The sequence below is a fragment of the Parasutterella sp. genome (genome assembly GCF_057870745.1).
The window spans coordinates 1-54796 of the sequence record NZ_DBMALT010000007.1; the positions used below are offsets into that span (position 1 = coordinate 1).

Annotated in this window: 62 protein-coding genes and 1 pseudogene (1 of these 63 cut by a window edge); 35 read left to right on the plus strand and 28 right to left on the minus strand. The window is 51.6% G+C overall.

The window, feature by feature from the left end:
• Positions 1 to 356 precede the first annotated feature (356 nt).
• Positions 357 to 896 (plus strand): rubrerythrin, encoded by a 540-nt coding sequence (gene rbr / locus ACZND6_RS02985; RefSeq protein ID WP_008810906.1) that lies wholly within the window; start codon positions 357 to 359, stop codon positions 894 to 896.
• On the opposite strand, the gene ACZND6_RS02990 is transcribed toward rbr, so the two are convergent.
• Positions 893 to 1846, minus strand: a complete 954-nt coding sequence (locus ACZND6_RS02990; RefSeq protein ID WP_300877134.1) for a DMT family transporter — start codon at positions 1844 to 1846, stop codon at positions 893 to 895. The two genes, rbr and ACZND6_RS02990, sit on opposite strands and share 4 nt — an antisense overlap.
• A 101-nt stretch (positions 1847 to 1947) precedes the next feature.
• Here ACZND6_RS02990 and ACZND6_RS02995 point away from each other — a divergent pair, with 101 nt between their 5' ends.
• The 6 genes from ACZND6_RS02995 (at position 1948) to ACZND6_RS03020 (ending at position 7064) form a co-directional block, all read left to right on the plus strand.
• Positions 1948 to 2718 carry a basic amino acid ABC transporter substrate-binding protein gene (locus ACZND6_RS02995; RefSeq protein ID WP_008810904.1) on the plus strand — a complete coding sequence of 257 codons (771 nt, stop codon included), beginning with the start codon at positions 1948 to 1950 and terminating at the stop codon, positions 2716 to 2718.
• 84 nt (positions 2719 to 2802) lie between these two features.
• On the plus strand, positions 2803 to 3474 hold the full coding sequence (locus ACZND6_RS03000; RefSeq protein ID WP_008810903.1) for an amino acid ABC transporter permease: 672 nt from the start codon (positions 2803 to 2805) through the stop codon (positions 3472 to 3474).
• A gap of 2 nt (positions 3475 to 3476) precedes the next feature.
• Positions 3477 to 4220: an amino acid ABC transporter ATP-binding protein gene (locus ACZND6_RS03005; RefSeq protein ID WP_472925431.1), complete on the plus strand. Its 744-nt coding sequence runs from the start codon at positions 3477 to 3479 to the stop codon at positions 4218 to 4220.
• A gap of 140 nt (positions 4221 to 4360) precedes the next feature.
• Entirely contained in the window at positions 4361 to 5359 is a 999-nt protein-coding gene (locus ACZND6_RS03010; protein WP_008810901.1) for an ABC transporter substrate-binding protein, read from the plus strand.
• Between the two features lie 15 nt (positions 5360 to 5374).
• Positions 5375 to 6271, plus strand: coding sequence for an ABC transporter permease (locus tag ACZND6_RS03015; protein ID WP_008810900.1), 897 nt, complete (start codon positions 5375 to 5377; stop codon positions 6269 to 6271).
• Entirely contained in the window at positions 6264 to 7064 is an 801-nt protein-coding gene (locus ACZND6_RS03020) for an ABC transporter ATP-binding protein (RefSeq protein ID WP_008810899.1), read from the plus strand. The genes ACZND6_RS03015 and ACZND6_RS03020 overlap by 8 nt, the downstream gene beginning before the upstream one ends.
• 34 nt (positions 7065 to 7098) lie before the next feature.
• Here the strand turns inward: ACZND6_RS03020 and tilS are convergent, their stop codons facing one another.
• The 4 genes from tilS to cysS are packed head-to-tail and all read right to left on the minus strand — an operon-like array spanning position 7099 to position 11550.
• Positions 7099 to 8535, minus strand: a complete 1437-nt coding sequence (gene tilS / locus ACZND6_RS03025; RefSeq protein WP_293737257.1) for a tRNA lysidine(34) synthetase TilS — start codon at positions 8533 to 8535, stop codon at positions 7099 to 7101.
• Complete coding sequence (locus ACZND6_RS03030) at positions 8516 to 9487, minus strand: acetyl-CoA carboxylase carboxyltransferase subunit alpha (RefSeq protein WP_489524382.1); 972 nt, start codon at positions 9485 to 9487, stop codon at positions 8516 to 8518. Before ACZND6_RS03030 ends, tilS begins: the two co-directional genes overlap by 20 nt.
• Positions 9488 to 9496: 9 nt before the next feature.
• Positions 9497 to 10150 carry a DNA-3-methyladenine glycosylase family protein gene (locus tag ACZND6_RS03035; RefSeq protein WP_039895881.1) on the minus strand — a complete coding sequence of 218 codons (654 nt, stop codon included), beginning with the start codon at positions 10148 to 10150 and terminating at the stop codon, positions 9497 to 9499.
• A gap of 5 nt (positions 10151 to 10155) precedes the next feature.
• Positions 10156 to 11550 (minus strand): cysteine--tRNA ligase, encoded by a 1395-nt coding sequence (cysS, locus tag ACZND6_RS03040; RefSeq protein WP_489524383.1) that lies wholly within the window; start codon positions 11548 to 11550, stop codon positions 10156 to 10158.
• A gap of 231 nt (positions 11551 to 11781) precedes the next feature.
• Here cysS and ACZND6_RS03045 point away from each other — a divergent pair, with 231 nt between their 5' ends.
• Positions 11782 to 11988, plus strand: coding sequence for a hypothetical protein (locus ACZND6_RS03045; RefSeq protein WP_022100471.1), 207 nt, complete (start codon positions 11782 to 11784; stop codon positions 11986 to 11988).
• Positions 11989 to 12130: 142 nt separating this feature from the next.
• Here the strand turns inward: ACZND6_RS03045 and ACZND6_RS03050 are convergent, their stop codons facing one another.
• The 4 genes from ACZND6_RS03050 to ACZND6_RS03065 form a co-directional block, all read right to left on the minus strand.
• Entirely contained in the window at positions 12131 to 13600 is a 1470-nt protein-coding gene (locus ACZND6_RS03050; RefSeq protein ID WP_489524384.1) for an FAD-dependent oxidoreductase, read from the minus strand.
• Positions 13582 to 13707, minus strand: coding sequence for a twin-arginine translocation signal domain-containing protein (locus ACZND6_RS03055; RefSeq protein ID WP_489524385.1), 126 nt, complete (start codon positions 13705 to 13707; stop codon positions 13582 to 13584). The genes ACZND6_RS03050 and ACZND6_RS03055 overlap by 19 nt, the downstream gene beginning before the upstream one ends.
• Positions 13708 to 13737: 30 nt before the next feature.
• A complete protein-coding gene (locus ACZND6_RS03060) occupies positions 13738 to 14085 on the minus strand; it encodes a cytochrome c3 family protein (RefSeq protein ID WP_293737255.1) in 348 nt (115 codons plus the stop codon).
• Between the two features lie 107 nt (positions 14086 to 14192).
• A complete protein-coding gene (locus ACZND6_RS03065) occupies positions 14193 to 14936 on the minus strand; it encodes a Crp/Fnr family transcriptional regulator (RefSeq protein WP_293737254.1) in 744 nt (247 codons plus the stop codon).
• Between the two features lie 196 nt (positions 14937 to 15132).
• On the opposite strand from ACZND6_RS03065, the gene ACZND6_RS03070 reads away from it, so the two are divergent.
• The 7 genes from ACZND6_RS03070 to ACZND6_RS03100 all read left to right on the plus strand — a co-directional run bounded on the left by ACZND6_RS03070 (position 15133) and on the right by ACZND6_RS03100 (position 20957).
• A complete protein-coding gene (locus ACZND6_RS03070; protein ID WP_008863347.1) occupies positions 15133 to 15693 on the plus strand; it encodes a tetratricopeptide repeat protein in 561 nt (186 codons plus the stop codon).
• Positions 15694 to 15747: 54 nt separating this feature from the next.
• The gene (locus tag ACZND6_RS03075) at positions 15748 to 16305 is read left to right on the plus strand and encodes a peptidylprolyl isomerase (protein WP_008810889.1); all 558 of its coding nucleotides are present in this window, start codon (positions 15748 to 15750) and stop codon (positions 16303 to 16305) included.
• 17 nt (positions 16306 to 16322) lie between these two features.
• A complete protein-coding gene (locus tag ACZND6_RS03080) occupies positions 16323 to 16814 on the plus strand; it encodes a peptidylprolyl isomerase (protein WP_008810888.1) in 492 nt (163 codons plus the stop codon).
• Positions 16815 to 17603 carry a UDP-2,3-diacylglucosamine diphosphatase gene (locus ACZND6_RS03085; RefSeq protein WP_293737253.1) on the plus strand — a complete coding sequence of 263 codons (789 nt, stop codon included), beginning with the start codon at positions 16815 to 16817 and terminating at the stop codon, positions 17601 to 17603.
• Position 17604: 1 nt separating this feature from the next.
• Positions 17605 to 18381: a TatD family hydrolase gene (locus tag ACZND6_RS03090; protein WP_021868019.1), complete on the plus strand. Its 777-nt coding sequence runs from the start codon at positions 17605 to 17607 to the stop codon at positions 18379 to 18381.
• Positions 18378 to 19025: an ankyrin repeat domain-containing protein gene (locus tag ACZND6_RS03095; protein ID WP_008863351.1), complete on the plus strand. Its 648-nt coding sequence runs from the start codon at positions 18378 to 18380 to the stop codon at positions 19023 to 19025. Before ACZND6_RS03090 ends, ACZND6_RS03095 begins: the two co-directional genes overlap by 4 nt.
• Positions 19026 to 19088: 63 nt before the next feature.
• Complete coding sequence (locus tag ACZND6_RS03100) at positions 19089 to 20957, plus strand: peptidase U32 family protein (protein WP_489524386.1); 1869 nt, start codon at positions 19089 to 19091, stop codon at positions 20955 to 20957.
• Here the strand turns inward: ACZND6_RS03100 and ccmI (ACZND6_RS03105) are convergent.
• Positions 20954 to 21811 (minus strand): c-type cytochrome biogenesis protein CcmI, encoded by an 858-nt coding sequence (gene ccmI / locus ACZND6_RS03105; protein ID WP_489524387.1) that lies wholly within the window; start codon positions 21809 to 21811, stop codon positions 20954 to 20956. The genes ACZND6_RS03100 and ccmI (ACZND6_RS03105) overlap by 4 nt on opposite strands.
• A 70-nt stretch (positions 21812 to 21881) precedes the next feature.
• Entirely contained in the window at positions 21882 to 23531 is a 1650-nt protein-coding gene (locus tag ACZND6_RS03110; protein WP_293737250.1) for an ammonia-forming cytochrome c nitrite reductase subunit c552, read from the minus strand.
• Between the two features lie 270 nt (positions 23532 to 23801).
• Here ACZND6_RS03110 and ACZND6_RS03115 point away from each other — a divergent pair, with 270 nt between their 5' ends.
• Entirely contained in the window at positions 23802 to 24587 is a 786-nt protein-coding gene (locus tag ACZND6_RS03115; RefSeq protein ID WP_418805448.1) for a peptidylprolyl isomerase, read from the plus strand.
• A gap of 83 nt (positions 24588 to 24670) precedes the next feature.
• Here ACZND6_RS03115 and ccmI (ACZND6_RS03120) read toward each other — a convergent pair whose 3' ends face one another.
• Genes ccmI (ACZND6_RS03120) through ccmA form a run of 9 tightly spaced genes read right to left on the minus strand, consistent with a single transcriptional unit; the run spans position 24671 to position 31818 of the window.
• Positions 24671 to 26047 carry a c-type cytochrome biogenesis protein CcmI gene (ccmI, locus tag ACZND6_RS03120; protein WP_293737248.1) on the minus strand — a complete coding sequence of 459 codons (1377 nt, stop codon included), beginning with the start codon at positions 26045 to 26047 and terminating at the stop codon, positions 24671 to 24673.
• Complete coding sequence (locus ACZND6_RS03125; protein WP_293737247.1) at positions 26044 to 26553, minus strand: cytochrome c-type biogenesis protein; 510 nt, start codon at positions 26551 to 26553, stop codon at positions 26044 to 26046. The genes ccmI (ACZND6_RS03120) and ACZND6_RS03125 overlap by 4 nt, the downstream gene beginning before the upstream one ends.
• Entirely contained in the window at positions 26550 to 27086 is a 537-nt protein-coding gene (locus tag ACZND6_RS03130) for a DsbE family thiol:disulfide interchange protein (RefSeq protein ID WP_293737246.1), read from the minus strand. Before ACZND6_RS03130 ends, ACZND6_RS03125 begins: the two co-directional genes overlap by 4 nt.
• 12 nt (positions 27087 to 27098) lie before the next feature.
• Positions 27099 to 29054 carry a heme lyase CcmF/NrfE family subunit gene (locus tag ACZND6_RS03135; RefSeq protein ID WP_293737245.1) on the minus strand — a complete coding sequence of 652 codons (1956 nt, stop codon included), beginning with the start codon at positions 29052 to 29054 and terminating at the stop codon, positions 27099 to 27101.
• A gap of 8 nt (positions 29055 to 29062) precedes the next feature.
• Positions 29063 to 29509 (minus strand): cytochrome c maturation protein CcmE, encoded by a 447-nt coding sequence (gene ccmE / locus ACZND6_RS03140; RefSeq protein ID WP_008810876.1) that lies wholly within the window; start codon positions 29507 to 29509, stop codon positions 29063 to 29065.
• Positions 29506 to 29694, minus strand: a complete 189-nt coding sequence (gene ccmD, locus ACZND6_RS03145) for a heme exporter protein CcmD (protein WP_008810875.1) — start codon at positions 29692 to 29694, stop codon at positions 29506 to 29508. The genes ccmE and ccmD overlap by 4 nt, the downstream gene beginning before the upstream one ends.
• Positions 29694 to 30431, minus strand: a complete 738-nt coding sequence (gene ccmC, locus ACZND6_RS03150) for a heme ABC transporter permease CcmC (RefSeq protein ID WP_293737244.1) — start codon at positions 30429 to 30431, stop codon at positions 29694 to 29696. Before ccmC ends, ccmD begins: the two co-directional genes overlap by 1 nt.
• 20 nt (positions 30432 to 30451) lie before the next feature.
• A complete protein-coding gene (gene ccmB, locus ACZND6_RS03155) occupies positions 30452 to 31120 on the minus strand; it encodes a heme exporter protein CcmB (RefSeq protein WP_008810873.1) in 669 nt (222 codons plus the stop codon).
• A gap of 2 nt (positions 31121 to 31122) precedes the next feature.
• Positions 31123 to 31818, minus strand: a complete 696-nt coding sequence (gene ccmA / locus ACZND6_RS03160) for a cytochrome c biogenesis heme-transporting ATPase CcmA (protein ID WP_293737243.1) — start codon at positions 31816 to 31818, stop codon at positions 31123 to 31125.
• A gap of 395 nt (positions 31819 to 32213) precedes the next feature.
• Here ccmA and ACZND6_RS03165 point away from each other — a divergent pair, with 395 nt between their 5' ends.
• The 19 genes and pseudogenes from ACZND6_RS03165 to ACZND6_RS03255 all read left to right on the plus strand — a co-directional run bounded on the left by ACZND6_RS03165 (position 32214) and on the right by ACZND6_RS03255 (position 47374).
• Positions 32214 to 33314: a hydrogenase small subunit gene (locus ACZND6_RS03165; RefSeq protein ID WP_008810871.1), complete on the plus strand. Its 1101-nt coding sequence runs from the start codon at positions 32214 to 32216 to the stop codon at positions 33312 to 33314.
• Positions 33314 to 35083, plus strand: a complete 1770-nt coding sequence (locus ACZND6_RS03170) for a nickel-dependent hydrogenase large subunit (RefSeq protein ID WP_293737242.1) — start codon at positions 33314 to 33316, stop codon at positions 35081 to 35083. Before ACZND6_RS03165 ends, ACZND6_RS03170 begins: the two co-directional genes overlap by 1 nt.
• 12 nt (positions 35084 to 35095) lie before the next feature.
• Complete coding sequence (gene cybH, locus ACZND6_RS03175) at positions 35096 to 35866, plus strand: Ni/Fe-hydrogenase, b-type cytochrome subunit (RefSeq protein ID WP_300874972.1); 771 nt, start codon at positions 35096 to 35098, stop codon at positions 35864 to 35866.
• Positions 35867 to 35874: 8 nt separating this feature from the next.
• On the plus strand, positions 35875 to 36222 hold the full coding sequence (locus ACZND6_RS03180; RefSeq protein ID WP_008810868.1) for a HigA family addiction module antitoxin: 348 nt from the start codon (positions 35875 to 35877) through the stop codon (positions 36220 to 36222).
• A gap of 147 nt (positions 36223 to 36369) precedes the next feature.
• Positions 36370 to 37011 carry a HyaD/HybD family hydrogenase maturation endopeptidase gene (locus ACZND6_RS03185; protein ID WP_279174977.1) on the plus strand — a complete coding sequence of 214 codons (642 nt, stop codon included), beginning with the start codon at positions 36370 to 36372 and terminating at the stop codon, positions 37009 to 37011.
• The gene (locus tag ACZND6_RS03190) at positions 37011 to 37337 is read left to right on the plus strand and encodes a HypC/HybG/HupF family hydrogenase formation chaperone (protein ID WP_039895879.1); all 327 of its coding nucleotides are present in this window, start codon (positions 37011 to 37013) and stop codon (positions 37335 to 37337) included. Before ACZND6_RS03185 ends, ACZND6_RS03190 begins: the two co-directional genes overlap by 1 nt.
• Entirely contained in the window at positions 37337 to 37783 is a 447-nt protein-coding gene (locus ACZND6_RS03195; RefSeq protein ID WP_008810865.1) for a thioredoxin domain-containing protein, read from the plus strand. Before ACZND6_RS03190 ends, ACZND6_RS03195 begins: the two co-directional genes overlap by 1 nt.
• 23 nt (positions 37784 to 37806) lie before the next feature.
• The gene (locus ACZND6_RS03200) at positions 37807 to 38712 is read left to right on the plus strand and encodes a hydrogenase expression/formation protein (RefSeq protein ID WP_008810864.1); all 906 of its coding nucleotides are present in this window, start codon (positions 37807 to 37809) and stop codon (positions 38710 to 38712) included.
• Positions 38712 to 38972, plus strand: a complete 261-nt coding sequence (locus tag ACZND6_RS03205) for a rubredoxin (RefSeq protein ID WP_008810863.1) — start codon at positions 38712 to 38714, stop codon at positions 38970 to 38972. Before ACZND6_RS03200 ends, ACZND6_RS03205 begins: the two co-directional genes overlap by 1 nt.
• A complete protein-coding gene (gene hybE, locus ACZND6_RS03210; protein WP_008810862.1) occupies positions 38929 to 39528 on the plus strand; it encodes a [NiFe]-hydrogenase assembly chaperone HybE in 600 nt (199 codons plus the stop codon). Before ACZND6_RS03205 ends, hybE begins: the two co-directional genes overlap by 44 nt.
• Positions 39525 to 40619 carry a hypothetical protein gene (locus ACZND6_RS03215; RefSeq protein WP_489524388.1) on the plus strand — a complete coding sequence of 365 codons (1095 nt, stop codon included), beginning with the start codon at positions 39525 to 39527 and terminating at the stop codon, positions 40617 to 40619. Before hybE ends, ACZND6_RS03215 begins: the two co-directional genes overlap by 4 nt.
• Entirely contained in the window at positions 40612 to 40959 is a 348-nt protein-coding gene (hypA, locus tag ACZND6_RS03220) for a hydrogenase maturation nickel metallochaperone HypA (protein ID WP_008810860.1), read from the plus strand. Before ACZND6_RS03215 ends, hypA begins: the two co-directional genes overlap by 8 nt.
• 21 nt (positions 40960 to 40980) lie before the next feature.
• On the plus strand, positions 40981 to 41163 hold the full coding sequence (locus ACZND6_RS03225; RefSeq protein ID WP_021867606.1) for a hypothetical protein: 183 nt from the start codon (positions 40981 to 40983) through the stop codon (positions 41161 to 41163).
• An 88-nt stretch (positions 41164 to 41251) separates the two neighbouring features.
• Positions 41252 to 41908, plus strand: a pseudogene (gene hypB, locus ACZND6_RS03230) (hydrogenase nickel incorporation protein HypB); the annotation flags it as partial.
• A 3-nt stretch (positions 41909 to 41911) separates the two neighbouring features.
• On the plus strand, positions 41912 to 44218 hold the full coding sequence (gene hypF / locus ACZND6_RS03235; RefSeq protein WP_293737237.1) for a carbamoyltransferase HypF: 2307 nt from the start codon (positions 41912 to 41914) through the stop codon (positions 44216 to 44218).
• Positions 44219 to 44223: 5 nt separating this feature from the next.
• Positions 44224 to 44457: a HypC/HybG/HupF family hydrogenase formation chaperone gene (locus tag ACZND6_RS03240; protein ID WP_008810857.1), complete on the plus strand. Its 234-nt coding sequence runs from the start codon at positions 44224 to 44226 to the stop codon at positions 44455 to 44457.
• Complete coding sequence (gene hypD, locus ACZND6_RS03245; RefSeq protein WP_489524389.1) at positions 44454 to 45560, plus strand: hydrogenase formation protein HypD; 1107 nt, start codon at positions 44454 to 44456, stop codon at positions 45558 to 45560. The genes ACZND6_RS03240 and hypD overlap by 4 nt, the downstream gene beginning before the upstream one ends.
• 19 nt (positions 45561 to 45579) lie before the next feature.
• Entirely contained in the window at positions 45580 to 46629 is a 1050-nt protein-coding gene (hypE, locus tag ACZND6_RS03250; RefSeq protein ID WP_021867604.1) for a hydrogenase expression/formation protein HypE, read from the plus strand.
• An 82-nt stretch (positions 46630 to 46711) separates the two neighbouring features.
• A complete protein-coding gene (locus ACZND6_RS03255) occupies positions 46712 to 47374 on the plus strand; it encodes a response regulator (protein WP_008810854.1) in 663 nt (220 codons plus the stop codon).
• A 78-nt stretch (positions 47375 to 47452) separates the two neighbouring features.
• Here ACZND6_RS03255 and ACZND6_RS03260 read toward each other — a convergent pair whose 3' ends face one another.
• The 8 genes from ACZND6_RS03260 to greB all read right to left on the minus strand — a co-directional run.
• Positions 47453 to 47800: a hypothetical protein gene (locus tag ACZND6_RS03260; RefSeq protein WP_489524390.1), complete on the minus strand. Its 348-nt coding sequence runs from the start codon at positions 47798 to 47800 to the stop codon at positions 47453 to 47455.
• Positions 47763 to 48320 (minus strand): DUF805 domain-containing protein, encoded by a 558-nt coding sequence (locus ACZND6_RS03265; RefSeq protein ID WP_293737234.1) that lies wholly within the window; start codon positions 48318 to 48320, stop codon positions 47763 to 47765. The genes ACZND6_RS03260 and ACZND6_RS03265 overlap by 38 nt, the downstream gene beginning before the upstream one ends.
• 132 nt (positions 48321 to 48452) lie before the next feature.
• Positions 48453 to 49388 carry a protein translocase subunit SecF gene (gene secF / locus ACZND6_RS03270; protein ID WP_155165255.1) on the minus strand — a complete coding sequence of 312 codons (936 nt, stop codon included), beginning with the start codon at positions 49386 to 49388 and terminating at the stop codon, positions 48453 to 48455.
• A gap of 2 nt (positions 49389 to 49390) precedes the next feature.
• Entirely contained in the window at positions 49391 to 51289 is a 1899-nt protein-coding gene (gene secD, locus ACZND6_RS03275; RefSeq protein WP_008810850.1) for a protein translocase subunit SecD, read from the minus strand.
• Positions 51290 to 51393: 104 nt separating this feature from the next.
• On the minus strand, positions 51394 to 51744 hold the full coding sequence (gene yajC, locus ACZND6_RS03280; protein ID WP_008810849.1) for a preprotein translocase subunit YajC: 351 nt from the start codon (positions 51742 to 51744) through the stop codon (positions 51394 to 51396).
• Positions 51745 to 52018: 274 nt separating this feature from the next.
• The gene (gene tgt, locus ACZND6_RS03285; RefSeq protein WP_293737233.1) at positions 52019 to 53152 is read right to left on the minus strand and encodes a tRNA guanosine(34) transglycosylase Tgt; all 1134 of its coding nucleotides are present in this window, start codon (positions 53150 to 53152) and stop codon (positions 52019 to 52021) included.
• Complete coding sequence (gene queA, locus ACZND6_RS03290; protein ID WP_293737232.1) at positions 53149 to 54213, minus strand: tRNA preQ1(34) S-adenosylmethionine ribosyltransferase-isomerase QueA; 1065 nt, start codon at positions 54211 to 54213, stop codon at positions 53149 to 53151. The genes tgt and queA overlap by 4 nt, the downstream gene beginning before the upstream one ends.
• Positions 54214 to 54245: 32 nt before the next feature.
• A protein-coding gene (greB, locus tag ACZND6_RS03295) for a transcription elongation factor GreB (protein ID WP_008810846.1) crosses the window boundary here: on the minus strand, positions 54246 to 54796 show its 3' portion. Its footprint extends 25 nt past the window's final position; 551 of the gene's 576 nt are visible here — the last part of the coding sequence; its start codon lies beyond the right edge, outside the window; its stop codon occupies positions 54246 to 54248.

Consider the following 54796-nt stretch of genomic DNA (forward strand, 5'->3'; position numbering starts at 1 on the left):
AGCCTAGCTTCACAGCTTCGGCTCCAAGACTAAGTACCGGCTGTCTGCTCGACTTTACCGGGACAGGACTTTCACCTGCCTGTATATGTAGCGCCGAACTGGCGCACTGTCTATGGATTCCCGACCAACGTAGTCCGCCAAATGACGGCCTGAGGCTAGTCAACTAGAGGCTTTTTCAAGCCTCGGCCTTTAGGCCGAGGTAGTTGACTTTTGCTACTGTCTAAAGTCTTTTGTTGCACTGTAACTGATTCGATTTTCCATTTCATTCACTCCAGTTCGAATTGGTTAACAAGACCTAAAGTTGTCGTTATAATCAGCCGAAACCCTATTTTTTAGCTTCTTAATGGAGAAAAAACATGTCTAAACCTTTAGCCGGTACTAAGACCGAAAAGAATTTATGGACGGCCTTTGCCGGTGAATCCCAGGCTCGCAATAAATATGACTACTTTGCCGGTGTCGCCCGCAAAGAAGGTTTCCAGCAGATCGCCGCTATCTTCGAAGAAACGGCTTCTAACGAAAAAGCTCACGCCAAGATTTGGTTCAAAGAACTCCAGGGCATCGGCAATACTGCAGAAAACCTGAAGGCTGCCGCCAGCGGTGAACACTACGAATGGACCGATATGTACGACCAGTTCGCTAAGGACGCCGAGGAAGAAGGCTTCCCCGAACTCGCCGCTAAGTTCCGCGGTGTCGGCGCTATCGAAAAGCACCACGAAGAACGTTATCTGAAGCTCTTAAACAACGTCGAAATGCAGAAAGTTTTCGAAAAGAGCGAAATCGTTATGTGGCAGTGCCGTGAATGCGGTAACCTCGTTATCGGCCCGCGCGCTCCTGAAATCTGCCCCGTCTGCTCTCATCCGCAGGCTTATTTCCAGCTTCAGGAAACCAATTTCTAATTTGGTTGACTGACTTTCCGGCATGAGTCCCGAAAGACTTTCAAAGACAGAAGGACTCCGCCGAGAAGTAAAAAGACCCCAACAACAAGCGTCCATTTGGGCGCTTGTTGTTTATAAATTAGAGAATATATGACCGAGAAGATCGTCTCAAACACGATCATCTGACCGCTCAAGGCCACGGGCAAACGAGCGCTCATCATGTTCCAAAGCGCCATCCCAGCCCATCCGCAGATTAAACCTGCCGCGACCATCAGCAGCACGAACTTAACCGGTGTCTGTCCCAAAACCGCTCCTCCGTGGAGAAAGGTCTCAAAGTTCACCGCAACATAACAAAGCAGTGTCGCAGGCAGCATGGAAGCACCTTGTGCTGTTGTCCAAGCCAGCGGCGAAACGTTGAGGTGCTTCAGCAACCATTGACTGTTTCGGATCGGAAACCACGTCCATAACGCCATCGCTCCGAAGCTGCACAAAAAGCCCAGCCAATACTCGACAGAAGAAGTGGCCACAGAAATTTCTGAAAATTCGTCAATATTGCCGATCCACAAACCGATTAGAATCATCGCGAGCGGCAAAGAAAGACGCCGCCAGGGCACAACAACAGTGGTCTCTGCTCCGGGCCGATTCGTCAGCAGCGCAACGTTCAACGGGATTAATGCCATCAGCATCCCGGAAGTCGGAACGCCGGCCAAGCGAACTCCTTTCGTCAAAAGAACGTAATAGACGGCGTTCCCGAAAAAACCTAAGCAAAAGGCCTTGATCCAGTCCGATGTGGTCAAAAGCGCCAGCGTCTTTCGACAGTAGTAACAAATCACTAAACTTCCGATCGAATAGACGGTAAAACGCCCCATCGCTACGGTAGCGGGAGAATATTCAGGTAAAAGCAGCGGAATAATGTAAATAAAACCCCAAAGGGAGCATCCGAGTATTCCGTACAGCACGCCCAGAAACATTTATCTATCACCTGTTTTTCTTTTAACGCCTTAATCAATTAGACTTGAGGCTATCGGATTACCACCTAAAATTTAACCTCATTTAAGAAATAGGAGTCTAAATGTTAAAACGCTCGTTTTTGGCTATTCCGCTTGTGGCTGTACTCTCCATGAGTCTCTTGACAGCTTGTGGTGATAAAAAAGAGGCCGCTGCTCCGGCAAAGGCTGAAAAAGTTTTGCGCGTTGGCACCAATCCTACATTTGCACCGTTTGAATTTCAGGCTAAAGGTTCTAACGATCTGACCGGTTTCGATATTGACCTAGCTAAAGCACTTGGCAAACAGATGGGTTACAAAGTTGAACTCGTCAACCTCGGCTTCGATGGTCTGATTCCCGCGCTCTCCACAGGCAACATTGACCTCGCTGTCTCCGGAATGTCCATTACGGAAGAACGTAAGAACGCCGTTGATTTCTGCGATCCTTACTACACTTCAGGCCTGATTGTTTTAGTTCGTCCCGACGAAACCAACATCAAAGGCATCAATGATTTAGTCGGCAAAAGAATCGGTGCACAGATCGGCACAACAGGCGCTACAAAGGCCAGCTCTGTTAAAGGCGCTGACGTCAAACAGTACAACAACGCCAACGAACCGTTCATCGAACTCGACAACAAGGGCGTTGACGCCGTCATCAATGACCAGCCGGTCGTCGCTTACTACCTCGTGAACGGCGGCAAAGGCAAGATGGTCGGTGACATCATGGAAGCCGAGTACTACGGCATCGCTGCCAAAAAAGGAAACAAAGCGCTTGTAAAACAAGTAAATGAAGCCTTGGCAGCGCTTAAAAAGAACGGAGAATACGATAAAATCTACAAGAAGTGGTTCGGAGCTTGATCTGATCCCGCTGTAGAAAGAGAGGGCAGGAATCAACAGTTCCTGCCTGTTGTCATATCTAAACACTGAGAAAATCACATCACAATGGCTTTGGAACTTAACCTGAGCATCATCACGGAGAACCTGCCGCTCTTATTAAAAGGCGCCGGTATCACACTCGAAATTACTGCTCTTTCCGTGGGATTAGGCTTACTAATCGGTATGTTTGTCGGCGTCGCCAAACTTTCTGACAACCGACTCATACGAGGACTCGCTTCTGTCTACGTAGACTGTATCCGAGGCACGCCTCTGCTGGTTCAGATTTTCTTGGTTTACTTTGCTCTTCCTCAAATTATCGGACACCGAATCGATCCGTTCGTGGCAGCCGTCGGCGCCTGCTCGATTAACAGTGGCGCCTACGTTGCAGAAATCTTCCGCGCCGGTATTCAAAGCATCGACAAAGGACAGATGGAAGCTTCCAGAGCGCTCGGCCTCAACTGGTTCCAGGCCATGCGTTTTGTGATCATGCCGCAGGCGTTTAAGCGCATCATTCCGCCGCTCGGCAACGAATTCATCGCCATGCTAAAAGACTCCTCCTTGGTGTCCGTGATCGGTTTTGAAGAACTGACTCGTACCGGCCAGCTGATCATCTCCAGAACTTACGCCGCGTTTGAAATCTGGATTGTGGTCGCCCTCTTGTACCTCATCATGACTTTGGCCATTTCACGCTTTGTCGCTTTACTTGAAAAACGCTTCTCTAAAGGCACGAGAAAATAATCATGGAAGAAAAAGATTCAAAAACGATGATCTCTGTCAAACACCTCTCCAAAAAATTCGGTGAGGTGACAGTCCTCAAAGATATCAATCTGGATATCAAAGAAAAAGAAGTGGTCGTGATTATCGGACCGTCCGGAAGCGGCAAAAGTACGATTCTTCGCTGCCTGAACCACTTGGAAACACCGAGTGGCGGTGAGATCGTCATCGACGGCATCAAACTCGAAGAAGGTGCAAACCTGAACGCCATCCGCCGCGAAGTCGGTATGGTCTTCCAGAGATTTAACCTGTTCCCCAACATGACTGTTCTGCAGAACATCATGCTCGCGCCGATGCAGGTCCGCGGTAAATCTAAAGAAGAAGCTAAAGAAAAAGCCATGCGTCTACTCAAACGCGTCGGTTTGGAACATAAAGCCGATGCCATGCCGGATGAACTCTCCGGCGGCCAACAGCAGCGTGTTGCTATCGCCCGTGCCTTAGCCATGAACCCGAAAGCTTTGCTCTTTGATGAACCGACCAGCGCTCTTGACCCGGAAATGGTAAAGGAAGTTTTGGACGTTATGAAGTCGCTTGCAAAAGAAGGCATGACCATGGTGGTGGTCACACACGAAATGGGCTTCGCCAAGGAAGTCGGCGACCGCGTGATGTTCGTAGACGGCGGCTTAATTGTCGAAGAAGCCACACCTGAAGAATTCTTCTCTCATCCGAAGAACAAACGGACTCAGGATTTCCTCTCCAAGATCCTGTAGCCTCGGTTTCAGCTTTTCTTTTCTGCCAATCAGACCTTCGGGTCTGATTTTTTATTGAGAAAAGATTTTTCGTTTGCCTTTCTTAAATAGAATAGGATTTATCGTTTTTCCATAAAAATTTGCATAACAAGAGTACAAATATGAAAATTTCTCGTCTTTGCCTTCTTGCGGCGTCCCTTGCCGCAGTCCTGACCGTTACCGGCTGCGATGATAAAAAAACGGCTACTCCTGCTGCTCAGGCCTCTGCTGCTAAAACATATAACATCGGTGTTGTTCAGCTTGTCGAACATCAGGCGCTTGACGCTGCCAACAAGGGCTTTGTCGACGGCCTCGCATCCAAGGGTTTCGTAGAGGGCAAGAACGTCAAATTTGACTTCCAGAATGCTCAGGCGGATCAGTCCAACCTTCGCAATATCGCAACCCGTTTTACCGGCAATAAGGTTGACTTGATCGGCGCCATTGCAACGCCTGCGGCTCAGACTATGGCCAACGCCACGAACAAGATTCCTATCGTCGCAACCGCTGTCACCGATTTTGAAATCGCCAAGCTCGTCAAGAGCAATGACAAACCGGGGACCAACGTAACCGGGTCTTCCGATATGGCGCCCATCAGCAGCTTACTGGAACTGATCGTCAAAATTTATCCGAACGCCAAAAACGTCGGTGTGATGTACTCCTCCAGCGAAATCAATTCCGAACGTCAGGTTCAGATCTTCAAAGAAGAAGCCAAGAAGCACAATCTCAACGTTCGCGAAGCAACTGTCTCTAACGTTAATGACATCCAGCAGGCTGCTCAGAGCTTAGTGGGCAAGGTTGACCTTATCTATACACCGACGGACAACACCATTGCATCCGCTGTTCCGGCTCTAATCAAAATCACCGAAAAAGCCAAACTGCCAGTCTTTGCCGGGGAAGGCGGTGAAGTGAAAGGCGGAGCAACGGCCGCTATCGCGATTGATTACTACGAACTCGGCAAGATCGCAGGCACCATGGCGGCCGATATCCTTGAAGGCAAAGCCAAGCCAGAAACCATGCCGATCCAGTATCAGAAGAACTTCAAGACCGTTTTCAACGAAACCGCCGTTAAGAATCTCGGCTTGACCATCCCGGCTGATGTGAAGCACGAACTCGTTAAGTAATCAAAAGTTCTTTCGATGTTAGATTTAGTTTTATCCACCGTTTCTCAAGGCTTGCTGTGGGCCATTATGGCCCTCGGCGTCTTCCTTACTTTCCGCGTCCTGGATATCGCAGACTTGTCCGTTGAAGGCACCTTCCCTCTCGGTGCTGCTGTCGCAGCTACCTTGATCGACGCAGGTCACTCGGTTTGGTTTGCCATGCTGATTGCGCTGATCGCGGGCTGCATCGGCGGTACGGTCACCGCACTGCTGACCACCAAGCTTAAGATCCCGGCACTGCTTTCCGGCATTCTGACCATGATCGGCCTTTACTCCGTCAACCTCATGATCATGGGAAAAGCCAACGTCCCCCTGCTCCGCGCAGAAACCGTCTTTACGCTGACCGAGGATCTCTTCGGGGTTTCTTCGGTTGTCGCTACCCTGATTGTGGGTTTAATCGCAACGACAGTAGTCGGTGTGATCATGTATTGGTTCTTCGGCACTGTGCTGGGTACTGCTATTCGTGCCACCGGCTGCAACCCTCAGATGGCCCGTGCGCAAGGCATCAACACCAACGTCATGGTCATTCTCGGACTGCTTATCTCTAACGGTTTGGTCGCCCTTTCCGGCGCCCTCGTTGCCCAAAGCAACGGCTTTGCCGACGTGGGTATGGGTACCGGCACTATCGTCATCGGCTTGGCGTCGGTCATTATCGGTGAAGTGCTTTTCGGAACGCGCAGCTTTAAGAACTGGCTGATTTCCGTCGTGCTCGGCTCTGTGGTGTACCGCGCCGTGATCGCCATCGTTCTGGAACTGGGCATGCCGCCGAACGACCTCAAACTGTTCACCGCTGTTTTGGTTGCTATCGCACTTTCTCTGCCTTTGATCAAAAACAAATTCGCCATCATGAAGCGTTCGGAGGAAGCCGATGCTTAAGATTACTCATCTCCATAAGACTTTCTTCCCCAACACGCCGAATGAGAAAAAGGCGCTTCGCGGTGTGAACCTGACGCTCGAAGAAGGAGACTTTGTCACCGTTATCGGTTCCAACGGTTCCGGCAAATCTACTTTGATGAACTGCATTGCAGGCGTTTTTTATCCTGATAAAGGCCACATTCTCATTGACGGAGTCGACGTCACACGCATGCCCGAGCATGTTCGCGCCAAGTACATCGGACGAGTTTTCCAGGATCCGATGAAAGGAACGGCTGCCGATATGCAGGTAGCCGAAAACCTCGCAATGGCAAGCCGCCGTGGCAAACCTTTATCGCTCAAGTGGAGCTCTCAGAGTAGTCAGTTGGCTGAGTTCCGTGAGGCTTTGAAAGAGCTGGATTTAGGTCTTGAGAACCGTCTAGAAACCCGCATCGGAACGCTTTCCGGCGGCCAAAGACAATCCATCACGCTGCTGATGGCCACTCTGGTTCCGCCCAAGCTTTTACTTCTGGACGAACACACCGCTGCCTTAGACCCGAAAACGGCTGAGAAAGTCTTAAATCTGACGCAGAAGCGTGTTTCTGAGGGCAATCTCACCACGCTGATGATCACGCACAATATGCGAGATGCTCTGCGTTTCGGCAATCGTCTGATCATGATGCACGAAGGCCGTGTGGTGGTAGACGTAAAGGGAGAGCAAAAGAAGGAACTAACGATTCAGTCTCTCCTGGAGCTTTTCGAGAAGGCCAGCGGCGCAGAGTTCGATGATCCCGAAGCCCTGCTTACCGTCGACTAACAAAAACTTTTGAAATTCTTCCAGTCCCGGTCTGTTAAGAAAATAGGCCGGGATTTTTTATGAATTCAATTTTGTATCGCGGCGTACCGTCGTCATCCACTTGCTCGCGAACTTCGGAGCCGACGCCGCCCACATAAATCAGCGTTTTGCCCCGCCAAACCAAAGGCAGGTTCTTGCGTTCAAACTCAGGGATCCCTGCTTCCTGGAAGAGCATTTTGAGGGCTTTGCGGGGACGGAATTTATGAATCTTGATTTTCTCACCGCCGGAGCGCCGGCGAATCGAGAGCGGCTGAGCTTTCAGATAACCTTCGTTAAAGCCCTCTTCGGCCGGTGTAAAAACAAGCTTCCCGTTGTACTGTGGTAAGTCAATTTCAGGTTCTCCGTGCCATTCGACAATGATCTCAGCTTCGCTTTCCGGCTTTTCATGCTCGGTGACCATAAGACGAGACCCGTATTTGCGAATTTCTAAACCGTCGGAGAACATGAGACAGACACTTTGCTTTGTCGTCTCTTTGATCTGGCGAATCATTTCCAGCAGACGCGACCTCGGCAGGGGTTTAAAACCTACTCTGTCGAGCCACAATCTCAGAACCCGAGCTCTGCGTCCAGCAGGAAGTGCTAAAAAATCGTCAATACGAAGGTATTTCCCGTCGTTCTCAGACGCTTGATTAAAGTCGTCTTCGGCGACATCACGAAGCGTCTCTGCCGCTTCTGCTATCAGCTCTATGCTGCGGGCTGCGGCTGTTTTGAATCCCGGACGAATCTTTTCCAGTTCGGGAATGATGTTGTGCCGAATCGCGTTGCGAAGATATTTCGTATCTTCATTACTTTCATCTTCGACCCACTTGATACCTCGAATTTCGGCAAAACGTTCCAGTTCTGTCCTTTGAAACCCGAGCAGCGGACGCATAATCGTGCATCCGTCTTTGCGAAGCAGCGGAGGCATGGCGGCTAATCCCGCAGGACCTGAGCCTCTCATCCATTGAATAAGGAACGTTTCGAGCTGATCGTCTAAATGATGAGCCGTTAAGATCACGTCCGCCGCTGCCTTCCTCGCTTCCTCTTCGAGAACTTCATAACGAAGCTGACGCGCTTCAGCCTCAAAACCGGCGCCGCCCGAAGGCACTGTCACTTTTCTGAGAACAAACCGCACACCGCACTTCTTCGCGCGCTCTTCACAAAACTCAGCCCATTCGTTGGCGTGCTTTGAAAGGCCGTGGTGGACGTGGACCGCGGTAATTTCGCCGTAAGACTTTCCCTTGAGCTGGGAGACTGCGTAAAGCAGAACGGAGGAATCCAGACCGCCCGAGAAGGCGACAATCACATTGATCGGTTTCTCGCCGGAAGCAATCGGCAGTCCGTCGGCGGACAGCTGCAGCTGTCGGGCAGTATTTTCAAGAGCTGTCCGGACACGCGTTGTAATGCCGCGGACAGTTTTCTTTTCAGAAGGATTATTTTTCGACTTCGGCATATTTTCCGTAGTTGAGGAGCTTCTTGTAGCGTTCTTCCAGAAGCTCCTCGGTGCTCATGCGCTTCAGCGTGCGAAGGGAATCGCTCAAAGAACGCTTTAAGGTTTGGGCCATCGCTTCAGGATCGCGATGAGCGCCGCCTAAAGGCTCAGGCAGGATCTTGTCGATCAGACCGGCATCAAACAGCTGGTGAGCGGTCAATCCCAAGGCCTTTGCTGCATCCGGAGCCTTAGCTGCACTCTTCCACAAAATGGAAGCACAGCCTTCCGGCGAAATAACGGAATAAGTGGAATACTGAAGCATCTGAACGACATCAGCCACTGCAATCGCCAAGGCACCGCCGGAGCCGCCCTCGCCAATTACCGTTGCAACGATCGGCGTTTTCAGTCGACTCATCACAAAGAGGTTGTGACCGATCGCCTCGGACTGCCCGCGCTCTTCAGCGCCGATGCCCGGATAGGCACCCGGTGTGTCGACGAAGGTAAAGATCGGCATGGAGAACTTTTCGGCTGTCTGCATCAAGCGGAGCGCTTTGCGATAGCCTTCCGGACGGCTCATTCCGAAATTACGGAGCGTTCTTTCGCGCGTATCACGGCCCTTCTGATGTCCGATCACCGTAACCGGCTCACCGTTAAAACGAGCCATGCCGCCGACAATAGAAGGATCATCCGCGTAAGCACGATCACCGTGCAGTTCGTGGAAGTCCGTAAAAATCATGTTGATGTAATCCAGTGTGTACGGACGATTCGGATGGCGAGCCAAAAGCGACATTTCCCAAGGAGAAAGCTTATTGAAGATTTCTTTGAGAAGTTTGGCTTTTTTCTTTTCAAGCCCGTTGATGTCGCTTGTTAAATCCAAACCTTCGGATCCGGAGCTCATATCGCGGAGTTCCTGAATTTTTTCCTCAAGCTGAGCAACGGGTTTTTCAAATTCTAAGTAAGTGACTTTTGCCATGTTATTCCTTTAGTACTGCATCGGTCCGTTGTTAAGGCTTCGCCATAAATACCATGTGCCGGCGGTTTTCCATGGACCCCATTTGGCAATCACCGATGACATTTCTTCTTTTCGGTCGGCCGCTGACCATTCTTCAAACGCGATCTCCGGAAAATACGCTTGGCCGACGGCTTTGATAAAGCCGTAATCGAGCATTGGAGCAACATCCGGACGACGCAGCGCAAAGATCAAAAACATTTCCGCCGTCCAGGGGCCTACGCCTTTGATGGTACAAAGTTCCTTGATAATTTCCTCATTGGAACGATGCTGAAAGCCGTCGGCCGCATCCGGATTCTCGAGAAAAAAGCGACAGATATCAAAAACGTACTCAATCTTACGTTCGCTCAAACCTGCGGTCCTCAAGGTTCGACGATGTTTGCGGGTAATAATTTCAGGTTTTATTTCTTTACAGGCTTTAGCAAACCGTTCCCATATGTTGGCCGCCGCTTTAACGGAGATCTGCTGCCCGATCACGGAGCGCAGCAGCGTCTCAAAAGGATTCCCGCGAGTCGCAAGAAATCCTTCAGGATTGGCGCGAATGATTTGGGCCATGACGGGATCAGCTTCGGAAAGCTCCTTTTTAGCTTGATCCCACCATTCGGGTTTTTCGGTTTGCTCTGCCATAGAGATTAAGCTCTGCGCCAAGTCGTCACACCGCCGGGAGCATCTTCCAAAACAATATTCTTTTCTAAGAGCTCTTTACGGATTTCATCAGCTCTTGCCCAGTTCTTAGCAGCCTTTGCCGCCTTTCTTTCCGCGATCAAGGCTTCGACAGCTGCTTCGTCCACAGAATCCACGGCGCCTTTGACGAAGGCTTCTGGGTCTAGCTGGAGGATGCCAAGCACACCGCCGAGTTTTTTGAGCTGGCGTGCAAGTTCAGGAGACTTCGTTTGGTTGACTTCTTTGGCCAATTCGAAGAGAACAGCGACAGCCTGAGCCGTATTGAAATCGTCATCCATCGCTTCTTTGAACTGAGCGGCATACTTTTCGTTCCAGTCCAGAGGGTTGTCGTCTGCCGGCGTATTTTTGAGCGCCGTATAAAGACGAATCAGTGCCTGATGAGCGTCTTCGACCAAAGCAGAAGAGAAATCGATCGGGCTTCTGTAGTGGGAGCGCAGTAAGAAGAAACGGAGCGTTTCGTTGCCGTTCTTGTCGCCGTACTGAGTGTTCGTTTCCTTTAAAGCATCACGGATGGTCCAGAAGTTGCCGAGAGACTTACTCATTTTCTCGCCGTTGACGCGCAGCGGACCGGAGTGCATCCAGGTGTTCACGAACTTCTTACCGTTGGCAGCTTCACTCTGAGCGATTTCATTTTCATGGTGCGGGAACATCAAGTCAGGACCGCCGCCGTGAATATCAAAGGTTTCTCCAAGCAGATCACAGCTCATGGCAGAGCACTCAATATGCCAGCCGGGACGTCCTTTGCCCCATTTGGAATCCCACTCGGGTTCACCGGGTTTTGCTCTCTTCCAAAGTGCAAAGTCCAGCGGATCCTGCTTGGCTTCCTCAACTCTAACGCGCTCCCCGGGCTGCAGTTCGTCGACTTTCTTGCCGGACAAGGCGCCGTAGGGTTTAAATTTACGAACGGAGAAATCGACGTCACCATTCTTGTCCTGATAGGCATAGCCCTTTTCTTCGAGCTTCTCGATCAGGGCAAGCATCTTAGGAATGTATTGAGTCGCTCTCGGCTCAACGCTCGGAGGCAAGCAGCCGAGTTCATCGAGATCTTCCTGCATGCGCTTGGTATAGGTCTCGGCCAGTTCGGACGGCAGAATCTTGCGTTCAGCCGCACGTTTAATAATCTTGTCGTCAACATCGGTTACGTTGCGGACGAATTTGACGTCGTAGCCGCTCTCCTGGAGCCAGCGTCTTGCCACGTCAAAAGCGATAAATGTTCTTCCGTGTCCAATGTGGCAGTCATCGTAGACGGTAACGCCGCAAACATACATTCCGACTTTTTCGGGTGTAATGGATTTAAAGGGCTCCACGCTACGAGAGAGCGTATTGTAAATTTTTAAGGCCATCGGACTTCCTTTCGTTAATGGAACAGCCGGATTGAGTCGAAGCTTCCTAACTTCTGCTCGCACCGAGCCTAATTTGTTGATTTTACCAAATGGAAGCCTTCACACCTAGGCAGGAAACCGTCTGTACCAAAGACAAAGATACTCCTGACCTAAGTAGAAATCCTAGGGCTCAAGACTTGTCATAAACATCAGATCGTTTAGATTGGGAGAAGTTGTTCTAAGGAGATCGTTATGAAGCGTTTTACAATCGTCCTTGCTTTGCTGTCGTTACCTTTCATTGCCGGCTGCATGCACCACGGCCATTACTACAACGATCATCGTCCGTACGCCTCCGACGGCTACTACGGACCGCATCGTTATGACAATTCGGCCTATCCGCAATACCCTTGCGCAGAACCTCAGCAGAGAATGCCGCACCGCGGTTACCATCGGTACTAAACCGAAAAAGAATATTTGAGAGCATTCTTGAAAAAATCCTTTTCAAGAGCCTCCGTGAAAAAAAGCGAAAACCGGAGAACCGATTTTCGCTTTTGGTTTTTATGCAGTGCCGGAAAATTTTCCGGACTGGATTTTCACAATATCACTTGATTTCCATCGACTTCACGGTTTTATCGATGTCACCGCAGGCAGCCATAACGCCAGTCAAACGTCCGAACGTCAAAGCTCTGCCGTGATTCATGCCCGGGCAAATGGTCGGATAGTCGCCGGATCCGAAGTAGTCACCGGCCGCGGCGCCGCAAACGTAGAGGCCTTCGATCGGTTTATCGTTCTTGTCTAAAACATGAAGGCTAGGATCAGTATGCAAACCGCCGGACATTGCGAGGAGTGTGCTCACAAGACGGCCGGCATAGAACGGGCCCTTCTGAATCGGAGTAAGCAGTTCGGGACGCTTGCCGAAATCATCGTCATGGCCTTTAGCCGCAAGTTCGTTGTAGCGAGTTACGGTTGCTTTAAGGGCTTCTACAGGAACGCCCATCTTCTGAGCAAGTTCATCAAGTGTATCGGCAACGACAACCTTACCGTCCTTGATGTGCTGCGCCTGGGAAGCCTTTTCAATTTCAACGTTCCAGCCGTTGCCCCAAGGCTGCCACATTTGTCCGTAGAAAAGACCGCCGGCGAGGTTGCCGTCAACCTGTTTCTTCACGTCCTGTGTCCAGTTGGAGTCGTAGACCGTCCATGCAATTCCGTGCGGCTGAAGTTCTTTAGAGCAAGACTTGGACTGGGTGTTGACGTCTTCGTTCATAAAACGTTCGCCGTTGGCGTTCACATGCAGGAAACCGTAGCTGCCGGCGCCGGCCTCTAAGTGAACCGTTGCTGCATGGTTATCGTTCTTCTGCATCACGCCGCCGGCCTGCATCGTCATGATGTGGGCGTCACCGGTGTTGGATTTTGTCGGGAAGTAGATCTGTGCATCGGCGTGCAGAGAATACGGGGCAAAAGCCTTTCTCATCTCTTCATTGGAGCCGTAGCAGCCGGTTGCAATGATGACGCCTTTTGCGGCATTGATCTGGGTATAGTTATTCGGTCTGCCGGCGATGAGACCGGTAACGCGCTTGTTAGCGTCCTGAATGAACTGGACGGCAGGAGTACGGTACATCAGTGTGACGCCGGCTTTCTTCAGTTCTTCTTCAAAGCAAGGCATGAGCGCGACATTGCCGATGCCTTCGGAGTTACCGTATGTGTAGTCAAGATTGATGTTCTTGTTGTAGAAGAAGTGCGTGACGGGGAATTCGGTGTAAGTCGGGCCTTTGTAATAGCCTTCCCAAAGTGTCACATTGGTGTCGTGTTTGCCGGCAATGTCAATGGCCCAATCCATGCAGTCACCGCACTTTCTAGCAAACATCCAAAGCAGGCGTTCATCCATTCTGCCTTGGCCCCATGCCACCAGACGGCGGACGATTTCGGCGGCATCAATATCGATACCCATCTTTTTCTGCAGAGAACTATTAAAGGCAGTGATATGACCGCCTCGACAGCTCCAGCCGCGGTTTTTTTCAACTAAAACGACTTTAGCACCTTCCTGAGCGGCTGTCAGTGCGGCTGCTGCCACTTTTCAGGAATATCACCGGCGTGCGCTGCAGTTCCGGCCATAGCTGCGCCTGTCGCGGCTAACGTGCTTTTAAGAAAACCGCGGCGAGAAAGTTCAACTTTTGACATTTTTATTCTCCTTGGTGAGAAGTTAAGTAATTAAGGGACTTGGATGCTTTGTGCGCCTTTGTGACATTCGGCGCAGGCAATTACGGACTGAGAGTGGCCTTTGTGACACTGAAGGCATTCGAACGTATCGAAATGGGTTTTGTGAATGTTGGCGACCTTCTTGCCTTCGATTTCTAAAGCTTTGCCAGCAGACTCTTCTCCATGACATTTTTGACAGGAGGCTTCGGAGACATTTGAGCTCGAAGGTTTGCCTTCCATGTGGCAGGCGGCGCAGTCCTGACCTTTAGCTGCATGAAGGTCTGCAACGCCCGCGGCTGAGGCGTTCAGCATAAATGCGCCAAAAGCTGCAAAGGTTAATACGACTAATTGTTTGTTCATCTTTCTTCCTTGTTCGAGGATGTTTTCAATATAAAAATGATGAACAACACTTGTTGTCAGCTATCTGACACTTTTACCAATGCCCTTTTGCTGCCGCTCCAAAAGTGTCAGGAAGCTGACGGTTTTTCTCGTCTTTTGCGAATGCGAACGGATGGTTGAACTCCGTTTTCCAGCCAGTCAAAACAGCCGTCAATGAACTTTTTAGAGAGTTGCGTTTCGCCTTTCTTTCTCACGATGTCTCCGTTTGACTCAATTTCCGTATGAACTGAAGAAACCGATTGTCGGGAGGCGTTCACAAAGGCTGAGAGCTCAACAGCGGTCAGTGTCAACGGAATACTGACAAAACTTTTTTTCTCTGTGGTTTTTCCGAAAGAAGCCGCCAGACTTGCGTAAAGAACCTGAAGGCGATCGGGAAGCGTTAAGGTCGAGTTGGCGATTAATGCTTCCATGCAGGATTCGTGATGCGCAATCACCGACAGCGTATGCGCATGCAAAAGCTCCGGGTTTTGGATAAGGAAGTCCCTGAAGATATCTCGTTTGATCAAGCGAACTTCCGAGTCGCGAAACGCACTGTCGTAAACGTTAACGGACTCATGAGTCAGACCGTCTACGTCTCCCATCAAGGAACCGGGAGGGATAAGCGAAAGATAATGATTTTTAAGGTGCTTATCCGGAAACGAGAATACGCCTAGGCCGCAGAGGACCAAAGCGATTTCTCCTGCGTCACCGCCGTTAAAAATCGAAGCGCCCTGCTTGAGGCGAAGATAACGCCCGTACTGATTGAAGAACTGTTGTATTCGCGGATCGATCTGAGGATGGATCCACGGCAATTGGCGAAAAACTTGTCTCATGATCTCCTTCCGTCACCCTCAGACTACACACCCGCAGGATTTTTTGCACTTGTGACTTTCTCTAAGCAGAGGCCGAGAAAAGTCCGAATTCGGTCTCCGCAGTTGTAAATATTCTTGATTTTTGCGTTGTTTAGCCGAATTCCATAGAATCTTGACTAACATGTAAGTTTGTTCAAACAATAAGTACAGGTTCAATATGCGTCTGCCCTTGATCTTCGGTTGTGCAGTCCTCTCCGGTTTGCTTCTTTCAGCTCAGGTTTCCGCACAGGATAGCGTTCCGCTCTTCGGTGATAAGACCCCGGACATTGTGAATCCGGCCCGCTCGGTATCCCAGCTGATCAGCCGAGGCAAATACGCAGATGCCATGAATCTCGCAGACAAAGAATTGGCTGTCAATCCGCAGAACGTCAACCTTCGCTTCCTTCGAGGCGTTATCTTCATGGAAACGAAGAAAAATGACGAGGCAAAAAGAGTTTTTGAACAGCTGATTCGCGAATATCCCGAAATCGCAGATTCCTACAACAACCTCGCCGTCATCTATGCCGGCGAAGGCAACCTCGGACGCGCCCAGGATCTTCTGGAGCGTGCGCTGATGAACAACGCCTCATCCGTCACGACTTATTCCAACCTCGGTGATATTTACGCTGCTAAAGCTGCCGATATGTATGCCAAGGCGGCACGTTTGGCACCCAAGAACGGACGTTTAAAGGAAAAAGCTCAAATTGCTCAGGATCTGACGATTCGGACCGCTCCTTAATCTATTCTTTGCTGCAGGCATTCTCCTGCAGAATGTTTTTTAGGATTTAACTCCATGTTTAATGTCAAAAAACTGGCTTTCGGCGCCGCAATGCTGGCTGCCTCTGCTGTTTGCTTTGCTGCTCCTAAAGTTGAAATCGTTACCTCGGAAGGCAACATCGTTGTCAACCTTAACGAGAAAGCTGCTCCGACGACAGTAGCTAACTTCGTCAAGTATGCAAAAGAAGGTTTTTATAACGGTACGATTTTCCATCGCGTCATCAACAACTTCATGATTCAGGGCGGCGGTTTTGACCGCAATCTGCATCAGAAGAGCACGCACGCTCCGATCAAACTCGAAGATAAGAACGGTCTGAAAAACACCGTCGGTACCATTGCAATGGCCCGTACGAACAATCCTGATTCTGCTACCAGCCAGTTCTTCATCAACCTGAAAGACAACGACTTCCTTAACGGCACATCCACGAAGGACGGTTACGCTGTTTTCGGTGAAGTCGTCACCGGTATGGATGTCGTTCGCAAGATCGGCCGTGCTCCGACAGGATCCAAGGGTTTCATGGATGATGTCCCGGTTCGTCCCGTCATCATCGAATCCGTCAAAGTTTTAAAGTAATTTTTTAGGAAAAAGAAATGATCCGTTTAACTACAAACTTCGGCACTATCGATATTGAACTCGATTACAAGAATGCACCTGTTACTGCTTCTAACTTCGAACAGTATGTCAAAGACGGCCACTACAACGGCCTGATTTTCCACCGCGTCATCCCCGGCTTCATGATCCAGGGCGGCGGCTTCAAACCTGGCATGGACGAAGTCGACACTCGCGAACCGATCAAGAACGAAGCCAACAACGGCTTGTCCAATGAAAAGTACACCATTGCTATGGCTCGTACGAACGATCCGCATTCTGCCAGCGCTCAATTCTTCATCAACGTCGCCGACAACAAGTTCCTCGATTTCAAGAGCGAAACAATGCAGGGCTGGGGCTATGCCGTATTCGGCAAGGTTGTTGCCGGTCAGGATGTTGTTGACAAGATCGCTAAAGTCCGCACCGGTAGAGTCGGTTGGTATGACGATGTCCCGACCGAAGATGTCGTTATCGAAAAAGCTGAGGTTATCTAAGTGTCATTCAACGGCGTTGTTCCTGCTGAGAGCTGTCTCTCCAAAATTCCTCCTTTGCAAAATCCCGTCTTTATCGCCGATTTGCATTTAGCTGCCGACAAACCGGCAACTAAGGAGGCCTTTTTCAAGTTCCTCAAAAACGACGCCGCTCGTTTCTCCGAGCTCGTCATTCTCGGAGACCTCTTCGAATTCTGGGCCGGAGACGATCATGCTCCGGCCTATGCCGACATTTTGGAAGCCCTCAAAGCTTTCTTCCTCAACGGGCACCGCATCTATGTGATGCACGGAAACCGCGACTTTCTGCTCGGTAAAGGTTTTACCGCAGCCACCGGTGCTCAGCTCATTGCAGACCCGATTCCGGTTCAAGTCGGATTTGATCACATCCTTTTGTCCCACGGCGATATGTGGTGCACGCTTGATCCTGAATATCAGCAGTTCCGTGCGACCCTGCGCAGCCCCGATGTCCAGCGTCAGATCCTCGGTGAAAAACTTGAACACCGTATCGCTTTGGCCGGAGGCCTGCGCAATCAGAGCGCCTATGACAACCAAGAAAAAAGCCAGGAAGTCATGGATGTCGTCGTCAATGACGTCGCCCGTTCCGTGCGACAATATAGAACCAAAATCATTATTCACGGACATACCCACCGTCCTGCACACCATACGCACGTCAATGAAGACTCGCGTTTCGACCGCTGGGTACTGCCTGACTGGGATTTCGAAAACGGTCGTTCCCGCGGCGGCTACCTGAGCTTCGAGAACGGATATATTCATTTCGGACATTTGGACTGAAATGCTGATCGATTCACACTCTCACATTGACGGAGCTGAGTTTCAGCTCGATATCGACGAAGTTTTTGCCCGCATGAAAGAGGCCGAAGTCGGAGGCGCCTTAGTCGCCGGCACATCGCTTCAGGATTACGAGCGGGGCTTAAATTTCGCCAATGCACATAAAAACGTTTGGTACGCCGCCGGCGTTCATCCGAGTACCAAGGATGACGACCATGAAGCGAGCATCGAAGAACTCGTCGGACTCACTAAACCACAGAAAGTCGTTGCCATCGGCGAATGCGGTTTGGACTACTACTATGAGGAAGCGCCTTACGATGCTCAGCTCGAGCGTTTTGCCCGCCACATCGAGGCCGCAAAACTGGCAAATCTGCCGGTAATTGTCCACTCTCGTGACGCACAGGAAGACACGATTCGTCTGTTAAAAGAGCACGACGCAGGTTCGACAGGCTTTGTGCTCCACTGCTTCACAGGCGATAAGAAAATGGCTCAAGATGCGCTCGATCTCGGCGGCTATCTTTCTTTTTCGGGTATCGTCACGTTCAAGAACGCAACTCAGATTCAGGAAGTCGCGTCCTGGGTTCCGAGCGATCGCTATCTCGTAGAAACCGATTGTCCTTACCTTGCTCCGATTCCGTTCCGCGGAAAACGCAACGAACCTTCCTACGTTCGTTACGTTGCTCGTAAGGTCGCTTTTCTGCGGGGAGAGACGCTCGAAAAAGTAGCTGAAGATTCCACCCAAAACTTTTTCAGATTATTCAGCAAGGCTGAATTACTATGATGTACCGCAAATTAGCTTTACTTGCCGCTTCCTGCCTTTTATCGGTTTCCGCATTCGCAACGACATACGACGATGCCGTGGATGCCACATTTAAAAACGATGCCGACGCCTTAGCTCCTCTGCTTGCGAAAGGTCTCGACCCGAATACCGTCACCTCCAGCGGTGCCGGCGAACCGCTTTTAATGCTTGCCATCCGCAAGAATGCAAACAACGTGATTGATCTGCTGCTTAAGCAGAAAAACATCAAGGTTGATCAGCCCAATACACTGAAAGAAACCCCGCTGATGATCGCAATCTTCCTGAAAGACAACGACGTGGCGAAAAAGTTAATTGCTCACGGCGCCGCAGTTAACAATCCTAAAAACTGGTCTCCCCTGCACTACGCAGCCACGTCCGGCAACAAGGAAATGGTCAAGTACCTGATCAGCAAAGGCGCCGATGTGAACGCAAGAACGCTTCGCGGCATCACTCCGCTTTACATGGCAGCCAGAGAAGCCGATGCTGACACAGTCAAGCTCCTTTTGCATGCCGGAGCCCGCAAGGATTACTGTACCAACGATGAACTCGCTCCGTACGATATTGCCAAACAGCGCGGCAATTCGACTGAAGTGCAGAATCTTCTGAAATACGATCACTGCCGTTAATTCGCAGCACAAACTTATCACTCACGGCCCATCCATCCCGATGGGCCGGTTTTTTAATAAACCATGACACCGTCCCGTACTCTCGAACTTCTCGCTCCCTGCAAGACCTGCGATATCGGCATCGAAGCCTTCAAACACGGCGCTGATGCCGTCTATATCGGCGGACCGCTTTTCAGCGCCCGCGCCAATGCCGGGAACTCCATGTCGGAAATAGAGCGTCTTGCTTCCTTCGCGCACCGTTTCAACGGACGTGTCTATATGGCACTGAATACGATCTTTTCCGATGAGGAACTGCCGGAGGCCGTAAGGCTCGCCCATCAGGCTTACCACGCAGGCGTTGATGCGCTGATCGTTCAAGACATGGGACTGCTGATGTGCGATCTGCCGCCGATCCAGCTGCATGCATCCACTCAGTGCGATATCCGCACCACGGAAAAAGCCGTGTTTCTGGAATCCATCGGCTTTTCTCAGATCGTCCCTGCTCGTGAACTGACTTTGGGGCAGATCCAAGAGATGGCTGAAGCGCTGAAAACCGCCCGAATTGAATTCTTTATTCACGGCGCGCTTTGCGTCAGCTACAGCGGTCAATGCTACGCCAGTCAAGCCTTTAAAGGCCGGAGCGCCAACCGCGGAGACTGCGCGCAAATCTGCCGCCTCCCGTTTGACCTCTTTGACGAGGAAGGCAAATCTATCAGCCGCGGCAAACATCTCCTTTCCTTGAAAGACAACAACCAGTCTCAGAACCTAGACGCCCTCATTGCCGCCGGCGTTCGCAGCTTCAAGATTGAAGGCAGATACAAGGACCTGACTTACGTCAAGAACACGACTGCTTTCTATCGTCGAGAACTTGATGCTTGGCTGGAAAAGCACCCGGACTTCGAAGCTGAGAGCGACGGAAAAGTCGAATTTAACTTTGAGCCCTCGCTCGAGAACGCTTTCAACCGAGGAGCAACCGACTACTTTGTCAACGGCCGCAGCGACCATATGGAGGCCTTCAGCACGCCGAAAAATTCCGGCGCCGTCATCGGCCAGGTCGTCAAAGTTAACGACCGCTCCTTCCTCGTTAAAACCAAAGAAGAACTCCATAACGGCGACGGCCTGACTTTCTTTACCGACACGGATGAACTCTCAGGGCTTCTGATCAATCGTGCCGAACAAAAAGACACCGGTCTTTGGGAAGTCTTCACGCGCGAGCCCTGCAGCCGAATCACCGGCCTGAAAGAAGGCCTCCGCTTAATGCGCAATAAAGACGCAGCTTGGCTTAAACGAATGAATGCCGAGACGGCGCTCAGAAAGATCCCGATTCGCATCGAGGCTTCCGTCGGCCCGAACGGCATCGATATCCGTGCCGATGACGGTCACGGTCATCAATCCGAGGTTTCTCTTTTAGAACCTCTCCCGGAAGCCAAGAATCCGCAGGCAGTCAAAGAACAGGTTCTGCGCGCCTTGGGCAAACTCGGCTCCACCGACTTTGTTGCCGACAATATCCAAATTGAGGGAGATCATCCCAGTTTTATGAGCGCTTCTGTGCTTAACGGTCTTCGCAGAGAGCTGATCTCTCGCTTGGAAGAGGATCGTTCTCAAAAGAGAGAAATTCTTCCGCAGGCAGGAGATGATACATCCGCCGTCTTCCCGGTTAAAGAACTGGACTATCACGGCAATGTCATGAACAAGAAGGCGCTTGAGTTTTACAAACTTCACGGAACTCAAGTCACCGAACCTGCCTTTGAGAAAGGACAGCATAAAGGCGAAACAGAAGTCATGCGCTGCCGCTACTGCATTCGTCACGCTTTGAACATCTGTCCGAAACAAGGCAAGCTGCGCGGCGAGAAAATCAAACCGACTCCGCTGAAGCTTCGAAACGGCAAAATTGAACTCACGGCTCACTTCCACTGCAAGCCGTGCGAAATGTCGTTGACTACGAAGGTCTAAAACCTGAAGTTCATTTGAGCACGGTTCTTGGCATCCGAGATGGCATCCAAGAGCCGCGAATACGCCGGAGAACCCTGAGGCGTCAGAAGCAGCAGCTCCTGCCAAAATTCGACTGCTTTGCTGTATTGACCACTTTGGTAAGCCACGATTCCGCCGAGCTCAAGCGCTCGAATGTTGGAGGGCTCCAGCTTTACGGCTTGCTCAAGATCAGATACTGCCTGAGAGCGGAGCATGGGATCCGACGTTTCTAGGGCAAAGACAGCGCGCTGAACGCGATAATCCGCCGTTTTGGCAACTCCGTTCGGAGATACGTGAAAGGCCTCATTCATCGCATTTACGGCCTCTTTATATTGCCCCTCCCTCCCGAATTCATCAGCCAGCGCAAGCCACGCACGAACCGCTCTAGGGCTTTCTTTAAGGAAAGTCTTGAGTTGTCCGATCCGGTCGGCCGACTGTGCAGCTGCCAGCGCTTCCGGTGTTCCTTTATAAGTTACAAGGGAAGGATTAGCCCAGGAAAAATAAAGGAAAACAGCGGTTAAGGGAATGAGGAGAAAAAGAAAAATAGAAACCGGCTTTACCCAGCTCGGATTGCGGTATGCAACGTTGGGAGTTGCGGTTTCCTCGACTGCCCTGGCCTCAAGCTCGGAAAGTTCTGCGTCGTAGACAGCTTTGGAGATTCTGTGTTCGGCCAATTCTTGATTCAGGGTTTGGAATTGATCCTGATAAACCAGGCGATTGAGCCCTGTGTTTTCGACTTCCGTTTTAGAAGAAGAACGGAGGCCGATATAAAGACAAACTTCTAAAAGCAGAAGCAGTGCTGCGGCGCAGATCCAAAAGATAAGGTCGGAGGACATTCACAACTCCTGCTTTTAGGTTTATCCGTCAAACCGGCGGTTAACCGGTTTGACGAAAGATTAAATCAAATTACTTCTGGGCGGTCTGCTGAGCCTGGGGCTGAGCTTGTGCAGCAACTTTAGCAGCAACTGCGTCGCGGAGAAGTTTTGTTGCTTTCTGAGAGGCGGCCACGGATTTTGCCAGGGACTCTTTAGCCTGAGGCATATTGTGGAACCAAGAACCGTTGGAAGCGGTCCACCATTCCCAGTTGGTATGAGCAACAGAGTGGAGATCCTGAGCCTGTTTGATAACGGCAGGATCAACACCGGCGTCGTTAGCCTGTCTGAAGGCGATGAACATCTGGCCCATGGAGGCTTCGGCTTCACGAAGTTTGCCGTTGTAGTGAGCATTCATGGAGTCAAGAACCTTGTTCATCTGAGCTTCGGTCTTGTCCTTATGACACTGCAGACAGGTTTCCTGGATATATGCACGCGGTGTGGTTGCCCAGTGAGAGGTGTAAACGTTGCCGTTTGCATCTTTAACCTTCGGCATGTGGCAGGCTGCGCAGCCGACGCCCATTTGGTCATGCTTGGAGTTCCAATAGACTTCGGTGTCTGGGTGCTGCATCTTGGTTAGAAGAGCGCCGGTCTGATTGTGCTTGAAGTCCTTGAAAGAAGCATGTTTGTAGAAGTCTTCAATGCGGGTGACATCAACCAGCGGGAAGAGGTTCGTGCGCGGGTCGTCCATCTTGATGGGCTTGCCGGTAGCAGGATCGGTACCCGGGTTGCAGTTGTATTCAACGTGGCACTGTGCGCACATGAGTTTGCTGTCGGGTTTGCCGAGGATGGCGATCTTGCGGGTGAAGCCGCGAAGACCCATATCCTTAACTTCAATCGGAGTCTTGTTGGCGGATTCCGAATAAAGTGTCGGGTAGTCGGTACGAGTCATGGCCTGGATCAATGCGTCGCGAACGATACGGGGCTGAGCACTGTGCGGGTCATGGCACATGTTGCAGTTCAAAGCATGGTTGATGTTGTGAACCAGATCGACCGGGTTGGAAGCACGGCTCCACTTGGCCTTAGTGTTCGGGTCGCCCAAGTAGGCCCAGTCCATCATGACGTCTGTAGATTTGCAGGTCCAGCAAACAGGGTTGGCTGCGGCTGCAGTACCGGGTTTATGAGGCTTCTGAGCGTTGCCGGGGATCGTATCATCGATCTTTTCCCAGACGCCGAAGAAACCGCTGTTGTCACCGCTGAAGAGCCAGCCTTCTTTCGGTTGGAAGCGGCCGCCGAAGGAGCGGTCGGCAATAAACTGGTCGACTGCTGCATAGGCGTGCGATCTCGGCAGGTTGTGTTCTTTCACAAAGCCGTGAGCTCCGAGTGCTTCATCAAAGAAGGGGTTCGGAGAGATGTTGTTCAAATTCTTCTTGGAATCGCGAGCGATACGATGATCGTTAACCTTGTACATCGTTTCGAATTGATTCGGGTGGCAGCTGCTGCACTGCTGCGGACTCATGGAAACCGTCGGGTGAGTCTTAGGGTTCTTTAAATGGTTGGCAGTACCGTCATGGCAGGTTGCGCATGGGAGGTTCGCATGTTTGGAACCAGTGTGCAGTGTGCCGATGTTGGAGTGACAGGCGGTACAGTTCGCATCATTCTGAGCCGGAGCTGCATAAGAAACGCCAAAGTACCCGATCAATGCCAAAGCGAGGATAGAAGGAAAAAGGGGCATTTTTGTCATTTTTAAGTCCTTAAAAAGACCGAAACTTTTTCTTGGTGTATGTGAACCGAAATATTTGTTCACAATGTAAGTTTGAAGTCTTATTAGTCTTAATTCAACCTTAAAAAGGGGTGTACCTCCTAATTTCTCTCTTATCTACCTCTTCAGAGGTAAGAACAATGTCGTAGCCATTTCGCGTTTTATTCCCAAAACACGGGAAGGGTCGACCGTGCGGAAATTAAATCAATAAAATAACGGGAAAATTTGATTTCTTAGCAAGAAGGTAGCTTCATGAAAAAAATTAAACTTTTGGCTGCTCTGGCCCTGGCATCCGCGGCTTTCGCCGTCTCTGCTCAGAACATTGCCACCGTTAACGGCAAACCGATTCCTAAGTCTCTCCAAGACGAATGGGTCGCCCAGCTGGTTGCAAACGGGGGTAAAGATACTCCGGAAGCACGCCGTCAGATTACCGAAAACTTAGTGGCCAACGCTTTGGTTGAACAGGAAGCCGCAAAACGCAAGATTTCTGACGATCCCAAAGTCAAGTTCGCTTTGGATTACGCCAAGTTCCGCATTCTTCAGGAAGCGCTTCTGAGAGATGAGATGGCTAAGCATCCGGTCAGCGAAAAAGAAATCAAGGCCCGCTACGAAGAGGAAAAAGCAGCCCTTGGCAATAAAGAATATGAAATCAGCCACATTTTAGTCAAAGATCAGAAGACCGCTGAGGATATTGAAAAGAAACTGGCTGCCGGCGGCAACTTCGCTGCTTTAGCCAAAGAATTTTCTGTTGACACCGGCGCCAAAGAAAGCGGCGGAGACTTAGGCTGGAACCGTCCTGCGGTATTTGTAAAACCGTTTGCCGACGCCGTCAAGAACATGAAGAAAGGCGAAATTTCCAAGGCACCGGTTAAAACCGAATTCGGCTGGCACATCATCAAGGTCAACGATGTTAAGGAAGTCCCCTTCCCGACTTACGACTCTGTTAAGGATCAGATCCGCGAAGGTCTGGAGCTGAAAAAACAGCAAAACTTCCTCAATGAACTGATGAAGACCAATAAGATCGAATACGGCAAATAATCCATTCGGAACCCAGCAAAAAACCGGCGCGAAGCCGGTTTTTTGCGTTTAAGCGGAGAAGGAAATCTTCTCCGTTCGTTTTGTTAGCGAGCGATCACATTCGTTAACTTGAGCGTTACATCGTCAGCGCCGACCTTAACAGGAGCGGAGGTCTGACCCTCCAGATCTCCGTTCGCAGGCATCATTTGCTGAGAATTGCCCAGACGTGCGGTAATCATGACGCTTTCATGTTCATCCAAAGTGCCGCCGCCCATATCCATCGGCGGAAACATGGTGTTGTCAAGTTTGAAGTGAACCGGGAAGCTCAGTACTTTGACCTTGAGCTGAGCAATCGGTGCTCGGCTGCCGCTTGCCGGACGAGCCGTCACGTAAAGCGTGTCAAATTTGGCTGCCTGCTCTTCCAGTTTCGGATCCAGTTCCACCACGCCGGAAATGAAATGCGTCGCCTTCATCGCCTGTGCGGGAACCGGTGTCTGTCCCATCGGAGCAGAACCGTTCTTCATCATCTGGCTCATCATCGGGACGGCTCTATCATCCTTATTGACAGGGTTGCCGAAATCCAGCGTATCCTGAACCGGTCCGACAATATTGCCGAGTTTACGGGCTTCCTGAATACTGCCGATCACGGCTGCACGCATATCGTCGTTCGCAGAAAGCGTGCCGAGAAGACGTTCCCAATACATCACTGCGTGACGATAGTCGCCGCGGTTGAAGTAATCGGTGCCGCCCATCATCAGAGCTTTCCAGTTGGTCGGATCAATCTTGAGGGCTTTCTGTACGAGTTCCCAAGGTTTGCCGCTGAGATCCTGACCCTGAACCATCGCAATCGCGTCAGCCAAGTCAACCATGATGGCAGGATTGCCCGGAGCCAGCTGATCGGCCTTAGTAAAGGCAGCTTCGGCTTCCTTGTAATTCTTCATGGTCAGCATGGTGCGTCCGAGCATCATCCAGCCCTGAATGTCACCCGGAGTTTCTCTGAGATGATCACGCAGCTTCTTCAGTGCGGAATCCATGTCGTGCATTTCGCCGGCCTGGCGGACAACCGTACCGGTGTTGTAATCCACCACGCCTTCATTGATACCGCCGTCTAAGCGGAAGTCACCGAGATGCTGTGTAGCAGCCCACATAGCCACGGCAAAGAAAGGAACAACCAGAACCAAGACAAAAACCGTGTAAACGCCGGCTTTTTGATTGGTCGGTTCGACCTGCTTTTCAGGAACGGATTCTTCAATCACGCGGCGCTCGAGCTCGAGACGGCTTTCGTCATATTCATTCTGAGAAATTGCGCCACGGGCCAATTCGTCTTCCAGTTCTTTGAACTGGTCGCGATAGATCGCAATATTAGCCTGAGGAAGCACTTCGGCGCCCGTGTCCTTTTTACGGAATGTCAGCAGCGGAATACAGATGATCAAAAGCAGGACGATGATCATCGCTCCGGCTGAAAGTAAAAATGTCATCATTTGGCATCTCTCCTTTTCGCCGGTTCAGTTCCGCGAAGGAGCTCTTCGGCACGTCGTTTTTGTTCTTCCGTCAGTTCGACGGGTTTAAGTTTCTTGCGTTTTGCCATCGTGTAGAACAGTCCGCCCAAGGCGAGAACCAGGAAAAGAATCGGTCCGAGCCAAAGCAGAAGCGTGCTCATCTTGAAAGGCGGATTGTAGAGAACGAAGTCTCCGTAACGGTCGACCATGAAGTCGATAATCTGCTGATTCGTCTTGCCTTCTGCGATCTGTTTGACGACCTGTTTTTTAAGGTCCATCGCAAGCTCGGCATTACTGTCGGCGATTGACTGGTTCTGGCAGACCAGGCAGCGCAGCTGGGCAGAAATTTCTGCCACGCGTTTGTTTGCCACAGGATCAAGAATCGTCGGCTTGACGTCAGGCTGTGCCGGACTCTGCTGTGCATGAGCATGAACTCCGGTCAGTGCAAAAGCTGTAAAAAACAGCGCGAGTAAAAATTTCTTCATCATTCTGTTTTCAGTTGATTGATGAGAGGATGAATCTTCTTATCCCAGGCTTCCGGGGTGATCGGGCCGATCTGCTTGTAGCGAATCACGCCTTTCTTATCAATCACAAAGGTTTCGGGAACACCGTAGACACCGAAGTTGATGCCCACTTCACCGGTCGGATCTTTGATGGAGAAGTCATAAGGGTCGCCGCCCTGGCGCAGGAAGCGCATCGCGTCGGCATCCTTATCCTTGTAATCTAAGCCGATGATCGGGACGATCTTCTGGCCGCCCTTGCCGACCTTAACCATGGTCGGATGTTCCTGGCGGCAGGAACCGCACCAGGAGGACCAAACATTCAGCAGCCAGACCTGGCCCAGCATGTCCTTTTTAGAGACAACTTTGTTCGGGTCATCGAGTCTCGGCAGAGAAAACTCCGGTGCAGGTTTTCCGATCAGCGGAGAAGGCACTTCTCTCGGGTCGCGGTTCAAACCCACCATGAGGAAGACCGCCAGCGCCAGGAAGATGACCAGCGGAAGAACATATTTCATTTTCATGATTCAAATCCCCTACTCTGCCTGGGCGCTGCGGGCGCGGCGGCGAGTTCTGTAGCGTTTATCCAGCATGGCGATAAAAGCACCGAGAGACATGATGAGCGTGCCCCACCAAATCCATGTCACGAAAGGCTTGTCGTAGGCGCGAACCACCCATGCGCCGTCGACGGTCTGGTCACCCATGGATACGTAGACGTCGCCGGTAATCGAAGAGCTGATCGCTGCTTCGGTCATGGGCATCTGACTGGAGAAGTACTTGCGTTTCTGAGGTGTCAGGGTCGCAACTTCTTTGCCGTTTTCCGTGACCTTAAACACACCTTCGTCAGCGATGTAGTTCGGGCCGCGGATACCGCGTTTGACGTCTTCAAACTTGAAGTCGTAAGAACCGACGTTGACCTCGTGGCCCGGCGTCATCGTGACGTCGCGCTCCAGAGAGTACGTCATGACCATGCCGATACCGACGATGGAAACGGCAACACCCAAGTGCGCAATCATCATGCCCCACCAAGAGCGGGAGAGTTTGAAGATCTTGCCGAAGAAATTACCCTTGAAGTTGCGGATGTTTTCACGCAAAGATTCAATGAAGGTGAATAAGACCCACCAAGAGAGCGTCAGACCGACAAAGAGCCAGGTGCTCCAGCCTTTGATCAGCGGGGTGGCAGCGCCGAGAATCACTGCGGCGATAAAGCACCAGGCCGTACGTTTGACGATGTCGGAAATCTTGGCGTCTTTCCAGCGTACCAGTGGCCCGATACCCATGAGAAGAATCACAGGCACCATGATCGGTCCGAAAACGGAATCAAAGTAAGGTGGTCCGACGGAAATCTTGCCAGCATTCAGCGCGTCAATAAACAGCGGATAGAGCGTACCCAAGAGGACGGCCAGCATGGCGACAACGAGAAGCACGTTGTTCACAAGCAGCATCGCTTCTCGAGAGAACAGTTCGAAGGCGCCGCCGGTACCGACTTTAGGTGCTCTCCAGGCAAATAGAAGCAGAGAGCCGCCGATCACCAGAACGAGGAGTCCGAGAATGAAGAGGCCGCGCTGCGGGTCGGTCGCGAAAGCGTGCACACTGGTGAGCACGCCGGAACGGACGAGGAAAGTGCCGAGCAGCGACAGAGAGAAAGTGATCAGAGCCAGAAGAACGGTCCAAATCTTGAAGCAGCCGCGTTTTTCGGTCACGGCTAAAGAGTGAAGCAGTGCGGTTGCTGTGAGCCACGGCATGAAGGAAGCGTTTTCAACCGGATCCCAGAACCACCAGCCGCCCCAGCCTAATTCGTAGTAAGACCAGTAGGAACCTAAGGAAATACCGAGGGTCAGGAAAATCCAAGCTGCGCTTGTCCAAGGACGGGTCCAGCGAGCCCAAGCTGCGTCCAGGCGGCCGCCGATCAAAGCAGCAACGGCAAACGCAAAAGGAACGACCATACCGACGTAACCCATATAAAGCAGCGGCGGATGGAAAACCATGCCCGGGTCCTGCAGCAGCGGGTTCAGGTCTCGGCCTTCGTGAGCAGCCGGGAACAGACGAATGAACGGGTCACTGGTAAGGAGCATGAAAAGCGTCAGGCCGACGGAAATCAGACCCATAACGCCGATGACGCGGGCCATCACGTCCTGCGGGAGGCGGCGAGAACAGAGGGCAACCGCTAAGCCCCAAAGAGCCAGCAGCAGTGTCCAGAAAAGAATGGAGCCTTCATGAGAGCCCCAAGTGGCTGACAAACGGTAGAACCACGGCAGCATGCTGTTGGAGTTGTTTGCCACATTCATGACGGAGAAGTCACTTGTGTAGAAACACCAAGCCAAACAGCAGAATGCGAACGTGCAGAAAACAGCGTTGGCAAACACGGCCGGACGAGCCACGTTAACCCAGCTGCGCACGCCTAGTGCGGTACCCGCCAAGGGAAGAAAACCTTGGATCAGGGCCGCAATCAGGGCCAAGATCAAGGAAAAATGACCTAACTCTGCAATCATTTCAACTCCTACTCTTTCATGGCGCGAGCTTTCTTATGCGCGTCCTGCACGGCTTTTTCAGCCTCGGGCGGCATATAGTTCTCGTCATGTTTTGCTAAGACTTGGTCAGCCACAAAAACACCGTTTTGCAGTTTTCCCTGAGCGACCACGCCCTTGCCTTCTTTAAACAAATCGGGCAGGCTGCCCTTGTATGTCACGGGAACGGTATGAGCCGTATCCGTCACCTCGAAGCGAACCGTCACGCCGTCTTTCTGACGCTGAACGGAACCTTCCTGTACAAATCCGCCGATGCGGAATGCTCTGCCTTCCGGCGCTTCATGAGCTGCTACCTGGGAAGGGGAGAAGAAAAACACGAGGTTCTCTTCAAATGCATTGAAAACCAGGGCCGCAGCGGCACCGCAAATTATTAAGCCTCCGGCTATGAGCCCGAGACGTTTTTTCTGTGTGCTGTTCATAAATCCTCCTCAGCTTGGTGCGCGCGTGCTTCCATCAGCAGCTCTTTTGCCGCTTTCTGTCTTCTGCGCACCAGCCCGAACACTTCGCAAATAAAACAAAAGAAAACCATTCCGTAGGCGCCCCACACGTACTGTGCATAACCGCCCATCGCAAAGAAATCTGAAATTCCGGACCACTGACCCATTACAGTTCTCCTTTAAGCGCAAGTTGCTGTGCCCATTCCTGATTGCGTTCGCGCTCCAAAATCACAGAACGCAGACGGACGAAGGTCACTGCAAAGGTGTAAAGCCAAAAACCGATGACCATCAGAGCCAGAGCCCAAAGCATCACCGGATGAATAGAGGAACCCGAAGCTGTAATGGAAGCCCCCTGATGAAGCGTGTTCCACCACTGAACGGAGAAGTAAACGATGGGTACGTTGATCACGCCGACAATGCCGATCACCGCGCAGGCCTTATCAGCGCGGCGCCAATCGGGATTGGCGTTCTGCAGAGCGATATAACCTAAATAGAAGAAGAACAGAATCAAGGCACTGGTAAGCCGCGCGTCCCAAACCCAGTAGGCGCCCCATGTCGGGCGTCCCCAGAGAGAGCCGGTCCAAAGTGCAAGGAAGGCCATCAGACAGCCGGTCGGTGCTAAAGAGGCGGCAACCATCGGCCAAAGGCGGTTTTCTGTAATCAGGCCCAAAGAGCAGAAGATCGCCATCACCACATAAAGCAGCATGGCCATCCAGGCGCAGGCGACGTGGATATAAAGAATGCGGTAGGAGTTGCCCTGTGTTGCGTCGACCGGTGCCAGAAAAAAGCCGACATACATCGCCGCAAGAATGACGATAATGGCCAAAATAAAGCACGGCCGCAGCGCCCTTCCGGCAAAACTGTACATCCCCTCAGGAGTAAGGATTGACTTGTTAGTTTTCATAATGCGTCCAAAAAAGCAAATTAATCCGATGCAAATCTCAGCGCTGCTGAGGTTGCGACAGGCATCACGACTAAAGAGAAGAGCGTGAGCGCGCCGACAATAAAGAAATAAGCGGCTGAGTTAATCCCGACTGCCACTGCTTCTGCAGCTCCGGCGCCGAAAATCAAAACAGGAATATACAGGGGAAGAACGAGAAGCGACGTCAATACGCTTCCGCCTCTTAGTCCGAGTGTGAGCGCAGCTCCGACACTGCCCACTAAACTCAGCACCGGCGTACCGATAAAGAGCGAACTCATCATGACCAGCGCAACATCGGCCTGTAGGTCGAACATGAGCGCAAACAAGCCGGAGATTAATGTAAGAGGAATACCGGTGGTGAGCCAATGCGCAAAGACTTTTGCGATGACGATAACCGTTAAAGGCTCACCGGAAAGAAGCATCTGCTCCAATGTTCCGTCTGCATAGTCATTGGCAAAAAGACGCGGGAGTGAAAGCAAAGCGGCTAAGAGCGCTGCAACCCAGACGACGCCGGGTGCAATCATTCTCAAGAGCTGCTGATCGGGTCCGATTCCGAGCGGAACCAAGGTCACAACCACAATAAAGAAGAAGACCGTGTTTAAAACATCAGATTTTTGACGGAGGGCTAATTTGAGATCCCGCCGAACAACGGCTAAGAATAATCGAAACATGATTAAGCCACCTCTCCTGCCAAATCGTGTTTTTTAACCATCCTGCCGTTCAACCAGCGGCCGCCCGTCAGTTCGATGCGCTGAACATTATTGGCTGCAATCGGAACTTCCTGGTGCGTCGTAAAAGCCACAATTCCGCCTTCATTAACATGCTCGGCAATTAGATTGGCTAAATTTGCCACGGCTTTAACGTCCAAAGCTGTGAAAGGTTCGTCTAAGACCCAGAATCCTGCGTGGCGGCTAAGGTAAAGACGGGCAAGTGCAACGCGTCTTCTCTGACCTTGAGAAAGGTGACGCGTGTAGTGATCTTCAAAGCCTTCAAGACCCACCATTGCGAGTGCGTGATCAGCCTGTTCTTTAGTGACCGGATGCTCCCCGATCTCACAATTAATAAGGAGGTTTTCTCGGGCAGTGAGCTCGTCTTTGACACCGTTTAAGTGCCCGATGTAAACGAGATCTTTCCAGAACTCTTCTTTGAGCTTTTTAATGGGTTCGTTTTTCCAAAGGATTTGACCTTCCTGGGGCTGCATTAAGCCGACAAGAAGACGCAGGAGACTGGTCTTGCCTGTGCCGTTGGGTCCTGCAATACGGACCAGGGTGCCGGCAGAGCACTGGAAATTCAGCTTGGAAAACAGCAGCCGCTCTCCGCGTACGCATCGAACCAACTGAAGCTCAAGCTTGGCTTTCTCTTCTGACATAAATTTTTATAAATGGGATCCGGATGCGAAAAATTTTAAGAATCGACGATTAAACAAACCTTATAACGAGTTGTAAAAATGCAAACCGTGAACTACCGCAGGCTTACGACTGCGGAATTCCGGGGCGTTTTGTTAAATTCGGATCAAAAGACAAAAATGAAAAATCGGATTCAGATTTGAAGTGTCAAGAGGCTGATTTGTTGTCGGTGTAACGGTAGGTGTAACATTTTTATTTGAATTTTTAAGACAACTTACTGTTTTTACATATAAATTTAATTGACTTAATTACTTACCATTTATAGGGAAAATGCTTAGAATATCCCTAAGTTCCCTGGGAAATCCTTCCCGGGAGTGTGAGTTTTAACAACCCCGGCAACTACTGAGAAGATGCTTCTATGACAGAAACTAACTATCAATTGATGCGGCGGCAAGGTGTCTCAAGACGCAGTTTCCTTAAATTCTGCTCTTTGACAGCCGCTTCCCTCGGACTCGGTGCAAACGGCGCAGCGGACATCGCCCACGCGATGGAAACTAAACCACGTACTCCGGTTATCTGGCTCCACGGCCTGGAATGTACCTGCTGTACTGAATCTTTCATTCGTTCCTACCATCCGCTGACCAAAGACGTCATCCTTTCGATGATTTCTCTAGCCTACGACGACACACTGATGGTCGCTGCCGGTGAACAAGACCACCAGGCCCTCGAAGACGTCATGAAGAAATTCAACGGCAACTACATCCTGGCTGTTGAAGGATCTCCCTGCCTCGGTGCTGACGGCATGTTCTGTCTGCCCGGCGGCAAACCCTTCCTTGAAAAACTGATGCACGTTGCTAAAGGCGCAAAGGCCGTTATCGCCTGGGGCTCCTGCTCTTCCTGGGGCTGCATCAACACAGCCAAACCGAACCCGACAAAATCTGTTCCTATTACAGATGTCATCAAGGATAAGCCGATTATCCGCGTACCAGGCTGCCCCCCGATTCCGGAAGTCATGACAGGCGTCATCACTTACATGCTGACATATGACCGTCTGCCTCCGGTTGACGCTCAGCTTCGTCCGAAGATGTTCTACGGCCAGCGCAACCACGATAAGTGCTATCGCCGCGCTCACTTCGACGCAGGTCAGTTCGTTGAAAAATTCGACGACATCGGCGCCAAACTCGGCTACTGCCTCTACAAGGTCGGTTGCAAGGGACCTGTCACTTACAACTCCTGCTCTTCTATCCGTTGGAACGACATGCTGTCTTGGCCAGTTGAATCCGGACATCCGTGCTTGGCCTGCTCCGAAGACAACTTCTGGGATAAGGGCAGCTTCTACGCTCACGAACCGACCATCCTGCCTCCGAGCTGGGGTCTTGGCATCCAGGCTACTGCTGACCGCGTAGGCTTGGCTGCTCTTGGCGTTATGGGTGCCGCTGTGGCTGTTCACGCCGCTGCAAGCGCCGTCGCTCGCGCCAAGTCAAAAGAAGTCAACAAGGACATGGGAGTAAATGAATAATGGCAAATAAGAAAGTTGTTGTTGACCCTGTAACCCGAATCGAGGGTCACTTACGTATGCAGGCCGTCCTCGATGAAAACAATGTCATCGTCGACGCAATGTCAACCGGCACGATGTGGCGCGGTCTTGAAGTCATTCTGAAGGGACGCGACCCCCGTGATGCATGGGCCTTTGTGGAACGCGTCTGCGGCGTCTGCACCGGTATTCATGCTCTGTCTGCCGTTCGCGCGGTTGAAGACGCTCTCGGAATCCAGATTCCGAAGAACGCCAACATCATCCGCAACCTGATGAACGCTACGCTGTACAGCCAGGATCACCTGACTCACTTCTATCAGCTCCACGGCTGCGACTGGATTGACGTCGTCTCCGCTTTGAGCGCCGACCCGAAGAAGACCAGCGAAATCCAGCAGTCCATTTCCACGCATGCTCTCTCCTCTCCTGCTTACTTCAAAGAAGTTCAGGACCGCTTGAAAGCATTCGTCGCCAGCGGCCAGCTCGGTATTTTTGCTAACGCTTACTGGGGCAACCCCGCCTACAAGCTTCCTCCGGAAATCAACCTTCTGGGCGTTACTCACTATCTCGAAAGCTTGGACTTCCAGCGCGAAATCGTTAAGGTCCACGCTATCGTCGGCGGCAAGAACCCCCACCCGAACTATCTGGTCGGCGGCGTTCCCTGCCCGATTAACATGAGCGACACAGGTGCCCAGGGCATCATGATCAACCAGGTTTGGATGAACTTCCTGCGCGACGTGGCTAAGTCCACCATCCGCTTCATCGATGAAGTCTACTATCCTGACCTGATGGCTATGCAGGCCTACTACAAAGACTGGTACAAGATCGGCGGAGGCCTCGCCAACAAGAATCTGCTCTGCTACGGCGACTTCCCGGCATATGCCAACGATATGTCCGAAAAGAGCCTCGTTATGCCGAACGGCGCCGTTATCGACGGCAAGTTCGACCAGATTCTTCCGGTTGACCTTAAGGATCCCAACCAGATCAAAGAATTCGTTGATCACTCTTGGTACTCTTATCCGAAACCCGACGAAGGTCTGCATCCTTGGGAAGGTATCACCGACCCGAACTTCGACCTCGGCAAAGCCGGCGTCGATTACGAAGGCACCAAGACCGACATCAAGTGGCTCACCACAAACGCCCGCTACTCTTGGATCAAAGCTCCGAGATGGAACGGACACGCTATGGAAACCGGTCCCCTTGCACGTATGGTTGTCGCCTACGCCAAGAAGATGCCGCGCCAGAAAGAACTCGTCGACCGCGCTCTTGCTCAGGCCGGCGTACCTGTCGAAGCTCTCTTCTCCACACTCGGCCGTACCCTCTGCCGCGGTTTGGAAGCCAAGATGTGCGCTCAGCTCATGCTCGAATACGTTGATGAACTCGAAGCCAACATCAAGGCCGGTGACGAAGTCGCTGCCAACATGGATAAATGGGAACCGAGTACTTGGCCGAAAGAATGCAAAGGCGTCGGTCAGTGCGAAGCTCCGCGCGGTGCCCTCGGACACTGGTGCGTTATTAAAGACGGCGTGATCGAAAACTGGCAGGCTGTTGTTCCGTCTACGTGGAATGCTTCTCCGCGTGACACCAAGGGCCAGCTCGGTGCATACGAAGCCGCTCTGCTCGGCACACCTGTTGCCGTGGCTGATCAGCCTCTCGAAATCTTGCGTACGATCCATAGCTTTGACCCGTGCTTGGCCTGCGCAACTCACGTCATGTCGACCAGCGGTGAGGAACTCTGCAAAGTTCAAGTCCGCTAATTAGGAGGTTTTATGAAAATCTCGAAATGGGCATACAGCATTGAGGAAGGCCCGATTGAACCCGTGTACGTGTACGAAGCACCTGTACGCTTCTGGCACTGGGCTCAGTGCGCCGCATTCTTCATGCTGGTCATTACGGGTTTCCTGATTGGCTGGCCGCCGATTGCTAACTACGCCACCACTTGGGACACCTACTTCTTCGGGAATATCATCCTGCTGCACTTGGTTTGCGGCATGCTGTTCGCCATTTTGATGCTCTATCGTATTTATTGGGCATTCGTCGGCAACAAGTATTCCCGTATGATCTTCATCCTTCCTTTCTGGGATATGGAATGGATTAAAGGTATTTTCGGCACCGCCCTCTATTACCTTTTCCTGAACAAACACCCGAAGGAATATGTGGGTCATAACCCTCTGGCTCAGACGGCCATGTGTCTCATGTACGTCCTCGGCTCCATCCTGATCATCCTGACCGGTTTAGGCCTCTACGCCGAACAGTGGGGATGGGATACAGGCTGGATGTCCTGGTTCGGCTGGGTTACAGCATGGCTCGGCGGTCCTCAGCCGGTGCGTACCTTCCATCATCTTCTGATGTACTACCTGCTCATCTTCCTCTGCGCTCACCTTTACATGAGCTTCCGTGAAGACATCATGGGCGGCGGCACACAGGTTTCTACGATGATCAACGGTATCCGCTTCTTCAAGGAACCGATCCGTCAGCCGGGTAACGAAGACATTCCGCCTTCTGACATCCCGAATGCTTCTTCTGCCAACAAAGCCTAGGCTTTCTCATGGCAAGATCTTCGGATCAAACTAACGGCCAAAACAGCGGAGGAATTCCTCCGCTGCGAGGCCGTATTTCACGTTCTTCCAGAAGTGCACCTCATCCGGGCGCATTTCTGGAATCGCGTTTTTTAGAGCCTCTCGGAATTTCACAAGCCGAACTTGCACAGGCTATCGGCGTCTCCCGGCGCCGCATCAACGAGCTCATCGTCGGAAAACGCTCGATTTCAACCGACACGGCGATTCGCTTATCCCGATACTTCCATACCGATCCAGAATTCTGGCTCTCTCTGCAAATGCGCTGGGACATTCATCAGGCGCTTGAGAATGAGAATGCAGAAGAGAAAATCAGCTAGATTTATTGGAGGAAAAGCGAAGAAACCCATCAAAAAAACCATTTTGGGCGGACAATTAATCCGTTTTCTCCGTAGTTTTACTTAAATTTTGTAACTATACTAGTGGCATATTAAGAACCTGTAACCATAACGGTGGCAATTCTAGATATGCAAAACCTCAAAGATATTCCGTGTCTGATCCTGGGGATCGGAAACATCCTCTGGGCAGACGAAGGCTTCGGAGTCAGAGTCGTTGAAGCTTTCAACGACAAGTACGCCTTTACCGATCCGAATAACGTTATTGCAGACGGCGGCACACTCGGTATGTATCTCTACGACAGAATCTGCCGAGCAGAAAAACTCCTGATTTTTGACTGCTGCGACTTCAAAGGCAAACCCGGCGAACTCCGTGTCCTTCGCAACGACGATGTCAAACTTTGGACTGCTACCAAGATTTCTCCGCATCAGACCGGCATGAATGACCTCCTGGTCGCAGCGGCGGTTCGAGGCGCTATGCCGAACGATATTGCTGTCGTCGGCTTCCAGCCGGTTCTCCTGGACGACTACGGCGGCTCCTTATCTGCAGAAGCAAAAGGAAAAGTCGATGAGGCAGTTCGCGACGGCTATGAGATCGTCCGCGGATGGAACGTCGGACTTCGTGTTCGTTCCGAAGACGAAATCGCTCCGGCGCTGATGGATGCGCCCTGCTTAAATATTGATCAATACGAAAGCGGACGTCCCTCGGCAGAAGAAGCCTGCAGAGACGGCGATATCCGTTTTGCGCGCTTTGTCGCAAAGGCAGACAAATAATGTGTATCGGAATTCCAATGAAGGTTGAGTCTCTGCCCTATCCCGGCAGAGCTGTCTGCTCCGGCCGCGGCCAAACCGAAAACCTCGACGTCCTGATGCTCGGAGATGTCCAAATCGGCGAATGGGTTCTGGCTTGGAACGGAATGGGAACGAAAAAAATTACAGAAGAACGGGCTCGTCAGGTCGATGCAGCGCTCGATGCACTGGAAGCAGCCATGAACGGTCAGACACCTGACGTCGAAGATGCATTCGCAGATATCGTCGCCAATACCGGCAAGTTGCCTCCGCACCTCCAAGCCCAACTCGATAAAAAGGAGAAGCACTGATGGAACTGATGGGCACTTCCCCGAAGATTGACCTCTACAGCCATCCTTTGTTTTTAAGAATGGTCAACGAACATGGTTTTGAAAGCTGCGACAAGGATACCTTCCCGCAGTTTCTGCAGAAACCGGGCCTTTCGATGGTTGTTTTTATTGAAGACCCGAACCGCATGAAAGAAACCATGGACGCACTCGTGATTGCGCCGGAATTGGCAAAAAGCTGCGGCTTGATCGAACACAAAGCAGTGGTCGGACCTCCTAACGCCAGAAAACTTGCCGTAACTTACGGCTTCAAACGCTGGCCTGCTTTGGTCTTTTTCCGCGACGGCAAATATTTAGGTGCGGTTGACGGACTGCGCCTTTGGGCGGATTTAGTTCGTGAAGCTGACGAAATCATGCACAGCGAACCGCACTATCCGCCCTCCGTTGGCATCCCTGTTCGTTCCATCTAACTAAACCTATAAAGACTTCAATCATGATCACCAAACCGATTTCGATTCCTATCAACCTGCTCGGCCCGGGCTCCCAGCCGGAGCGCTCTGTTGCCAACACGATCGGCGTACCCGACATTGTGGACACCTTCCGTCAGCCGTACACGCCCGAAGTCGCCAACAAAGCTACCGCGGAGAAGTGCCGTCAGTTCTTCATCGACCTTTATGAAGAAATGCGCCTTTGGAATATGGACAGCGGAGATGCCGGTCCTGCCTTTGCGATGAACGGCTATGACAAAGATACCCTGGCACTTATTAATCAGATGCTCGGCGAAGGCGAAGTGGCCATTCGTATTTCTATCCCGAACGAAACCTTCGACGAAATCCGTATTCAGGAATCGATATTCGTGGGTGTTTGGCGCGTGTGCTACTACCGTGACGGTCAGCAGATTGCCGACCAGCTGGAAGTCAGCGCCATTCCTTCCTGCGTAGCCGAAGCTGCTTACGTAACAAGCCAGCCGGATTTGCATCCGGTTGAATTCGGACCGGAAGCCATGAACAGCCCGGCCATTATCGCCGAACTGAAAGAAGCGCTTAAAGCATGGGAACCGGGTGCCCCGGCTTTCACGATCAACCTCTCGCATCTTCCGATGTCTGCAGAAGACCATAAAGTGATCGAAGCGGCTGTCGGTGCCGGCGCCGTTCAAATGATGTCCCGCGGTTTCGGCAACTGCCGTATCTCTTCGACCGACGTTCGTCACGTCTGGAAAGTTCAGTATTTGAACAACGCTCCGGCCCGTCTGATGATCCTGAACACCCTCGTTGTCGCAGGTCTTCCTGAAGAAGCCGTTGCAGCTTCCGAGGACTTGGCCGATTCTGCCGTTCGCATCAAAGAATTGATCGAATGGGTCACGAAGAGCTGGGAACTTTCTCCTGTGGAAGTCAAATAATGCCCGGATTTGAAGGTACTTTTTTAGGCGACAGCTCCAAGCTGCATCCGGATACGCGCTTGGAGTGCAAAGTCTGCCATTACATCTACGATCCTGCTAAAGGCGACGTAGATCAGAACATTGAACCCGGCACTCCTTTCTCGGAACTGCCCGAGTATTGGAATTGTCCGGTTTGCGGCTGCGAACGCGACCTTTTTATGGTTGTGCCCGAAGACTATGATCAAAACCAACGCTCCGACGACTCAGAATCCTCAAAGTGAAGAGCCGTGGGCGCCGAATCCGGCACAGCGGCTTGAAAGAGGCTTCAACAGAATCTGGCAGACCCGAATGCAGGGCCTGCCGATGCTGCACCCGCGCGTCCATGTGCAGGCGGTCGGTTTCCATAAGTGGAAATACTTCTGGCTCGGAATCATTGTCACGCCTTGGTGCATGAACGTGATTTTGGCTAAAGGACAGCCTTCTAAATGGAAGTCGATTCCGGAAGGACGCCGTCTGCACTATCCGTTCCCGGCCGGAATATATGACTTCATCAGCGTAAAAGACAGAATCCTGGGCGAATATCAGATGTGCTCGCTCATGTCACCGCTCGAAGAAGTTGTTTCCGACCACGACATGGCTGTTGAAATCGCTAAGGCTGCTTTGGAAGAACTCATGAAGCCCGAACAGGAGCCCGAACTCGGAGAACCGATTCCAGCGATCCAGCCTGAAGTCGACCCAGAAACCATCGAAAAAGCGGTCGAGACCGCCATCAACCGTCCGATCTCGCGTCGTTCGTTCTTAAGACCAAAAGCAACCCAAGAGGAACAAGAATCATGAGTTATCTCGGTGCGATTCGTTTTGTTCTCACAACTGACGGCTGCTCCGTCTCGGATGTCAGTATTGAGCCGGCCAAGGAGCTCCGAATTGAAAAACTGCTCTGCGGCAAGCGCGTGGAAGATGCCTTAGCACTCCTGCCGCCGCTCTTTGCGCTTTGCCCGGATTCTCAGACCGCCGCTGCCGCAGTGGCCTGTGACGTGGCCCAAAACAGCGTGCCCTCACAAGAAGTTCTGGTTAAAGCACGTTTTGCCAACCATTTGGAACTCATTAACGAAGGCGTGCGTTTCTTTGCGCTCCAGTGTGCCGGCGAAGATTACCGAGCCGCCAAAATTAAAAGCGTGATCCGAGTCCGTGAGCTCGTGAGCGAACTGCGCGAAATGCCTTATGAAGATCAAACCAAGCGAAACAAACTCTGGAGCGAGCTCAGAGGCGAGGTTTCCTACCTGCTGCTGGACGGCTTCTCCCAGAGCTGGGAGCAAGACCTCTTTAACGGCACCATTACACCGAGCAAAGACAGCCTGACCGCTTTCTTTGACAAGATTTCTTCGCACCGCAGCCGCGGCTACACTTCCGGATCTCTGTTGGATAAGCCGACCGCTTTTATCCTTCAGGCTTTAAAAGAAAGAGGATGCTGGAAGAACGGTTCCCTAGAAAGTGATGTTCGCTCCCTAACAGGCCCCGTTGCCCGCATGAGGAAGAACCCGACGGTTGCTGGGCTGCTCATGTCAGACGGCAATACCAACTACACGCGTTTTGTGGCGCGGTTCATTGAGGTACTCAGCGCTGCAGACTTAATCCGCATGCCTTTAGAAACGATTTCCGCTATGGAGCTAGGCAAAGGAAGCGCCGTCTCTCTTGTTCAGAACTCCCGCGGAATTCTCCTTCATGCTGCCAAAATCATCGACGGCGTCATCGGGAACTACCGCATTCTGACCCCGACGGAAATCAATGTTGTGGATTCCGAATGGTTTAAGAAAACGCTGCTGAATCTCAAAGCAAAAGACGCCGAAGAGCTGAAGAAGCTGGCTGAGCTGACGATTTTGTCGTTTGATCCCTGCACCCAGATGGATGTGGAGCTGAAAAATGCATGAGATGTCGTTGGCCCAAAGCATTGTTGAGATCGTAGAAAACACCGCTCAGCAAAACCAGGCTTCTTCGGTGGTGGCGGTCAAACTGATCATCGGCGAATTGGCCGGCGTAGAAATGCATGCCCTCATGCAAGGTCTCAAAATCGCCTCGCAGGGAACGGTTATGCAGGAAGCAAAGATTGAAATTGAGCGCCCGGGGGGAACAGCCTGGTGTCTTAAGTGTCAGAAAACTGTTCCGATTCATCGCCGCGGGGAGCCGTGTCCCGTGTGCGGCAGCTATCAGCTGAGTGTCAACGGCGGCGATGATTTCCGAGTCAGTGAACTGGAACTCGGAGATTCCTAGTTTTTATTTAAGGAGTGAATTATGTGTGTTACATGCGGTTGCGGCGGAAAGAAAGCCACGGTTGAAGAACTCGACCAAACGAAGACTCATGAACATCCTCATGCCGAAGACGGCCACGTTCATCGTGACAGCGACCAGCATCGCCATCATCATGACGCCGGCCATCATGAACACGGCAGTGCCGGTGCTCATAAGCACGAATAATTATTGATATTCCGACGGGAGCTCGTGTACAGCTCGAGCTCCGGTCTTTTCTTCGACCAAGGAAAAAAGAATGGAAAAAATCAACGATCGTTTGGTCCAGTTGGAAATTGACGTTTTAAGCGCCAACGACAAGAAGGCGGCCCAAAACCGCGAGAAATTTATTGCCGAAGGCATCTTGGCATTAAACCTTGTTTCCAGTCCCGGAAGCGGTAAGACCACACTACTCTGCAATACGATCAATAAGATCAAAGATCAGTACAAACTTGCTGTGATCGAAGGAGATCAACAAACCCTCAACGACGCCGAACGCATTCGCGCGACCGGCTGCCGTGCTATCCAGATCAACACCGGCGAAGGTTGCCATCTTGACGCCGACATGATCGAAGAGGCTTATCAAAAGATTAAGCCTGAGCCCAATTCCATCCTCTTTATCGAAAACGTCGGCAACCTTGTTTGCCCGGCTGCTTTCGATTTAGGAGAAGACTGTAAGGTTGTCGTGCTTTCTGTTACCGAAGGCGAGGACAAACCGATCAAATATCCGGATATGTTTGCCGCAAGCTCTCTGATGCTGATCAACAAAGTTGACCTGCTCCCATATGTGGACTTCAGCGTTGAAAAATGCAAAGAGTACGCCCGCAGAGTCAATCCGAACATTGAATTTATTGAAGTATCCGCCACCAAAGGCACCGGCATGGACGCTTGGTGCGAGTGGCTCGGCAAACGTTTTGCCGCTGTTTCGAAATAATTTATGAGCAGCTCGATTCGTGCAGAAAAATTAAGGATTAAAGGAACCGTCCAGGGGGTCGGTTTCCGTCCTTTTGTATTTGTTCTGGCCAAAAATGAGGGACTGACCGGCACCGTTCTTAATGACGGACGCGGTGTCGAAGCCGTACTCGAGGGTTCCTCTGAAGCTTTAGAACGTTTCCGCACTCGGTTGCTGAAAGAGCTGCCCCCGCTCGCCTCCATCGAATCGGTTGAAGCTGAAGATGTTCCTGTCGAAGGACGTCAGGACTTCGTGATTCTGGAAAGCCGATCTAATTCAGTCAGCACGGTTATCCCGGCCGATGCCGCCGTCTGTGAAGCGTGCCTCAAGGAACTCACCGACAAAAATAATCGTCGGTATCGTTATCCTTTTATCAACTGCACGCACTGCGGTCCGCGCTATACCATCACGGCGCATCTTCCCTATGACCGTCCTCAGACGAGCATGAAAGCATTCCCGATGTGCCCGGACTGTCTGCAGGAATATAAAAATCCCCTTGATCGTCGTTTTCACGCACAGCCCAACGCCTGCGACGTCTGCGGCCCGCATCTCGAACTGAAGGATAAAAAAGGCAATCTTGTTCTTTGTGAGGACGAAATTGCGGAGCTGCTCAGACAGATTCAAGACGGCAAAATTGCCGCCGTAAAGGGGCTCGGCGGCTTTCATTTGGTTTGTGATGCAGGAAATGCTGCTGCGGTCTCTGAGCTGCGTCAGCGCAAGCACCGCCCGTTCAAGCCGTTCGCGGTCATGGCCTTAAACGACCTTTCCGCCTCTCGCTTTGTCCGCATCTCGGAGAAAGCCTCAAAAGAACTCCATTCACCACAAGCACCGATCGTCCTTTGCCCTAAAACAGAAGACGCCGATCGCCTCCTCCCGGGCATCGCACCTGAACTTAATCGTATCGGTGTCATGATGCCCTACACGCCGATCCATTGGCTTCTTTTCTTCGAAGCCATGGGGCGTCCTGAAGATCCGGACTGGTACAAAAAAGAATGCGATCTAGTCCTCGTTATGACGAGTGCAAATGCCGGCGGCGAGCCGCTCGTTATCGGCAATGATGAAGCCGTACAAAAACTCGACGGAATTGCCGATCTCTTTTTAACGCACAATCGAGACATCCTGATTCGCTGTGATGACTCGGTGATGCAGCAAAGAGAAAAAGACGTTCAGCTCATCCGGCGTGCCCGCGGATTTACGCCAGTAGCCGTCCGCCTGCCTTACGGCGGTTCTTCGGTCATTGCTACCGGACCATGGCTGAAGAATACGGCTTGTTTAACCAAAGACGATCACGCCTTTTTAACGCAGCACATCGGAGACACGGATCGCGTCAGCAACTGCCGAACCTTAGCGCGAGCCGTTGAGCATCTCTCGGAAATTTTTGAGATCACGCCGAAATATATTGCGTGCGACCTGCATCCGGATTTCTTTTCCACATCGCTCGCCGAAGAGCTCGCAGACAAATACGACGCAGAGTTAATTCCAGTCCAGCATCATCACGCGCATATTGCCGCCGTCATGGCTGAGCACGGACTCTCGGAGCCGGTCTTAGGGCTGGCGCTCGACGGGGTCGGCTTAGGTACCGACAACAAACCTTGGGGCGGCGAACTCTTAAAAGTGACACCTGAGAGTTTTGAACGTCTGAACAGCATCGCTCCGATCACGATGCCCGGCGCCGATAAATGCGCCCGCGAAGGCTGGCGAATGGCAGCTAAGATTTTTGCCGTGGACGGCAAAGCCGAAGCGTTGGAAAAACTCGCTCAAGAGGTCAGCAAACCCAGCCTTCACCTCATTACCGCTCAAGCCAACGCTCCTGAGACCACAAGTTTAGGACGTCTCTTTGATGCAGCAGCTTCTATGTTCGGCATCTGCCACGTCTCAAGTTACGAAGGAGAAGCCCCGGTTCGCCTGCAAGCGGCCTCCGAAGGACGTCAGGGACAAAATCGAACAGATCTTGTTGAAGTCATCGACGGACATCCGAATTTTGTCCCGCTTCTTCTGGCACTTTCCGAATACACAGATATACAGCAAGCAGCAGCGGATTTCCAAGAAACACTGGCTCAGGTATTGGCAAAAGAGGTCATCCGCGCCTCTGAAAGAGAAAACATTCAGAAAGTTTGCCTCTCAGGCGGCTGCTGTTTAAATTCATTATTAACGCAGCGACTCCGCGAGCTACTGGAACGGCACGAATTACAAGTTTATGAGGGACTCAAAGTTCCTCCGAATGACGGAGGCGTATCACTCGGCCAAGCATGGGTCGTTCTCATGCGTCTTCACAGTACAGCTAAAGAGTAAGAATCATGTGTTTAGCAATTCCCGTACAAATTAAAGAAATCATCGACGAGAACACTGCCGTCGCAGAAATCTCGGGACTGAAGAAAACCATCTCAACTGCCCTCTTGGAAGACGTCAAGGTCGGCGACTATGTCATTTTGCATGTCGGATACGCCCTCCAGAAGATCGATCCTGAAGAGGCTCAAAAGACACTGGCTCTTTTTGCTTCTGAGGCCTCTGCGACAGGAGAACCGGCATGAAGTACATCACCGAGTACCGTGACAAAGAGCTCGCCAAAAAGCTCGTTGCCGATATCGCCAAAGAAGCCCGTCCCGATAGAAATTACCGGCTTATGGAGTTCTGCGGCGGCCATACGCATGTCATCAGTCGATACGGCTTGGAAGGCATTTTGCCTAAGAACGTCCGCATGATTCACGGTCCCGGCTGCCCGGTCTGCGTCATGCCGATCGGCCGTATTGATTCGGCCATTGAACTTGCCTTGGAACACGGCGTCATCCTCTGCACCTACGCAGACACCATGCGCGTTCCGGCTTCCAAGGGACTTTCGCTGATGAAAGCAAAAGCTCAGGGCGGCGACATACGCATGATTTACTCGGCAGCCGACTGTTTGGACATCGCTCGCGCCAATCCGGATAAAAACGTCGTTTTCTTTGCCATCGGTTTTGAGACCACCACGCCGGCGACCGCCGTGGTTTTAAAGCAAGCCAAAGCGGAAGGCTTAAAGAACTTCTTTGTGTTTTGCAATCATGTTCTGACGCCGCCGGCCATGCGCCACATTCTGAAGAACCAGGAAAAAGTCCAAATTGAAGGTTTTGTCGGACCGGCTCATGTTTCTACGATCATCGGCAGCGAGCCTTATGAAACGTTCGCCAAAGACTATTCCAAGCCGGTTGTTATCGCTGGTTTCGAACCTTTGGATATGCTTCAGTCTATTCTGATGCTGATCCGCCAAATCAACCGCGGCGAAGCCAAAGTCGAAAACGAATTTACACGCGCCGTTCGCCCCGAAGGCAATATGAAGGCCATTCGAATGATGGAAGAAGTTTTTGCGCTTCGCGACAGCTTTGAGTGGCGAGGGCTCGGCTCCGTTCCTAAATCTGCGTTAAAACTGTCCGACGCATACAGCGACTTCGACGCTGAAAAGCATTTCAACTTGGTTTACCGCAGTGTGCCCGACAACAAGGCCTGCGAATGCGGCGCCATCCTGCGCGGCGAAAAACAGCCGTCTGACTGTCGTGCATTCGGAACGGTGTGCACACCGGAAAGCCCTATCGGCTCCTGCATGGTATCCAGCGAAGGCGCCTGCGCCGCTTACTTCACTTACGGCAGACACAAGAGATAAGAATTCGGGAGAATAAATAATGTCTGAAGAAAAGAAACACTATCAACGTCCTCTGAATTTCAAGACCGGAAAAGTCGAAATGAACTTCGGTGCCGGCGGCAAAGCCAGTGCTCAGCTCATTGCCGACCTCTTCGCTAAAAACTTCTCCAACGAGTTCCTTGACCAAGGCGATGACGGCGCCAGACTTCCTCAGCCTAAAGGCGAACTTGTTATGGCCACTGACTCACATGTCGTAAGCCCTATTTTCTTTGCGGGAGGCGATATCGGAGGCCTCTCCATTCACGGTACGATTAACGACGTAGCCGTTTGCGGTGCTACGCCTCTCTACATTTCCTGCGGCTTTATTTTGGAAGAAGGCTTCCCCTTGAGTGACCTCAAACGCATCGTGGAGAGTATGGCCGCTGCCGCTAAAGAAGCCGACGTCAAAATCGTGACCGGCGACACCAAGGTCGTCGAACGCGGCAAAGCCGACGGCATTTACATCAACACCTGCGGCGTAGGCGTCCTGCCTGAAGGCGTTCGTCTCTCGGGCGCCAACTGCCGTCCGGGCGATGTCATCGCGATCTCCGGTGATATCGGAGACCATGGCGTAGCCGTCATGAGCCAGCGCGTGAACTTAGGGTTTGAAACCGGTGTCGTGAGCGACTCCGCAAGCCTGAACCGTCTGACCGAAAAACTCGTGGCAGAAATTCCGTCCCTTCGCTGCATGCGCGATCCGACACGAGGCGGACTCGGAACCACGCTGAATGAAATCGCTAAGCAGTCTTCCGTTGGCATGGTTCTTGAAGAGGACAAGATCCCGGTTAAAGAATCCGTAGAAGCCGCCTGCGAATTTTTAGGTCTCGACCCGCTCTACGTCGCCAATGAGGGTAAGGTCATTGCCATCTGCGCACCTGAAGACGCAGAAAAGATGCTTCAAATCATGAGAGACGATCCTCTTGGCAAGAATGCTCAGATCATCGGCCGCTGCATCGAAGATGAAAATCACTTCGTCCAAATGGAAACAGGATTCGGCGGCGTCCGCATGGTGGACTGGCTGACAGGCGAACAACTCCCTCGAATTTGTTAAACTCTGAATAAGCACGGCTTTCGTGATACTTTGGGTTGAGTCGTGCGCTCCAAATAATTGAAAAATAGGTAAGGAGACTCAGTTGGTTAAACCGCAGACGATCTTATTGGTGGACGATCACTCGCTTATTACGACGGCCATGTCTGCTCTTTTGCAAAGCATGTATCCGGACGTGCAGATTCACGTCGGAGCGACAGCAAAAGAGGCTGTTGAGTTGGCTGAAAAATACGGCGACTCCGCTGATCTGATGATTCTTGACCTCGGCCTGCCTGACTCTCAAGGCACCGATCTCTTAGTACGACTTTTACAAAATTATCCGGCGCTCAAAATTCTGGTCCTCTCCGGCAACTGTGATCCGGACAGCATCCTCAAAGCACTCTCCGCAGGTGCCGCCGGCTACGTACCGAAGACACTTGACGCCAACCTGCTTAAGAGCACGATCAATTTCGTTCTCGAGGGCGGTGTCTACATTCCCTCGAAGATTCTCTCTCAGCAGCAGTCGATGGGAATGAGCCCTCAGCAGCCGGTTGTCAATCCCTCTTCAAAGGTTCACCTGACTACTCGTCAGTGTCAGGTATTGAAGCTTTTGAGCCAGGGCGATTCCATCAAGACGATTTGCCGCAAGATGGATCTTTCCGAGGGTACGATTAAAACCCATGTTACGGCCCTTTATCGCGCTTTTGACGCACGAAACCGTACGGAAGCACTCATTGCTGCCCGACGCAACGGCTTTAACGTAGATTAGTTTTTAGAGCCTCTACTAACGCAAAACCTCTGATACCGAGTTCGGTTCAGAGGTTTTCTTATGCGCTTTAAGTGAAGATTACTTGGCAGCGGCCTCTTTAGCTTTGGCCTCTTTAGCTTTGGCTTCTTTAGCCTTGCCTTCATCAGCAGCTTTTTCTTCAGCCTTAGCTTCTTTGCCGCCTTCTTTGTATTCGGCTGCTTGGGCCTTGGCGTTCTCTTTAGCTTCCTGAGCCAAGATCAGCTTCTCTTTCTTAGCTTTCAGATCGGCAGCTGCAACATCAAGTTTTGCAGTCAGGTTGGCCAGGAACTTCTCAGCCATTTCGATGTGTTCGATTTTACGGGCCTTTTTGGCTTTCCTCAGATCAGCGACAACGGCGAGAATGCGTTTTTCAATCTTTTTGGCCTGTTTGGCGGATGTCTTTTTCATTTTGTGTCTCCTTGCTGTTAGGAACTTTCTCTTGTTCAATAATTTCTTTCTGCTCTTTTTCGAACAATTCTTCGCGTCTTTTTACTGCCGGTTCAAAAGGCATCGGAGGCGGCGTCAAATACTCAATGCCGTCAATTAACGGAGGCACTGTTTTCGCCCGCAGATTCTTCGAAGGCAGACGCTCGGTCGTTCCGTACTTGTTCGGCTGTGCCGGATCAGGAGCCCAGCACATGACAAAAAAGCAAATCGGAGGAACTATAGCAGGAAAAACCCACCAACCCGAATATCCGCAGTCATGTAATCGGCGAATAAACAATAGAACGGAAGGAATTGATGTTAAAGCCGCATAAATCGGCAGGACGATCGGAAAACCGGTGAAAAGCAAATCAATGCCTGCCGCCAGCGCAAGAAAGATGCATTGAAAAAATACAAAGCACCACACTTCGACTCTTCCTGCGCGTCCGTGGAAATCCTCCACATGGCTAACGGAAAAAATAAACCAACGAAATGCAGTCTTCATTCAACAAATCCCCTTAAGACTTCCATCTTAGGAGGATGACGAATTATTCGGCTGTTTGATTACCCGATTAGGTCTATCCAAAAAGCAAGGGGGCCGAAGCCCCCCTCTCTTTAGATCAATATCCGAACGGAATTACGGAACCATATCGGAGATTTCGTCTTTGCGGACCTTCTTCACCAAGTCCTCGCGCTTGACTCCTAAGTACAAGGCAATCGCAGCGGACACGAACACGGAAGAATAAACGCCCAGCAAAATACCGATGGTCAGAGCCAGCGCGAAGTAATGCAGAGCCGGACCGCCGAAGAAGAACATCGACAGCGTAACCATCAAGGTCGAGCTGTGAGTGATCACCGTACGGGAAATGGTCTGCGTAATCGCGGTATTGACGATTTCCACCGGCGTGCCTTTACGGATCTTGCGGAAGCATTCACGGCAGCGGTCGAAAATAATCACGGACTCGTTGACCGAGTAACCCAAAACCGCAAGAACGGCCGCCAGAACCGGCAGAGAGAATTCCCACTGGAACAGCGAGAAGACACCGAGCACCAGGAAAACGTCGTGCATATTCGCAATAATGGCCGCAACAGCGAACTTCCATTCGAAACGGAAGGCCAAGTAAATCATGATACCGACGATCACCAGGAGCAAAGCCGTCAGACCGTCGGTAGCGAGTTCTTCACCGACCTGCGGTCCCACGAATTCCGTGCGGCGCAGCTGAGCTTCCGGAGCTTTCTCATGAATGACTTTCATGACTTCTTCGCTCATCTGAGCAGAAGTCTTGTTGCCTTTCAGAGGAAGCCGGATCTGAGCGTCGCGGGCTGTACCGAAGTTCACGACCTGGACTTCACCGCCCGTGGCTTTTTCCAAGTCCACGCGCAGCTCCTGCACCGGAACGGCATCCGGGTAGTTGACTTCCATCACCAAACCGCCGGTGAACTCAATGGAGAAAGCCAAACCGCGAACGACCAAGAGCCCAATCGCAATAAAGAAAGAAATAAACGAAATCGCGTTCAGTATCTTGGAATACTTCATGAACGGAATCGTTTTGTGGATTCTAAACAGTTCCATGGTTAAGCTCCTTTCGCCGTTGACTTGTCGGCGTCAGGACGCCAAATTTGACCGATAGAAAGCGAAGTGAGTTTCTTGCGGCGGCCGTACCAGAGGTTGACGAGTGCGCGGGACACCATCACGGACGTGAAGATAGAGGTCAAGATACCTAAGCAGTGAACCACCGCGAAGCCTCTGACCGGGCCGGAGCCGAAAATCAACAGCGCGATACCGGCGATCAAGCTCGTAATGTTGGAGTCCAAAATCGTGTTGAACGCCATGTCGTAGCCCTCTTTGATCGCCTGCTGCGGCGTACGGTTTTCACGCAGTTCTTCACGAATACGCTCGTTAATCAGCACGTTCGCGTCAACCGCCATACCGAGTGTCAGCGCCATGGCCGCAATACCCGGCAACGTCAGCGTTGCCTGCAGCATTGAGAGGATGGCAACTAACAGGAACAAGTTGCAGGTCAATGCGATCGCAGAGAACACACCGAAGAGGTGGTAGTAGATGACCATGAACACGGAAACTGCGATGAAGCCCCACAGCGTGGATTCGAAACCGGCTTTAATGTTTGCGGCACCCAAGCTCGGACCGACCAGACGTTCTTCAATGATTTCCATCGGAGCGGCCAGGGAACCGGCACGAAGCAGCAAGGCGGTGTCCGTGGCTTCAACCGTAGTCATACGGCCGGAAATTTGAACGCGTCCGCCGCCGATTTCCTGACGGATTACGGGAGCCGTCACGACTTCGCCCTTACCCTTTTCAAACAGGATAATGGCCATGCGTTTGCCGACGTTTTCACGAGTGACGTCTTTGAAAATACGTGCGCCCTTAGCATCCAGCGTCAGGTTAACCGTCGGCTCGTGCGTCTGGTTGTCAAAGCCCGGCTGAGCGTCATTGAGGTTGTCACCGGTCAGGACGACCTGACGTTTAACCAGAATGTCGCGGCCTTCACGGTCTTTAAAGCGCTCGGTACCGAAAGGAACCGTGCCCTGAGAAAGCTGGGCCAGCGCTTCGGGACTGTCGTCAACCATACGCACTTCAAGCGTTGCGGTACGACCTAAGATGTCCTTGGCTTTAGCCGTGTCCTGAACACCCGGGAGCTGAACCACAATACGGTCTGCACCCTGCTGAGCGATCACAGGTTCGGCCACGCCGAGTTCGTTGATTCGGTTATGCAGAGTCGCCACGTTCTGCTTCAAAGCGTAGGACTGAACGTCGCTCATCGCTTTCTGAGACATCGTAGCGCGAATCATGAACTTGCCGTTCTGATCTTCTTTCGCAAAGGTGAGATCGGTCTGACGGTTACGGAGAACATCCATAGCCGCTTCAAGATCCTGCTCATTGCGGAAAGAGATTTCAAGTGTGTCGCCGACACGGACAATACCGGCATGACGGATCTTATGGTCACGAAGCAGTGTTCTGACTTCGCCGGTCGCAGCTTCAATGCGTTTTGTCACGGCCGCCTTCATGTCTACGGCGAGCAGAAAGTGCACACCGCCGCGAAGGTCAAGACCGAGATACATCGGAAGCGCGTTGATCTTAAGCAGCCAAGTCGGAGTATTCGGAACGAGGTTAAGCGCGACGATATAAGAAGGATCGGCAGGATCCGGATTCAGTGCTTTTTCAAGCACGTCGCGGGAACGGAGCTGAAGTTCGCCGTCTGTCGGAGCAAAACGTACGCGAACCGAGTTCTGCTGAGCGCCCTGCTCAAAGAAAACGCCGTTGGGTTTGATTTGAGCGGCGGCAAGTGCGTCTTCAACCGTCTTTAACGTCTGTTCGGTTACTTTAACCGTTGCCTTACCCGGGCTGACCTGAACGGCCGGAGACTCACCGTAGAAATTGGGGAGCGTATATACCGCTGCGACGATCAAAATCACCGCAATCAATATATATTTCCAAAGAGGGTATCGATTCATAACTATCGTTGTGCCGGCTTACGCCGGCACATAAAGGTAGGTACAACACAAACGACCGTCTCAAAAAGCGGAAACGGTCGTCCTATCAAGCTATCACTTGAAAATTAGAACTTGACCGTGCCTTTGGGGAGAACAGCCTGAATTGCAACGCGCTGGAAAGTGATGACAACGGGTTTGTCGTCAACAGCAGCAATCTGAAGGTTGATGTAGTTCTCATCGGCAGCAACAATCTTGCCGCAGATACCGCCGGCAGTGATCACTTCATTTCCGGTGGTAAGAGAATCGATCATCTTCTTGTGTTCTTTCTGACGTTTCTGCTGAGGACGGATCAAAAGGAACCAGAAAACGGCAAAAATGAGGATCATTACGCCGAAAGACGAGAACATGCTTTCAAGTCCGCCGGGCTGCGCAGCAGCGCCGGAGGCTGCCTGTGCATATGCTTCAGAGATAAACAATTTAAAACTCCAACTGTGAGATATGGGTTCACTGAGGGCAGTGAAAATTTTCGACGTCCAGTGCTAAGGTCTCTTAAGAATTTCTTCTGTAAATCCGAGTCCTGTCACGGTTCCCTTTGCCTCTCAAAAGAATGCAAAGGGCAATCCGGGCGCGCCCCGCCCTTTTTAAACTTCGTATTCTACTTTCTTTCGCTTAAGTTGAGCTTGCAGAAATCAGGCAATCTTATAAAAAACTCAGTAAATTCACGGAGTTCGTTGAAATTGCCCGAAGTTATTAGTCTGTTCCGCGGGCTCTGTCTTCTGCGAACTTCTTGCACCAGGCTTCGAAATTGCCCTGATCCAAGGCCTCACGAATTTCCTTCATGAGATTCAAGTAGTAGTGCAAATTGTGAATCGTGTTCAGTCTGGCGCCGAGAATCTCATTGACCTTCTGCAGATGGTGCAGGTAGGCGCGGGAGAAGTTGCGGCAGCAGTAGCAGTCGCAGCTCTCGTCGAGCGGACGAAGGTCATGCTTATGTTTAGCGTTTCTAAGCTTTATATCACCGTAACGAGTGAAGAGCCAGCCGTTTCTTGCGTTACGGGTGGGCATCACACAGTCAAACATATCGATACCGCGCTTGACGCCTTCCACCAAGTCTTCCGGCGTACCGACGCCCATCAGGTAGCGCGGTTTATCTTCAGGCATACGAGTCTTGAGATGATCAAGAATCTTCAGCATCTCTTCTTTCGGTTCGCCGACGGAGAGACCGCCGATCGCGTAGCCGTCAAAGCCGATGGCTTTAAGACCTTCGAGAGATTCGTCGCGCAGGTGCTCGAACATGCCGCCCTGGACGATACCGAACAGTGCGTTCGGATTCTGCAGACGATCGAATTCATCGCGGGAGCGGCGAGCCCAGCGCAGAGAAAGGCGCATGGAGTCCGCAGCTTCTTTTTCCGTGGCGGGGCGGCCGTCGATCTCATACGGTGTACATTCGTCGAAAATCATCGCGATATCGGAGTTCAGCACCTTCTGGATTTCCATCGAAACTTCAGGCGTCAGGAAGAGCCGCTCACCGTTGATCGGAGAAGCAAAACGCACGCCTTCTTCAGTAATTTTGCGCAGTTTGCCCAAAGAGAAGACCTGAAAGCCGCCGGAGTCCGTCAGAATCGGTTTCTCCCACCCCATAAAGCCGTGAAGACCGCCGTGCTCGGCGATGACTTCCAGACCGGGTCTGAGCCAAAGATGGAACGTATTGCCGAGCAAAATCTGTGTTCCGATTTCGTTGAGCTCAAGCGGGCTCATTGCCTTGACGGTACCGTAGGTGCCGACCGGCATAAACACTGGCGTCTGAACAACGCCGTGGTTCAGATGGATTTCAGCGCGGCGCGCAAATCCTTCAGTTTTGTGGAGTTTGAATGTAAGACTCATTGGTTTACCTTTTGCTCAAGGAAGCACGCATCTCCATAGCTGAAGAAACGATATTTTTCATCGACGGCATGTTTGTAGGCCGCCAGGATTTCATCTCGTCCGCACAGGGCGCTCACCAGCATGACCAAGGTGGACTTGGGCAGATGGAAGTTCGTCACCATTGCATCGCAGACTTTGAATTCATAGCCGGGTTTAATAAAGAGGCGCGTATCGGCGCTTTCTGCCCTGACCTTGCCTTCCGGATTTTGGGAGGCGCTCGCCTCGACGGTTCTTAAGCTCGTGGTACCCACGCAGACAACACGGCGTCCTTCGGCCTTGGCTTTGTTAATCTTTTCGGCTGCTTCCGGAGAGATGCTGTACCACTCGGAATGCATGACGTGCTCGGAGAGGTTTTCAACACGCACGGGCTGGAAAGTACCGGCGCCGACATGCAGCGTCACGAAAACTTCTTCACAGTCTTTATCGCGAATCTGCTGAAGCAGTTCATCCGTGAAGTGGAGCCCTGCCGTCGGTGCGGCAACGGCACCGGGATACTTGGCATAGACCGTCTGATAACGGCTTTCGTCGGATTTTTCAGCGGCATGCTGAATATAGGGCGGCAGCGGAACTTTGCCGTATTCATCTAACACTTCCAGGACCGGATGATCAAACTTGAGACGGAAAAATTCGCCTTCGCGGCCGAGCACTTCGGCTCTTGCCGGCTCTTTTCCTTCCGGATGATCGAAATACAGGATCGTTCCCGGTTTTGCCGCTTTACTGGCACGCATCATCGAAATGGCTTCATAGGTTCCGGTGACGCGTTCGGTCATTGCTTCGAAGACACCGCCGGTTTCTTTCTTACCGTTCAAGCGGGCCTTAATGACCTTCGTGTTGTTAAAGACAAGAAGATCGCCAGGCTTGAGCAAATTCAGAATGTCTCTGAAATGCAGGTCTTCTACAGAGCCGTCGGGTTTGACGTGCAGAAGACGCGAGGCCGCGCGATCTTTCAGCGGATACTGCGCGATCAAAGATTCGGGCAGTTCAAAATCAAAATCTGATAAGTGTTGTTCTTTCGTTTCCATGGCTTGACCGGCCAATTGCAAAAAGTGAAAAGTTAAATAATGTGAGGTTTCCCGGGAGGATCGTTGACGTAAGTCACTTCCAAAATCTCAAGTTTCTTTACGCCTTTCGGTGTCGGCAGAAGCACGGTGTCTCCCTCAAAATGTTTGAGGAAAACTCGCGCGATCGGAGAGATCCAGGAAACATCTCCTACCGAGGCATCAGCCTCGTCGATCCCGACAATACGAATCTTGGATTCATCGCCCTGCTCATTGGCATAAACGATGGTGGCGCCGAAGAAGATCTGATCTGTCGGCGGTCTTTTATCGATATCGATGACTTCGCTCGCCTCGATTCGCTTATTCAGGAAGCGGATGCGGCGGTCGATTTCACGCAGACGCTGTTTTCCGTACTGGTAGTCAGCGTTTTCGCTGCGGTCGCCGTTGGAAGCCGCCCAAGCAACGACATTCACGACGTTCGGGCGCTCGACTAAAACCAGATTCTTGCGCTCATCAAGAAGCCGGTTGTAGCAGGCGCGCGTCATATAGTTCTTTGTCCCGTGAATTTCGGGAATTTTGACTTCTTCTTCGTCGTCTTCGTCGATAT

Excerpts from the sequence above, each read along its gene's own strand:
- rbr (WP_008810906.1), top strand. The coding sequence starts at position 357 with ATGTCTAAACCTTTAGCCGGTACTAAGACCGAAAAGAATTTATGGACG.
- ACZND6_RS02990 (WP_300877134.1), bottom strand. The coding sequence starts at position 1,846 with ATGTTTCTGGGCGTGCTGTACGGAATACTCGGATGCTCCCTTTGGGGT.
- ACZND6_RS02995 (WP_008810904.1), top strand. The coding sequence starts at position 1,948 with ATGTTAAAACGCTCGTTTTTGGCTATTCCGCTTGTGGCTGTACTCTCC.
- ACZND6_RS03000 (WP_008810903.1), top strand. The coding sequence starts at position 2,803 with ATGGCTTTGGAACTTAACCTGAGCATCATCACGGAGAACCTGCCGCTC.
- ACZND6_RS03005 (WP_472925431.1), top strand. The coding sequence starts at position 3,477 with ATGGAAGAAAAAGATTCAAAAACGATGATCTCTGTCAAACACCTCTCC.
- ACZND6_RS03010 (WP_008810901.1), top strand. The coding sequence starts at position 4,361 with ATGAAAATTTCTCGTCTTTGCCTTCTTGCGGCGTCCCTTGCCGCAGTC.
- ACZND6_RS03015 (WP_008810900.1), top strand. The coding sequence starts at position 5,375 with ATGTTAGATTTAGTTTTATCCACCGTTTCTCAAGGCTTGCTGTGGGCC.
- ACZND6_RS03020 (WP_008810899.1), top strand. The coding sequence starts at position 6,264 with ATGCTTAAGATTACTCATCTCCATAAGACTTTCTTCCCCAACACGCCG.
- tilS (WP_293737257.1), bottom strand. The coding sequence starts at position 8,535 with ATGCCGAAGTCGAAAAATAATCCTTCTGAAAAGAAAACTGTCCGCGGC.
- ACZND6_RS03030 (WP_489524382.1), bottom strand. The coding sequence starts at position 9,487 with ATGGCAAAAGTCACTTACTTAGAATTTGAAAAACCCGTTGCTCAGCTT.
- ACZND6_RS03035 (WP_039895881.1), bottom strand. The coding sequence starts at position 10,150 with ATGGCAGAGCAAACCGAAAAACCCGAATGGTGGGATCAAGCTAAAAAG.
- cysS (WP_489524383.1), bottom strand. The coding sequence starts at position 11,550 with ATGGCCTTAAAAATTTACAATACGCTCTCTCGTAGCGTGGAGCCCTTT.
- ACZND6_RS03045 (WP_022100471.1), top strand. The coding sequence starts at position 11,782 with ATGAAGCGTTTTACAATCGTCCTTGCTTTGCTGTCGTTACCTTTCATT.
- ACZND6_RS03055 (WP_489524385.1), bottom strand. The coding sequence starts at position 13,707 with ATGTCAAAAGTTGAACTTTCTCGCCGCGGTTTTCTTAAAAGCACGTTA.
- ACZND6_RS03060 (WP_293737255.1), bottom strand. The coding sequence starts at position 14,085 with ATGAACAAACAATTAGTCGTATTAACCTTTGCAGCTTTTGGCGCATTT.
- ACZND6_RS03065 (WP_293737254.1), bottom strand. The coding sequence starts at position 14,936 with ATGAGACAAGTTTTTCGCCAATTGCCGTGGATCCATCCTCAGATCGAT.
- ACZND6_RS03070 (WP_008863347.1), top strand. The coding sequence starts at position 15,133 with ATGCGTCTGCCCTTGATCTTCGGTTGTGCAGTCCTCTCCGGTTTGCTT.
- ACZND6_RS03075 (WP_008810889.1), top strand. The coding sequence starts at position 15,748 with ATGTTTAATGTCAAAAAACTGGCTTTCGGCGCCGCAATGCTGGCTGCC.
- ACZND6_RS03080 (WP_008810888.1), top strand. The coding sequence starts at position 16,323 with ATGATCCGTTTAACTACAAACTTCGGCACTATCGATATTGAACTCGAT.
- ACZND6_RS03090 (WP_021868019.1), top strand. The coding sequence starts at position 17,605 with ATGCTGATCGATTCACACTCTCACATTGACGGAGCTGAGTTTCAGCTC.
- ACZND6_RS03095 (WP_008863351.1), top strand. The coding sequence starts at position 18,378 with ATGATGTACCGCAAATTAGCTTTACTTGCCGCTTCCTGCCTTTTATCG.
- ACZND6_RS03100 (WP_489524386.1), top strand. The coding sequence starts at position 19,089 with ATGACACCGTCCCGTACTCTCGAACTTCTCGCTCCCTGCAAGACCTGC.
- ccmI (WP_489524387.1), bottom strand. The coding sequence starts at position 21,811 with ATGTCCTCCGACCTTATCTTTTGGATCTGCGCCGCAGCACTGCTTCTG.
- ACZND6_RS03110 (WP_293737250.1), bottom strand. The coding sequence starts at position 23,531 with ATGACAAAAATGCCCCTTTTTCCTTCTATCCTCGCTTTGGCATTGATC.
- ACZND6_RS03115 (WP_418805448.1), top strand. The coding sequence starts at position 23,802 with ATGAAAAAAATTAAACTTTTGGCTGCTCTGGCCCTGGCATCCGCGGCT.
- ccmI (WP_293737248.1), bottom strand. The coding sequence starts at position 26,047 with ATGATGACATTTTTACTTTCAGCCGGAGCGATGATCATCGTCCTGCTT.
- ACZND6_RS03125 (WP_293737247.1), bottom strand. The coding sequence starts at position 26,553 with ATGATGAAGAAATTTTTACTCGCGCTGTTTTTTACAGCTTTTGCACTG.
- ACZND6_RS03130 (WP_293737246.1), bottom strand. The coding sequence starts at position 27,086 with ATGAAAATGAAATATGTTCTTCCGCTGGTCATCTTCCTGGCGCTGGCG.
- ACZND6_RS03135 (WP_293737245.1), bottom strand. The coding sequence starts at position 29,054 with ATGATTGCAGAGTTAGGTCATTTTTCCTTGATCTTGGCCCTGATTGCG.
- ccmE (WP_008810876.1), bottom strand. The coding sequence starts at position 29,509 with ATGAACAGCACACAGAAAAAACGTCTCGGGCTCATAGCCGGAGGCTTA.
- ccmD (WP_008810875.1), bottom strand. The coding sequence starts at position 29,694 with ATGGGTCAGTGGTCCGGAATTTCAGATTTCTTTGCGATGGGCGGTTAT.
- ccmC (WP_293737244.1), bottom strand. The coding sequence starts at position 30,431 with ATGAAAACTAACAAGTCAATCCTTACTCCTGAGGGGATGTACAGTTTT.
- ccmB (WP_008810873.1), bottom strand. The coding sequence starts at position 31,120 with ATGTTTCGATTATTCTTAGCCGTTGTTCGGCGGGATCTCAAATTAGCC.
- ccmA (WP_293737243.1), bottom strand. The coding sequence starts at position 31,818 with ATGTCAGAAGAGAAAGCCAAGCTTGAGCTTCAGTTGGTTCGATGCGTA.
- ACZND6_RS03165 (WP_008810871.1), top strand. The coding sequence starts at position 32,214 with ATGACAGAAACTAACTATCAATTGATGCGGCGGCAAGGTGTCTCAAGA.
- ACZND6_RS03170 (WP_293737242.1), top strand. The coding sequence starts at position 33,314 with ATGGCAAATAAGAAAGTTGTTGTTGACCCTGTAACCCGAATCGAGGGT.
- cybH (WP_300874972.1), top strand. The coding sequence starts at position 35,096 with ATGAAAATCTCGAAATGGGCATACAGCATTGAGGAAGGCCCGATTGAA.
- ACZND6_RS03180 (WP_008810868.1), top strand. The coding sequence starts at position 35,875 with ATGGCAAGATCTTCGGATCAAACTAACGGCCAAAACAGCGGAGGAATT.
- ACZND6_RS03185 (WP_279174977.1), top strand. The coding sequence starts at position 36,370 with ATGCAAAACCTCAAAGATATTCCGTGTCTGATCCTGGGGATCGGAAAC.
- ACZND6_RS03190 (WP_039895879.1), top strand. The coding sequence starts at position 37,011 with ATGTGTATCGGAATTCCAATGAAGGTTGAGTCTCTGCCCTATCCCGGC.
- ACZND6_RS03195 (WP_008810865.1), top strand. The coding sequence starts at position 37,337 with ATGGAACTGATGGGCACTTCCCCGAAGATTGACCTCTACAGCCATCCT.
- ACZND6_RS03200 (WP_008810864.1), top strand. The coding sequence starts at position 37,807 with ATGATCACCAAACCGATTTCGATTCCTATCAACCTGCTCGGCCCGGGC.
- ACZND6_RS03205 (WP_008810863.1), top strand. The coding sequence starts at position 38,712 with ATGCCCGGATTTGAAGGTACTTTTTTAGGCGACAGCTCCAAGCTGCAT.
- hybE (WP_008810862.1), top strand. The coding sequence starts at position 38,929 with ATGATCAAAACCAACGCTCCGACGACTCAGAATCCTCAAAGTGAAGAG.
- ACZND6_RS03215 (WP_489524388.1), top strand. The coding sequence starts at position 39,525 with ATGAGTTATCTCGGTGCGATTCGTTTTGTTCTCACAACTGACGGCTGC.
- hypA (WP_008810860.1), top strand. The coding sequence starts at position 40,612 with ATGCATGAGATGTCGTTGGCCCAAAGCATTGTTGAGATCGTAGAAAAC.
- ACZND6_RS03225 (WP_021867606.1), top strand. The coding sequence starts at position 40,981 with ATGTGTGTTACATGCGGTTGCGGCGGAAAGAAAGCCACGGTTGAAGAA.
- hypF (WP_293737237.1), top strand. The coding sequence starts at position 41,912 with ATGAGCAGCTCGATTCGTGCAGAAAAATTAAGGATTAAAGGAACCGTC.
- ACZND6_RS03240 (WP_008810857.1), top strand. The coding sequence starts at position 44,224 with ATGTGTTTAGCAATTCCCGTACAAATTAAAGAAATCATCGACGAGAAC.
- hypD (WP_489524389.1), top strand. The coding sequence starts at position 44,454 with ATGAAGTACATCACCGAGTACCGTGACAAAGAGCTCGCCAAAAAGCTC.
- hypE (WP_021867604.1), top strand. The coding sequence starts at position 45,580 with ATGTCTGAAGAAAAGAAACACTATCAACGTCCTCTGAATTTCAAGACC.
- ACZND6_RS03260 (WP_489524390.1), bottom strand. The coding sequence starts at position 47,800 with ATGAAAAAGACATCCGCCAAACAGGCCAAAAAGATTGAAAAACGCATT.
- ACZND6_RS03265 (WP_293737234.1), bottom strand. The coding sequence starts at position 48,320 with ATGAAGACTGCATTTCGTTGGTTTATTTTTTCCGTTAGCCATGTGGAG.
- secF (WP_155165255.1), bottom strand. The coding sequence starts at position 49,388 with ATGGAACTGTTTAGAATCCACAAAACGATTCCGTTCATGAAGTATTCC.
- secD (WP_008810850.1), bottom strand. The coding sequence starts at position 51,289 with ATGAATCGATACCCTCTTTGGAAATATATATTGATTGCGGTGATTTTG.
- tgt (WP_293737233.1), bottom strand. The coding sequence starts at position 53,152 with ATGAGTCTTACATTCAAACTCCACAAAACTGAAGGATTTGCGCGCCGC.
- queA (WP_293737232.1), bottom strand. The coding sequence starts at position 54,213 with ATGGAAACGAAAGAACAACACTTATCAGATTTTGATTTTGAACTGCCC.